We start from the raw sequence: 57,240 nt of genomic DNA, 5'->3' as shown, positions 1-57,240 counted from the left end.
CCGCTCAAGAGCTCCCCAAGACCGCTATCAAACCCAACGCCCCGCTGGCTTGGGATCGCGCATTCGCGATTGAAAATGGCCCAAGCGGATTTGAACCAACCAATCCGGCTCATATCAGCAAAAACGCTTTTCTGGTTTTAATGAAACAGCCTGAACTGGCACGACTGAGAACGGAGTTCGATCCGGCAAGTGGCATTATGACCATTTCCGAGAATGGTGAGATCAAGGCCAAAGGCAACCTTTTGGCTCATCAAAACCAGATCGAGTTGGAAGCCTTCCTTGCAAATTATTGCGACAAGCCATTACGCGGAAGTCCGAAAATCCTGCATAGCCCTGGCCACGCCTTCACCGATTCGCGCACACAGGATCTCACCCTGATCAATCTTGCCAGCATTCGCGCACTGGAGGAGAAGATTGGAAGCCAGTTGGACCCATTACGCTTCCGCGCAAATCTCTATTTTGACTGCGAGCAGGCTTGGCTTGAGCACGATTGGGTAGGCAAGAGCCTGAAAATCGGCAACGTCACTTTCCGTGTACGCAAACGCACCCAGCGCTGTGCCGCCACCAATGCCAATCTGAAAACTGGGGAACGGGATCAAATGATTCCCAAAGTTTTGCTCCAGCATTTTGACCACTCCGATATGGGTATTCATATCGTGGCGGAGCAGGCAGGCAGTATCAGCGTCGGCGACAGAATTCAGCCAGAATAGTGCAAATAAATAAGCGGATAGATCATCCAACGGTTCGACGAAGCTTCCTGGTGCGAGAAAGGTTTTGCTTTTTTCGAACGAGAGTTCCTACTCCGTAGGACTCAACCGCTTCAAGCAACTACATCAAGGATGTTGCATGCATCCACATAAAAAGAGGCAGGGCCATCATACAAATGAGCCTGCCTCTTAATGTATATGCCCCACTGTAAAACAGAGCTTTCTTGTAATCCTAGCACGCTGTCACAAGCTCCAATCGCCAGATCAGTGATAGCCGTAAGTGCACACGTGCAATCAATCTTCCGCAATAACCGGTTGAGGTGCGTCAGCCAAGGCAGCTGCAGCCGGAACGGCAGGAGCTTCAGCGGGAGCCGCACTTTCCTTGCTTTCCTTGCTTTCTTTTGCAGGGGCCCGACGACGAGGACGAGCCGGTGCACGGCGACGGCGCTTCGGTGCCGGTGCCTCCTCAGCTTGCGGTTCGGCATCTGCCTCAGATTTTGCACCTTCTGCGGGCTTTGCAGCAACTTCCTCAGTAACCGGAGCTTTCTCTTCACTTTCCACGACAGCCGGTTTTGTGTCGGCAATTTCGACAATTTGCGGCTGTTCTTCACCAGCCAGATCAACAGGAGCCGGACGGGAACGACGGTTCGGCTTGGAAGAACCCTGTTGCTGTTCGCCAGAGCCATTCAGGCCCGGTTGCTGACGTTGCTGATCCTGATCACGACGCTGATCCTGATCGCGATTGGCAGATTGAGCGGAGGCAATGATCCGTAGATAGTGCTCGGCATGCTGATAATAATTCTCTGCCATCACGATATCACCGGATGCCAAAGCATCCCGCGCCAAAGACTGATATTTCTCGGCAATATGATTGGCAGTACCACGAATTTTTACATCTGGTCCATTGCTGTCATAAGAGCGGGTCAGCGGATTGGAAGGCTTGCGGCCACGGCCACGCATCCGGTTATTTTTCTGTCCTTGTCGCATTGCACTTTCTCACGCACTTCTGGGGGCTTGAGATGATGAGGGACCATCAACCCGCGTCATGTGCTTCGCAGACAGCAATTTTCTGTCTGATCACATATCACACAAAAACAGCCAGCTTCCGCCACACCATTTTTGTTCGAAAATTTTGAAATCCTGCTAAAGGGGGCTCTTTAATACGCTAACAAAGAGGCCAGCCCAATATGCATATCGGGAACTCTAAAACCCGTCAAAAATCAACAGTTTCGCAAAGAGCTTCTCATTTTGTTGATAAACTCAACTTATCTGGTTCATCGACAATTTCAAGTACAATTTTATCCGAAAAGACAAAAACTGAAAAGGTTTTCCCAAAGCAAATTCAAAAAACCGGGTTGTATTGGGTTCAAATTTTCATTCGTAACTGATTGTTACCACACGATCTCGACCACCAAGATCCTGTTTGATTCTGACCGAAACGGCTTTATTGCACAAGGCAAGAGCTTGCAGCGCTTCACCTTGTTGATAGCCAATCTCAAGATAAACAGATGGTAGCGGGCGGCCCCAGGCTCCGATCTGATCCAGTATCTGTTCATAAGCCTCCAATCCGCTGGGACCGGAAACAAGTGCCGAATAAGGATCATAGTTGGCAACATCCACATCCAGCCCCCCAAATTCCTCTTCGGCCAGATAAGGTGGATTGGATATCAGAACATCAATTGAACCTGCAAAAGCAGTTGCAAAATCACCCCTGACAAACAGGCAACGATCTGTCAAATTCAGATTTCGAGCATTGCGCCGCGCGATATTCAATGCTGAAGTGCTCATATCAACACCAATACCAACAGCGTTGGGTAATTCCGACAATAGCGCCAACAACAAGCATCCGGATCCTGTTCCTATATCGACCAATTTCAACGGGGCCTTACAATCCGGAATATCAGCAAGCACCGCTTCGATCAGGGTTTCACTGTCGGCACGGGGAACCAAAACATCACCACTAACGGCAAAATTCAGACCCCAAAATTCGCGATAGCCCAATAGATGTGCAACCGGCTCACGCTTTAGTCTGCGCTCAGCCAATTTGGCAACAACTTTCTGATCCTGTTCGGACAAATGCCGATCAAATTGCACGAGCATATCCATATCGGACAAATTCAATGCATGTTGAACAATCAATCGGGCGTCCAGCTTGGCGGTCTCAATCTCCATCTGGCGGAATGCTTCTGCCCAATGAGCAATTGCTTGATCAAGTCTCATCAATCAGCCCTCACCCGAAATCATCGGAATTCAGGAACTCAAGAAAAAGTAACGAAAATCAGATCTCGTCTGCTTCGACGGCGGCCAACAATTGCGCCTGATTTTCAGCGATCAAAGCATCAACCAGTTCCGGCAGACCTTCGCCGGCCAGAACCCGATCCAGCTTGTATAGGGTCAGATTGATACGGTGATCGGTAACACGCCCTTGCGGGAAATTATAAGTCCGGATTCGCTCGGAACGATCACCCGATCCGACTTGCCCGCGGCGAGCACTTGCACGTTCGCTATCCGCCCGATCCCGTTCGGCTTCATACAAGCGAGCCTGAAGAACCTTCATCGCATTGGCGCGGTTCTGATGTTGGGATTTTTCCGATGAAGTAACCACAATGCCGGTCGGCAAGTGTGTGATGCGTACAGCTGAGTCAGTGGTGTTCACGTGCTGACCACCCGCACCAGATGCACGCATGGTGTCAATGCGGATATCTTCAGAGCGGACTTCGATATCCACCTCTTCTGCCTCCGGCAACACTGCCACCGTTGCGGCGGAGGTATGAATACGTCCGCCCGATTCTGTTTCTGGTACACGTTGAACACGATGTACACCAGATTCGAATTTCATCTTGGCGAACACACCAACACCGGTAATGGATGCAATGATTTCCTTGAAACCACCAACATCGCCTTCTGATACAGACATGACGGAGACTTTCCAGCCGTTATCCTCGGCAAATTTCTGATACATTCGAAACAAATCACCAGCAAAGAGTGCAGCTTCATCACCACCGGTGCCAGCTCGGACTTCCAAAATAGCGCTCTTGTTATCAGCAGCGTCTTTTGGCAATAGCAGGATCTGCATCTCGGCAGCCAACTCTTCGATCTTTTCTTCCGCTGGCTTATATTCCATCTGCGCCAGTTCAGCCATTTCCGCATCCGTCTCCGAATCGGCCAACAACTCTTTGATATCGTCAAACTCAGATAGCGCTGCCAGATAAGCCCGGGCTTTTTCAGCCACCGGCTCCAGCTCGGAATAGTCCCGGCTCAATTTGACATATATATCAGGCTCCGGCCCTGCAGCCATCTCCGCAGTAATCGCCTCAAAGCGATCAATCAGGGCTTCAACCCGGGCAAGAGGAATGGAAATCGCGGCCATGAATTTGATCCAGTTTGGTTACATATCAAAAAGCCAGCTCACGGCGGTAAGCCAGCATATTCAGATTGAGGTGATGCAGCTATAGCGGCACGGAATGAGTTTCGGCGAAAGAAGTGAGGAATTTCTGCACTTCTTCACCTGACAAGCTGGTGGAAAGTACTTTCGCAAATCCTTCACTCAAAGGCTCAAGCGGCAGCTCCAGAACCATAGCCTTGACCGGTCCGATAGAAGATGGAGACATGGACAGATTGCGATATCCCATCGCGAGCAACGCCATAGCAGCCAAAGGGCGACCCGCAATCTCACCACAGACTGTCACGGGAACTCCATGCTCCTGTGCTTTTTGCTGGATGCGGGATAGCGCGCGTAAAAAAGCCGGAGAAAGATTGCTATAGCGACCAGACAGGCGGGTATTCCCACGATCACTTGCCATCATGAACTGGTGCAGATCATTGGTTCCAATCGAGAGGAAATCCACCCGTTCCAGCAATTCTTCCAGTTGGAACAAAAGGCTGGGTACTTCCAACATGGTTCCAAGCTCGATTTTTGCAGGTTTTTCGTAACCGTGACGCTCCAAATGGGCAATTTCACGTTCGAACAAAGCTTTGGCGGCATCAAATTCCCCGACTTCGGAAATCATCGGGAACATCAAACGCAAATGACGACCGGCTGCGGCATGCAAGAGAGCCCGCATCTGGGTTCGCAAGAGCCCGGGACGATCCAGACCCAAACGAATGGCACGCCAGCCCATAGCGGGATTTTCTTCCGGGGCCAAACGCAAGAATGCAAGAACCTTATCCCCCCCAACATCGAGCGAGCGGAAAGTTACGGGCAGACCATCAGTTGCGTCCAGAACGGAACGATAGACCTTTTCCTGTTCACGCATCCGCGGGAAGCTTTCGGCCACCATGAACTGCAGCTCGGTACGGAACAGACCAATGCCCTGTGCCCCGGCCCCTTCCACATTTGGAAGATCCACCAAAAGTCCTGCATTCATCAGCAAACTGATATCAGTGCCATCTTTGGAAATCGCCTCTTTATCACGCAGCTTGGAATATTGCTCCAGCCTGTGAGCACGAAACCGGATCTGTTCCACATAGGATGCTTCCATATCCGGCAAAGGGCGCAAATGCACATGCGCCATATCACCATCGACAATGATGGCATCCCCATCTTCGCACAGTGTGACTGCGCCCTCGACCTGCCCGACCGTGGGAATGCCAAGCGCGCGAGCGACAATCACCACATGACTGGTTGGAGCTCCTTCTTCCAGTACCAGTCCACGCAGGCGGTCCTTGCCATAATCCAGAAGCTCCGCAGCCCCCATATTACGAGCTACGATGATGGCGTCAGACGGCATATCACCACTATCAATACGACTACCTTCACCCATCAATTTGCGCAGCAGCCGATTCGCCAGATCGTCAAAGTCATGCAGGCGCTCGCGCAAGTACGGATCGGTCGAACGAAGCATGCGAGCGCGCGTATCAGACTGAACGCGTTCAACCGCAGCTTCTGCAGTCAAACCGGAATGGATCGCCTCTTTCATTCGGCGTAACCAGCCCCGGTCATAGGCAAACATCCGATAAGCTTCAAGAATATCGCGATGCTCACCGCCGTGAGAAATATCATCCCGGTTCAGCAGATCATCGACCGAGAGGCGCAAGCGCTCAACAGCAGATTCCAAGCGTTTCTCTTCTGCGACCGCGTCTTCGGCAATCAGATTGGTCACCACGACACGCGGCTCGTGCAAAACCACATGCCCAAGACCGATGCCCTCTGCCATGGACAAACCGGAAATCTGCATCGGACGATTCAGATCCAGATCTGAATCGGGTCCGGTTATGCTTTCCAACTCACCAGAGGCAATCAGCTCGGCCAGCACCATGGCAGTGGTCTGCATGGCTTCGACTTCTTCGTCGCTATATACGCGTTGTGCCTTGTTCTGTACAACCAGAACCCCAAGCATACGCCCCGCACGCAAAACCGGCACACCCAGAAAAGCATGGTAGGCTTCTTCACCTGTCTCGGGACGATAGGCGAAGGCCGGATGATTTTGTGGTTCGGACAAATTCAGATGGCGGGCCTCGGACGCAATATAGCCGACCAGACCTTCCCCCACCTTCAGACTGGTCTGGTGAACCGCATCGGGATTCAAACCTTGTGTTGCATACAGTTCCAGCAGATTGTCGGCGCGCAAGACATAGACTGAGCAGACCTCGGCCACCATATTGGCCGCGATCAACGCTACAATCTCATTCAAACGCTCCTGCGCATCCGTTGGTTTTGCCATCGTTTCACGAAGGCGACGCAACAAAAGGCGCGGACCTGCCAGGTTACCCCACATGCGGGTATCTCCAGATTCTCTGTTCATGCCAGATCACAGTCCGCACATGAACCAAGCCAAAGCCGAAGAGAATGCCATCTATCCAGAATAAACTTGCCAACTGAGCGAACCAGTCAGTTCGGTCAATCGATAGACGCTCTCATTTGCTGCACTATGGCATTGTTGCAGCAAACAGATCAATCGGGGCTGTCACGCATATAGTGCAACGACCCCGATTCCATGGGAAAATAATGAATTAGCTATTATCATCCAGCCCATAAAGGGAATGCAGTGCTCGCACAGCCAACTCGGTAAAGTCCGAATCAATCAAGATGGAAATCTTGATTTCCGAAGTCGTGATGGCGCGAATATTGATGCCTTTGTCTGCAAGCGCCTGAAAGGCCTGAGAGGCCACGCCGGCGTGACTGCGCATCCCAATTCCGATTACCGAAACCTTGACGACATCGGTGGAACCTTGCAGCACCTCATAGCCGATCTCACCCTGGGATTGCTCCAGGACAGACTTGGCACGGTCAAAATCACCTTCCGGTACGGTGAAGGTCATATCGGTAATGGTGCCATCTTCGGAGATATTCTGCACGATCATGTCGACATTGATATTGGCCTCTGCCAGAGGGCCAAATACATGGGCAGCGATGCCAGGCTTGTCGGCGACCCGACGCAGAGAAATCTGGGCTTCATCTCTGGAGAAGGCAATGCCAGTTACAACCTGTTTTTCCACAATCTCATCCTCATCGCAGATCAAAGTACCGGATGGAATATCCGTATTCAATAATTCGGGCGCATCCGGCTCTATGAAGCTGGAGCGTACAAAGGTGCGAACATTGTGCACCATGGCCATCTCGACAGATCGCACCTGAAGAACCTTGGCACCAAGAGATGCCATTTCCAGCATTTCCTCGTAAGAGACCTGGTTCAGACGACGTGCTTCCGGCACGATGCGCGGGTCAGTGGTATAGACACCATCCACATCGGTATAGATATCGCAACGATCCGCCTCGATCGCAGCAGCAATTGCTACCGCAGAGGTATCAGAGCCACCGCGACCCAATGTGGAAATACGATTATCCGGACCAATACCCTGGAACCCGGCAACCACGGCCACCTGATTCATTTCCAGACGTTCAATCAGTTTTGAACCATCGATCTCTTCTATGCGTGCGGCCCCGTGAACACCGTTGGTCTTGATCGGAATCTGCCATCCAAGCCAGGAACGGGCATCAACGCCCATATTCTGCAAGGTCAGCGCCAGAAGACCGGACGTTACCTGCTCGCCAGAGGCAACCACAGTATCATATTCTCGCGCATCATAGAGAGGAGAACTCTGTTCTACCCAACCAACCAATTCATTGGTCTTGCCAGACATGGCGGAAACAACAACGGCCACCTGGTTGCCAGCATCCACTTCACGCTTCACGTGCCTTGCAACACGTTGAATGCGCTCCAGATCACCAACAGAGGTGCCCCCAAATTTCATCACAAGACGGGCCATTCACTTTCTCTTTCTGCCAAGGATTGCCGTCAAAAAGAAAGATGCCAATCGATCTGAATTCAGATCCTTGCCATCTGTTGCGACATTCATAAACGGGACGTGACACAATCGCAACTGAATAACCCGATAACTTTCAACACCGGCCTTGACATTTGGCTATAATCCAACGAGCTAAAGATTTACGAGTAGCACGAAGACAAAAGAAGGCACGGAATATCCGATGGCAAATCAAAGCTCTTTTTCCGGCAGCACTGTCGATGAAGCTGAAATCGCCCATTTCTCTGCCATGGCCGCAGAATGGTGGAGCCCTACCGGCAAGTTCCGTCCTCTTCACAAACAAAACCCCACGCGTCTTGCCTTCATCCGCGAAAACATCATTGCGCATTTTGGCCTGGATGAAAAAGCGCAAAGCCCGTTTGCTGGCATGAATATGCTCGATATCGGGTGCGGCGGCGGCTTGATCTGCGAACCCATGACCCGCATGGGTGCCAGCATGACGGGCGCAGACGCATCTGAAGTCAATATCGGCATTGCCAGCACACATGCCAAAGAGAATGGCCTAGAGATCGACTATCGTGCCACAACGGCGGAAAGCATGGCTGAAGCTGGCGAGCAGTTCGACGTGGTTCTAGCCATGGAAGTGGTAGAGCATGTCAGCGATGTGCCTCTCTTCATCAAAGCCTGCACCTCCATGGTCAAGCCCGGTGGTTTGATGTTCATGTCGACACTGAACCGCACCATGAAAAGCTGGGCTTTGGCTATTATCGGAGCTGAATATATCCTGCGCTGGCTCCCTGTTGGCACCCATCAGTGGGACAAGTTCGTCACTCCGGATGAGCTGGAAGCTGCTTTTGAGAACACAGCACTGATCATGACCAGGAAAGAAGGCATGATCTACAATCCAATCCTTGATCGCTGGTCACGAGGTGCGGACATGGACATCAATTACATGGTCATGTGCGAGCGCCCTGAGTAAAATGATCAGAGCTTCACTCATAACAGCTTGTTGATTGCAATCTTGCATAACACCTCTGCTATACTCTCCTTCAATTTGTTGAGAGGGAGAAAGCACTGATGCTCAACTTGCGTCCAATCATTTACCTGTTCGCCGCCTTTCTTGTCTCAAACATATCCACTCAGGCACAAGCCGCACAATGTTGTGTGGCCAAGCAGGGCAACACACCCCTAATGACCGAGATCATTGCAAAGGGGCTCGACAATCCTTGGGGTTTGGCATTCTTACCTGACGGCTCATTGCTGGTAACAGAGCGCTCTGGCACCCTCCGTCACATAGCAAATGGTAAAGTCTCGCGCGCCCTCAAAGGCCTGCCGCCGATCAATGAGGTGGGACAAGGTGGTTTGCTTGATATCGCGCTTGATCCTGATTTTTCCTCAAGCAGCCGTGTCTTTTTCTCTTTCTCACAAAAATCGAACTCCGGCAGCCAATATGGAACCGCTGTTGCCAGCGCAACATTGGACCTATCCAAACAGCGTCTGAACAATCTGAAAATCATTTTCTCATCCAATAAAAAATCAGAAGGAGGTCGGCATTTTGGCTCTCGATTGCGTTTCGCATCAGACAAGACTCTGTTTGTGACTTTGGGTGAGCGGGGCTCGCAAATGCGGGCACAAGATCCATTTGATCATGCAGGCTCTGTCATTCGCATCAATCGCGATGGCTCTGTTCCCAAAGACAATCCCTTTGCCAATGGCAGGAGAGCCTTGCCGGAAATCTGGTCCATAGGTCACCGCAATCCGCAAGGTGCGGCTATTCATCCGAAGACGGGCAAGCTCTGGACCCTGTCCCATGGAGCTGCTGGTGGTGATGAAATCAACCAGCCCAAAGCTGGCCAAAATTACGGCTGGCCGCTTATTTCCTACGGCAGCAATTATTCCGGTCGTGGCTTTGCAAAAGGCTCAAGTGCCAAAGGGCTGGAACAACCCCTTTTCTATTGGGATCCGTCCATCGCCCCATCAGGCTTGAGCTTTTATAACCATGTCAAACCGCTCATTCCCGACTGGGACGGCTCTCTCTTAGCGGGAGCCTTGAGAGAACAATATCTCTCACGATTGATTTTGAAGGGTGAAGAGATAGTTTCAGAAGAGCGCTATTTTGTTGGTCAATTCGGACGTATTCGTGATGTCAGAACCGGCCCGGATGGTGCAGTTTGGCTACTGACCGACAGCTCGGACGGACAAGTGGTCCGCATCACCCAGACGAAATGAAAAATGACAATCAGTTCTGATCTTCGGGCAGAATTGGCAATGGAAGGCAATCAATGCCATCCTCATTCAGATCCTTGACTTCGTCAAGCGTGGCTTCACCATAGATACCGCGCTTTTCTGTCTCATTGAAATGCATTTTGCGGGCTTCTTCGGCAAATTTGTCGCCAACATAATCAGAATTGGCAACCACTTTCTCGCGCAAATCTCGCAATTTCTGCACCAACTCAGCCTGCTGCTCAGTCTCAGCTTGCAGGGCCACGGGCTGAACCGGAGACGGAACAGGCGCTGCAGGAGGTACACTGGCTGATGGTTCAACCGGAGCAGATGCAGTTGGCTGAGGCTCAGCAGTCTGAGCGATCTTATCCTGAGTGCGAGTGCCGGAAATAGCTGGGGCCATCAAAGCCTTGTTGACATTTTCCGAACCGCAGCCAGGGCATTGCAAAAAGCCGCTTTGTTTCTGACTTTCAAAATCTCCCGAATTACGAAACCAGCCTTCAAAACTGTGCCCTGCATCGCATTGTAGAGAAAATTTAATCACGCCGAAGCCCTCGCACTATCAATGAGTGCCATCCTGTCAAATTGAGTCTGTCCACTTTCTAATGCGAACAAGCTGGCCTTTTACAGGATACCGAAACGCAATTAAAGAGCAAATTCTTGCTCATTTGCGAGGGAGGGAATGGATTGGCGACAAGCCGAAACCTTTGCCATGTCCAGATCCGCTGCAATGAAGCATGGTTGATCCTGTGCTTCTGCCAGAATGCGCCCCCATGGATCAATGATCAGGGAATGACCATAAGTTTCACGGCCATTTTCATGCACGCCACCTTGCGCAGCTGCCAGAACAAAAGCGCCATTCTCAATTGCGCGCGAGCGCAGCAAGATATGCCAATGTGCATCGCCGGTCTTGGCAGTAAAAGCAGCTGGCACAGCCAGAAGCGATGCTCCCTTCTGGCTGAGTGAACGATAGAGATGCGGAAAACGCACATCATAGCAGATAGAAAGGCCGAGGCCGCCCCACGGCAATGTGGCTAGAACGGCTTCTTCCCCTGCCTGAAAACTGGAGGATTCTCGATAACTCTCTCCATTGGCCAGATCCACGTCAAACATATGAATCTTGTCATATCGGGCCTGGATCTTGCCATCAGCATCAATAACGAAAGAACGATTGGCTGCTTTGGAGCGGCCTTTGTCGTCCAGTTCATCTGCCACAACGGCCATTGAGCCAATATGCAACCAGATACCCAACTCTTTGGCCAGCATCCGTAACCGTACCAGACCTTCGTCATTTTCTTCCGGAGAGATTTTCTCCATCAACTTGGCCCGGTTCAGCTCCATGGTCGCTGTTTGCTCCGGGGTCTGGATATAGACACAGCCATCCTTAGCGGCCTGCCGAATCAGATCTTCTGCCTGATCCAGATTGGAGCCAATGTCTCGTCCAGCACGCAATTGCACGCACGCGGCTCGAAACTGTGTCATCCATCCCTCCTAATTTGCATAAGGCACTTCATTGTTCTCGCAAAACGCCCAGTAAGGCAATGATCCCACAAAAGCGAGGACGCTTTTGTGGCGGCCGATAGGCAAGCGCGAAGCGCCCTGTCTGGAGCCCTGATCGTTAGATCAGGAATAGCGTGAAGACGAATTAACTCGCCAGCTTCACGTCCAACTGACCAGCCTTTTCCAGATCAAACAGATCGTCGCACCCCCCCACATGCTCCTCATTGATAAAAATCTGAGGGAAGGTTTTACGACCTGACTTCTTGATCATTTCCTGCTTCACATCAAAATCGAAGGTCGCATCGTGTTCGCGAAAGCTTACGCCTTTGTCGGACAGCAGCTTTTTTGCCGCCGTGCAAAAACCACACATCTTACGGGTATAAATGACAACCTCGGCCATCAGTTTCTCCTACTTTGGTACTGAAACCAGCCAGATCACTTTGAAAGCTTCGGTCCAATTTCAAGAATTCAAAATCTATTGCTTGGCGTTATATGGTCATTTGTCCCGGTTCGACAACCCGTGCAAAGACGATAACAAAAATTTGAGCCGCACCAGCCTGACGCAAAACCCGAGCACAGGCTTGCATGGTTGCTCCGGTTGTCATCACATCATCCACCAGAATGATAGCCTTTCCAGCAATTTTACCCTTCAACGGCAAAGGCACCTGAAACGCTCCGCGCACATTGGACGCCCGTTCGCTCTCATTCAATCCAACCTGTTGTCTTGTGGCCCGTCGACGCACGAGACAATCATGTAAATAAGGCGCCTTCTGTTGCGCGGCTATTTCCTTTGCCAAAAGTGCGGCCTGATTGTAACGCCGACCAATCAGGCGCCGTCGATGTAAAGGAACAGGAACAACAACAAGTTGGTCGGGATTTTCATCGAAGAATTCCAATCCTGCCCGCACCATCCATTGTCCCATGGAGCGTGCCAGATCCGTCCGGTCATAATATTTCAGCTTATGCACCAAAGCCCGGGCTGTATCATCATAAAGCGCTACCGCTCGGGCCTTGTCATAGACCGGTGGATCGACAATCACAGAGGGGCTGATAATTTCTTCCCCTACATCAAAGGCGTATGGCAGTCCCGAAATCGGGCAATAGGGTTTATCAATCCAATGCATGGACTGCCAACAAGTTCCACACAAATGATTGGCCGCATCAATCCGTTTGCCGCAATTGGCACAAACTGGTGGCCAGATCAAATTACCAATTGCATGCATGAGGAAGGTCATACCCTGCCTCACCCCTTCGATCTTCGAGACAAGCATTTCTTGACGCATCATATTGACAGATCCCTTTTCGCGCCATAAGCCACAGCCAAACACTCAATGATGCGAGTAGGCTAGTCACCCGAATCTAAAGTTCGTCACATTGAACAGCGAGTACCGAACGAACTCTAGATTCAAAAGGGTGACTAGCAAATATATGTTTCTAGTGTGGTTTTAGGAATTGAAATAGGCAAACGAACCTGCCGATAAATGATACCTATTTCAATTCCACCACACTAGGCGCAAAATACGTCACATACAAGCATCGGTAGCAACCAAAGGAAGTATCATGGCGCGTCCCCCTCTCATCTTTGATCGCGCTTTACTGCAATCTCGCCGTCTGAGGGCCTGGCAACAACATGGCAAAGATGCTGATTTCCTACTCTCACATGTCTGTCAGGACATGGCTGAGCGCTTATCCATAGTCTTGCGCGAGTTTCCCATGGTTCTGGAGTTGGGAGGGCATACCGGTCAATTGGCAGAGATGATATTGGGGCGCAAAGGCACGAACCAAATCTTTCGTCAAGAACACAATTGTGCCTTCCTGCATGGGGCTGGGCAGACAAATTCGGCCCCTATCTTGCCTTTGGTGGCGGATGAAGAAGCGCTGCCGATTGCACCACAAAGTATGGATCTGATCCTCTCACCGCTTAATCTGCAATGGGTCAACGATCTTCCGGGAAGTTTATTCCAGATCCGCAACAGTCTGAAACCCGATGGACTCTTTCTGGCAACATTGTTGGGCAATGAAAGTCTGAAAGAGCTGCGCACTTCATTTCTACAAGCAGAAGCGGAACTCACTGATGGCGTCAGTCCTCGCATTGCGCCATTTCCCGAATTGAAAGATATGGGGAGTTTGCTGCAGCGTGCCGGTTTCTCCTTACCCGTTGCGGATCAGGATATTGTCACTGTACGTTATGGCTCGATGTTTTCCTTGATGGCGGATTTACGCAAAATGGGAGCGACCAATTGTCTGGCGGATCGTTCCAGAGCACCGCTTCGTCGTGATGTTCTGATGCGTACAGCAGAAATCTATCAGTCTGACTTTGCAGATTCCGATGGAAAAATCCGGGCAAGCTTTCAAATAGTCTCCATTTCAGGATGGGCTCCTCATGAAAGCCAGCAAAAACCACTCAAACCCGGCTCTGCTCAGACGCATTTTTCAAAGATCCTGAAAGATAAATCGTCCTAGCACGAGACCATCACTCAGATGCACATCGTGATACTCAAACACCTTCTACGGCGGTTTCAATTAAACCTAGTAGATCCGTAAGTTGTTCTACAACAGGCCCCATAGTCGCAATAATGGCCACACTGATCAAACCAATGACAATGCCATATTCCAAGGCTGTCGCACCGCTTTCATCATCACAAAATTGTTTCAGTATCGAAAGTTTCATTTGCACCATGACAGCCTTCTGGCTGTTACCTCTCCCAGAATAGCGGTATCCAGTCACCCAGTCTCGAGTATAGGTGCAATTCTTAAAGAGATTTATCCAAACAGGCCTTTTTATTTCCGCAAATTCAAAAAGGGGTAAATAAAACATTGAAAAAAAGCGTCTAACAAATATCCTCTTTGAATTTTTCAAACGCCAAGCAAATCAATCAATGGTGGTATCAGCGGAATATCCGCAGGTGGCATTGGATAGTCCCGCAGGACACCGGCCCGCACCCATTTCAGAGCCTGCCCTTCCTTGGATTGAGGAACGCCCTCCCAACGACGACAAATGTAAAGTGGCATCAGGAGATGGAAATCTTCATAGGCATGGCTAGCAAAGGTCAGCGGGGCAAGACAACTTTTCCAGGTCTGAATGCCCAATTCTTCCTCAAGCTCACGGATCAAAGCCTGCTCTGGACGCTCACCAGTATCTACCTTGCCACCGGGAAATTCCCACATACCAGCCAGATTCTTGCCCTCAGGCCGCTGAGCGATCAGAATGCGATTGTCTATATCGACCAAAGCAACCGCCACAACAAGGAGAAGTTTGACAGATGGGTTATCGATGCTCACAGGTTCCACTTTCTGATCCATGATGAAATCTAGCTCCGATAATCGCCATTGATGGTGATATAGCCATGTGTCAGATCACAGGTCCAAACTGTAGCAGATCCCTCTCCAACACCCAGATGGGTACAGATATCAATTTCGGCATTCTTCATATACTCGCTCGCCACTTCTTCGGAATAATCCGGGTCGCGCTGGCCTTCATGAGCCAGACGCATAGAGCCGAACCAGATGGCCAACTTGTCCCGATCCGCCATTTCGCCTGCCTTGCCAACGGCCATGACCACACGGCCCCAATTGGCATCTTCACCAGCCGCAGCCGTTTTCACCAGAGGACTATTGGCAATCGCCAGAGCCACACGTTTTGCAGCCTCATCACTCTCGGCTCCTTCCACCGTGATGGACAGGAACTTCGATGCACCCTCACCGTCTTTGACAACCAGTTTGGCCAGATCTTTCAAAAGAGCAGACAGAGCATCGGAAAATGTCTCAACGCGTGGATCGTCACCCTCAGAAATCTCGGCACAGCCACGTTCTTTGGCTGCGCCTGAGGCAAAGGCCATCAAAGTGTCAGAAGTCGACGTATCGCTATCAACGGTCGTCGCATTGAAAGATGTCTCTACATGCTTGGATAGCAGATCTTGCAATGCGCGCGCTGCGATCGGAGCATCGGTAAAAACAAAGCTGAGCATGGTCGCCATATCCGGTGCAATCATACCGGAACCTTTGGCAATGCCATGAATGGTCACAGGCACACCGTCAATATCAGCACTGGCTGTGGCCACCTTCAAGAAGGTATCCGTCGTCATGGTCGCAGCAGATGCCGTATGCCAATCAACACTGTTGCCGTCTTTCATCAAATGCTCCATGGCGGAGGTGATGAAGGATGGATCCAGGGGTTCTCCAATCACACCTGTGGATGCCATGAATATTTCAGACGGAGAACAATCTGCCAGTTTGGCGGCGGCTTCACCAACAGTAGTGACGGAACTCACCCCATGTGTACCGGTAAATGCGTTGGCATTGCCAGCGTTGACCACCAGCATCCGAGCAGAGCCATTGCCCTGATGCTCCTTGCACCAATCAACGGGAGCCGAGCAGCATTTGGATTTGGTATAAACGCCTGCCACACTGGTGCCCTTTGTCATTTCGACGACCAGCAAATCATCCCGGCCCTGATATTTCATCCCCATGGCTGCAGTCATTGGGCGAAAACCATCCAGAGCATCCATCTGTGGCAATTCAGTTGGTGCAAACGGAGAAGGTTGCAGATCCATGGCAATGGTCCTTAAAGCAGTGGGCCCAATCGGCATATCACAAGGCCCAAAATAAAAAAGAGAGGCTATGATTTAGCCTCTCTTCTCAAGCAGGAAAAGCCCACTTATCAAAAAAGCAGTCCTTTTTTACGAACCCAAGTTCGGGAAATGCCTACTTTTTCACGTCAATCTTGGCTTTGGCTTTCAAACCATTCAGGATTTCAGAGAATTTCTGCTCAGCCAGCACGCGACGGATGTTACCTTTTACTTCATCAAAAGCAGGCTTTGGCTTGTCACGAGCGTCTTCAACCAGAACGACATGATAGCCAAATTGGGTCTTGACCGGCGTCTTGGTATATTTGCCTTTTTCCAAAGAGAAAGCTGCCGCTTCGAAAGCAGGAACCATCTGACCCTGACCAAAATAACCGAGATCTCCACCGCGAGGACCGGAAGGGCCGGTAGATTTTTTCTTGGCCAGCTCGGCAAAGTCAGCGCCACCATCCAGCTCCTTGATCACATCAAGAGCTTCTTTTTCTTCCTTCACCAGAATGTGACGAGCCTTGACTTCTTTCTCAGCGGCCTTGGTGCCAACTTCCTTGTCATAGAAAGCTTTCAACTCTGCGTCCGTGATTTTCTCATCGACATTGACGCGGAAAAATTCGTTACGCAACGCGCGATTTTTCAGAAATACCATTTGCCTCTTGAACAAATCACCTTCCTGCAACTTCTGCTTTTCAGCTTCTTCAGCAACCAGTTCCAGATCAATCAGGATTGTCATCAGCGCTTCCTTGCGCTGATCAGGGGTCATCCGCCCCAGACGGCCGCCCAGTTCCTGAGCAATGAAACCCAGTTCCGTGGTGGTGATATCACGTCCATTCACCGATGCAACCACGCTGTCTTTTGTGCTGTCCTGGGCAATTGCTACACCGCTACCGAGCAGAACCAGACTTGTGGTCGCTACGATCAAGGAGCGGGAGATAAAGGTTCGAACCATCTTATTTTCCTATGTTTGTTCACTTTCGCGCGAAAAATCTCTAAAAACTGACACTATAGCTCACCTAGTTGCTTTTCTGGACGTTGACAAGGCTGGAACCCAATCTTATCTGTCAGGCCAATAGTTTGTTGCCAGACCTGTTGACAGTCACAGAACAGACCGGGACGAGAAGATTTATTCCGGCTAGTCTTGCGCTAATTGCATATACACATCTGTTGCAGACAATTGCGGCAGTATCTTGAAGGAAGGACCCTCTCAATGGTCGGTCTTGGAGCCATCGCTCGGAAACTTTTTGGCACGGCAAACGATCGCCGCATCAAGGGCTATCGCCCAAAGGTTGCTGCCATCAATGCTCTGGAAGAAGAATATTCAAAACTCTCTGACGAAGAATTGCGCAACAAGACAGCCGAGTTTCGCCAGCAATTGGCGGATGGTATCAAACTGGAAAGCCTCCTTGTCCCCGCTTTTGCAACCGTCCGTGAAGCCGCCAAACGAACCCTTGGTCAGCGCCATTATGATGTGCAGCTCATGGGGGGCATGGTGCTGAATGATGGTGCCATTTCCGAAATGCGTACCGGTGAGGGCAAAACCCTGGTCGCAACTCTGGCCGCTTACCTCAATGCATTGCCGGGCAAAGGCGTGCATGTGGTGACCGTCAACGACTATTTGGCCAAGCGCGATGGCGAATGGATGAGCCAGGTCTATGGTTTCCTGGGCATGACCACCGGCATCATCATTCACGGCATTGAGGATGATGAGCGCAAGGCAGCCTATGAAGCCGACATCACCTACGGCACAAACAATGAATATGGCTTCGACTATCTTCGTGATAACATGAAATATGATCTGGACCAGATGGTTCAGCGTGGTCATCATTTCGCCATCGTCGATGAGGTCGATTCCATTCTGGTCGATGAAGCCCGTACCCCTCTGATCATCTCCGGTCCATTGGATGACCGATCAGAGATGTATAACACCATAGACGCTTTCATCCCGAAGCTCGAAGAGAGCCATTACGAGATCGATGAGAAGTCCAAATCCGCTACCTTCACCGAAGAAGGCACGGAATTTTTGGAAAATCTGCTGAAAGAAGCAGATATGCTTCAGGGCAATTCGCTCTATGACATCGAGAATGTCACCATAGTTCACCATCTCAATCAGGGTCTGCGCGCACACAAATTGTTTGTGCGTGACAAGGATTACATCGTCAAATCCGGACAGGTCGTCATCATCGACGAATTCACTGGCCGCATGATGGAAGGTCGTCGCTATTCCGAAGGTCTGCATCAGGCATTGGAAGCCAAGGAAGGCCAGCCAATCCAGCCAGAAAACCAGACTCTGGCATCCGTGACCTTCCAGAATTATTTCCGCCTCTATGACAAGCTGTCCGGCATGACCGGCACCGCTCAGACCGAGGCCGAGGAATTGATGGACATCTACAGCCTTGAAGTTGTGGAAGTGCCTACCAATCTGGCCGTTCAACGTCTGGATGATGATGATGAGGTTTATCGCACAACCCGCGAAAAAGACCTGGCACTCGTCGAGCTGATCCGTGATTGTATCGAACGTGGCCAGCCAGCTCTTGTCGGCACAACCTCAATCGAGCGCTCTGAAGAATTGTCTGGCCTGCTGAAAAATGCAAAGCTGGACCATCAGGTCCTGAACGCCCGCTTCCATGAACAGGAAGCTGCGATTGTCGCCCAAGCTGGTGCTCCTGGCGCCATCACCATCGCCACCAACATGGCGGGCCGTGGTACCGATATTCAGCTTGGTGGTAACCTCGACATGCGTATCGCCGAAGAAATTCCAGCGGAGATCGAAGGTGAAGAGCGCGAGAAGAAGATCGATGAGATCAAAGCTGATATCGAAACAAAAAAACAAAAGGCACTGGAAGCCGGCGGCCTATATGTGATTGGTACCGAGCGCCACGAAAGCCGCCGTATCGATAACCAGCTACGTGGTCGTTCCGGTCGTCAGGGTGATCCTGGGCATTCCAAATTCTTCCTGTCACTGGAAGATGACCTGATGCGCATCTTCGGATCCGACAAGATGGATGGCATGCTGCAAAAGCTTGGCCTGAAAGAAGGCGAGGCCATCATCCACCCTTGGATCAACAAGGCACTGGAGAAAGCTCAGAAGAAGGTCGAAGCGCGTAACTTCGACATTCGTAAGAACCTTCTGAAATTCGATGACGTGATGAATGATCAGCGTAAGGTGATCTTCGATCAACGTATCGATCTGATGAAGGATGAAGGCATTGTAGAAGTCGTGGCCGACATGCGCCACGAGATCATCGAAGACATCGTCTCCCAGCATATCCCGGAAAAAGCCTATGCTGAACAATGGGATGTAGATGGTCTGCATGATGAAGTCCAAGATATTCTGAACCTTGATGTTCCTGTGAAAGACTGGGCCAAGGAAGAAGGTATTGCCGATGAGGAAATCATCGAACGCCTGAAAAAAGCCGCCGATGAGCTGGCTGCTTCCAAAGCTGCCAACTTCACACCGGACATCATGCGTCAGGTCGAAAAATCCGTTCTGCTACAAACCCTTGATCATCTGTGGCGCGAGCATCTGGTTGCTCTTGATCACTTGCGCAACGTGATTGGCTTCCGTGGCTATGGTCAGCGTGACCCGCTGCAGGAATACAAGACCGAGAGCTTCGAGTTGTTCCAAGCACTTCTGAGCAATCTGCGCAAAATGGTTACCCAGCAATTGGCCCATGTTGTGTTGCGTGCCGATGAGGAAGCTTTCCCCGAGCAGGAACTACCAGAAATGCACGAGCAGCACCTGAATCCTCTGACCGGCGAAAACGAAATCGCCGAAGAGGACGAGGCAGCAGTAGCCGAGATGATGGGCAAAGTTCCACGCAATGCACCTTGCCCATGTGGCTCTGGCAAAAAGTTCAAGCATTGCCACGGCCGTCTGAGCTAAGCTGCAACATCGCGAATTCCGAAGCCCCGGCTGATCCGTATCAGCTGGGGCTTTTTTATGTCCACTCGCATCAAAAGCAGGCCTAGCCAACACTCACTCTTCAGCTTACGTTAATCTACAACTTCTATTTTTTGATTTTTGTGCCGAGTTGATAAGAGAGTTCCATGACCCCCGATCAGATAGCCCTTTTCTCGCTCTTTGGTGTTGTTTTTGCGATGTTGCTCTGGGGGCGCATTCGCTATGATCTGGTGGCATTTGGCGCGTTGATCATTGCCATCATGACAGGGCTTGTTCCAAAGGATCAGGCTTTCTCCGGCTTCGCACATCCCGCGACCATCATTGTGGCACTGGTGCTCATCATTTCTCGCGGACTGGTTCTATCCGGCGCGGTGGAGAAAATAACATCTCTAGTGGTCGACAAGGATCGCTCGGTTCAAAGTCATGTCACCATTATCGGCGCTGCTGGTGGATTGATGTCCGCCATCATGAATAATGTCGCTGCTCTGGCACTTCTCATGCCCGTCGATATTCAGGCAGCACAAAAATCCAAACGTAGCCCATCCCTGACCCTGATGCCATTGGCCTTTGCCACCATTCTAGGCGGCATGATCACACTGATCGGAACGCCACCTAACATCATCATTGCAGCCTTTCGCGAAAAATCTCTTGGCGAGCCATTTGCCATGTTTGATTTTGCACCGGTTGGTCTGGTGTCCTCCATCGTCGGCATTGCTTTCATCGCGCTTGTTGGCTGGCGATTAATTCCCAATGCTAATAATCGTCGGGACGAGACTGAAGCCCTGTTTGATATCGGCAAATATATCGCAGAGGTCGTTGTTCAGGAGGATAGCCCTGCCAATGGCCAGAGGGTGGAAGAGCTGGACCCATTGGCCGAGGAACATGACATCGCCATCCTCGGCATCATTCGCAATGGTCGCCGGCTTGCTGGCAATGGTCGTCTGACCGAGCTTCGCGCCAATGACATTCTGGTTCTGGAAGCGACACCTGATGCCATCGACAAGTTCGTCGGTGCCGGCAAACTTGGCTATCAGCAAAAGAAAACCGAGACCGCAGCCGCTGGGAAAGGCATGAAGCTGGTGGAATGCGTTGTACCGGATGATGCTCGTATTGCAGGTCGCGCAGCCATGGAATTGCGCCTTCTCAGCCGCAAGAATGTCACCTTGCTTGGAATAGCAAGACAAGGCAAACGCGTTTATCAGCGCGTCAGAAAAGAAAAGATCCAACCAGGCGATGTTCTGCTATTGCTTGGCCGCTCCGGTCAGATGAGTGATGTGGTGAAATGGCTCGGCTGCCTGCCCTTGGCAAGTCGTGGCCTGACCCTCACTCAGCATGGCCGCGCAGGTTTGGCAGCAGGCCTCTTCGCTCTCGCCATTCTGGCGGCAAGTCTTAATCTGATCTATCTACCGATTGCCTTAGCGGGCGTCGTGGCCCTTTATGCTCTGCTTTCCATCGTTCCCGCACGTGATGTTTACGAGTCGGTCGAATGGCCAGTCGTCGTACTTTTGGGATCGATGCTTCCCTTGGGAGCGGCATTGGAAGCCTCAGGCGGCACACAATTGATCGCCCATTCCATTGTTGATCTGACGGAGGGCTATTCACCCATCGTGGTCCTTACCATCCTGATGGTGGTGACGATGAGCCTCTCGGACATCCTGAACAACACAGCGACAGCCGTGGTGGCCGCGCCCATTGCGCTGGAGATCGCCAACAAGCTCAATGTCAACCCAGACGCCTTCCTGATGGCCGTCGCCGTTGCCGCATCGTGCGCATTCCTTACCCCTATCGGGCATAAGAACAACACGTTGATCATGGGGCCGGGTGGTTACAAATTCGGTGATTATTGGCGCATGGGATTGCCGCTGGAAATTCTGATCATTGCGATTTCCGTTCCGGCTCTGGCCTTCTTCTGGCCTCTATAATCAAGCAATAAAAAGGCTGCATCCGCAGCCTTTTTTCTTACTCAGCCCGCAAGCGATCACAGAGCTCAAACAAGTCCGGATCATCTATCGAGATCTCTTTTAGATGATCAACGGTATTGGTGACATAATCAATATTCGGCCCGGCCTTGCCATTGCCCTGCAACACAAAGCGCATCTGCTCATCCATGGCCAATTTGCCTGCATATTGCTCATGCTTCTGGTCGGCGACATAGGTTACCGCTTCCACTTGCTGATCGGAGCCGTCCAGCAAGGTCAGCTGGCTGTAGCGCTCCAGATAAACGGCCGTTACTTGTTCACGCTCACGCAAGTAAGCAATTACCTCGTCGCGCTTTTCAGCAGCAACTTCAAACGCCATACCCATGGCTGTACCACCGTCATCCAGACCAAGCACTAGCCCCGGGCATTCTGGCGAACCGCGATAGACGTGGGAATAGATGCAAAGGGAGCGATGATAGCCTTCCAAACGAGCAGGCATCGTGCGTAAAAAGTCAAAGCCCGGACGCCACATCAAAGAGCCATAGCCAAAAACCCACAGATTGCTCATAAAGTCACCTTAAATCCATTTTAACAACGCACAACACATTTGGTCGCACCCTTTGTTTCTGTGCTATCAAGTGCCTGACTGATTTGCAACCGACCAGAGAGTTATGCCTTCGATGTCTCCAACTGACATGCAATCTTCCCCGCAAAACCCATCCGGGAAATCATCTGCCAAGCGTTATTTCATTCTGATCGGACTGGTTCTGGTGGTTCTGGTTGGCTGGACCGGCTTCTGGATGGTCAGCAAGAACAAGACTCAGGAATTGATCGACAAGGTGCTGGCACGCCAGATCAACGGCCAGCAGGTAGCAACTTGTGCGGATCAGACCTTGGGTGGTTTTCCTTTCCGTCTGCTGCTGACTTGCTCTTCCTATTCTGTCAATGATCCAAAATCGGGTTGGAGAGTCGAAGGCGGCCCCTTGCGCGCTGTCTGGCAAGTCTATGCACCCAATCTAGCGATCCTCGAAGGCGATAACCTGCTACGCGCCAATCACGCTGCATCCGGTCTGGAAATTGATGTCAGAGCAACCCTGATACGTGCCTCTGTCCGTATCGATCAGGCTCTGACCGTTTCGCGTTTCTCTGTTGAAGGGCAAGAGCTGGATCTACAAACCAATCTTCCGGCAGTTACCCAGTCTCTGGGACAGATCACCGCAGAGCGACTGGAGATCCATGGCCGTGCCAATCCTGAACAATCAGAGGATCTGGATCTGGCCATCTCGACCAGCAAATTCCAAAGTGCTGTCATTCCACGTTTCTCCGGAACATTATCCGCCACTGCCCGCAAGGGGCTTGTCCCTGCCATCCTGACGGCCCCCAATCCGACCAAGGCCTGGCTAGAACAGGCTGGTAAGCTCGAGCAACTCAATGGTTTCATGACCATCGGTCAGAAAACATTGAAACTGACAGGCGATCTCGCCTTTGCCCAAACCGGTCGTGCCGATGGGGATGTGGTTCTGAAAATTCTCAATCCCAAACCGGAAGCAAGCAAAAGCAAAATCCAGCTGAGCGCCAAGGATGATGGCCTGAATGGCCCGCTGACAGCTTTACAATTGATGGGCAAACCGGTTAGCGATGGTGATCTGATCGGCTCTAAAGTCGATCTATCCATCCGGGATGGCCAAATCAGTGCAGGCTTCCTGCCTCTTGGTCGCCTCCCGGCCCTGAAATAGAGCTATAAAAAAGGCCGCATCATGCGGTCTTTTTTGTATCATATCGAAGGACCCTACAAACGGGTCTGAGATTTTTCCACTTCGCCTTCCGCATCATTGATATGGCGGCCAAAGTCAGCGGCTTCAATTTCCTGACCTGCATCAATGATCGAGCGGCGGATCGAACGGGTTCGGGAGAAGAGATCAAACAGGGCATCTCCATCTCCCCAACGGATCGCGCGCTGCAGGGCGGTCAGATCTTCCGTGAAGCGTCCAAGCATTTCCAAGGCAGCTTCCTTGTTATGCAGGAAGACATCACGCCACATGGTCGGATCCGATGCTGCAAGACGGGTAAAGTCACGGAAACCACCAGCGGAATATTTGATCACTTCCGAATCCCGCACCATTTCCAGATCAGCCGCAGTCCCAACGATATTGTAGGCAATCAGATGCGGAAGATGGGAGGTAATGGCCAGAACCTGGTCATGATGTTCTGCATCCATCAACTCAACATTGGACCCCAATGCTTCCCAGAAGGCTTGCAGCTTTGCCACAGCATCTTTGTCGACATCCTCAGCGGGCGTCAAAACACACCATCGGCCAATGAACAATTCCGCAAAACCGGCATCCGGACCAGAATTCTCGGTACCAGCAATCGGATGACCAGGAATGAAATGCACATGCTTTGGCAAATGCGGTGCCATTTGCTTGACGATGGAGCTTTTGACCGAGCCCACATCGGTGACAACAGCGCCAGGCTTCAGATGAGCGGCAATGGTCTTTGCAATCGTTTCGCACACTCCAACCGGTGTACAGACAATCACCAGATCAGCATCAGCCACACACTCGGTCACATCCTGATGATAGCTGTCACCAAGGCCAAGTTCCTCAGCGCGATCCAATGTGTCTTTGGAGCGGGTATGAACAGCAATATGCTCCACCACTCCATGTTCGCGAGCAGCCAAAGCGATCGAAGAGCCAAGCAGTCCGATACCGATCAGCGCCATGCGAGGAAACAGAACGTCAGCCATGGCTGGCTTCTCCTTTTACAAAATCACCGAGCAATTTGATCACGGTCTCACAAGCTTCAGACGAGCCGATTGTCATGCGCAAGCAATTAGGAAGACCATAACTTCCTACCTGTCGCAGCACGCAACCGCGCTCCAAAAGGTAACGATCTGCATCTGCTGCTCGTTTGCCCTCGATATCGGAGAAATGGATCAGGATAAAGTTGGTCACACTCGGTGTCACTTTCAAACCCATCGCTTCGATGGCTTCAGTGACCTTCGACAACCATTCGCTGTTATGTGCAATAGTCGTTTTGACAAAATCCTGATCACGCACAGCTGCAACACCAGCAGCCAATGCAGGACCGTTCATATTGAATGGACCGCGAATGCGGTTCATGGCCCCAATGATGGCTTCCGGACCATAGCCCCAGCCAACACGCAGGCTCGCCAATCCATAAATCTTGGAATAGGTGCGGGTCATGACCACATTTTCAGAACTTCCAGCCAGTTCAATTCCTGCCTGATAATCCTGCTCGGTCACATATTCCGCGTAAGCGGCATCTAGAACCAAAAGCACATCAGATGGCAATCCGTCATGCAGACGGCGCACTTCCGAGAAAGGCAAGTAAGTTCCCGTCGGATTGTTCGGATTGGCAATGAAGACCATCTTGGTGCGATCAGTCACACGCTCAAGGATTGCATCCACATCGGTGGTGAGATTTTTCTCTGGCGCCACAACGCAAGTTGCACCCGCCGCCTTGATGGCGATCGGGTAGACCAAAAAGCCATGCTCGCTATAGATCGCTTCATCCCCTTCAGAGAGAAACGTATAGGCAAGAAGGCTCAAGATCTCGTCGGATCCAGCACCACATATGATGCGGGATGGATGGATACCATGTACATCGCCAATGGCGTCACGAAGGGCAGAAGCAGATCCATCTGGATAGATTTCCAAATGGCCCGCAGCCTGCCGATAAGCGTCAATGGCCTTTGGGCTGGCCCCAAAAGGCGTCTCGTTCGAGGACAGTTTGAAACAACGCTCACCACCAATCGCGGCAGATTTACCCGGCACATAGGCGGCAATCTGCATGACACCAGCGCGAGGTTGCGGGCGGGGCGCACGAACAGATTGCGACATGGTTTGATCTCCTAACGGATTTTGGAAAGAACCTTACTCAAGGCAAGTCTTTCAGCGGTGCCAGAGCGGCCCCGACACATACATAAACAACAAGCTCACATAAAAACGAATACTAGGCAGAAGGCAAGAAAATAGGAGCCCAATAGCCCCCGACTTCACCATGAAGGATAATATCTGCTCCCTCTACCTTGGAAAGACTTTCAATCTCCACATCCGCAACAGAGAATGGCATGGCTGCCAGAATTTCATGACGGTCCGCTTCAATAGCTTCTGCAAACACCACACCGCCAATGTCAGTGATAGCTTTTTCGGCTTCATCCTTACCTTCTGCGGACAAGGCGATCAGGCGCATATCCGGCACGGAGGTATCCATCAGTGGCATGGAAAGCACAAAGGCATCTGTCTCAACCGGGCGACCAGCTTGTGCAATCACCGGTAGACGGGAAATCACCTGAACCCCGTCCTTGGATAGATCACGCCACCAGGCACCGGCATCGAGAGCATCAGGTGAGACAACCCCCAGCACGGAACCATTGCCAGCCTTCACCTTGGCTTTGACGGCCTCCACATCGCTACCTTCAGAGAAATCTACGGTGAAACCGAAATAGAAGCGCGCCACATCACGCAATTCTGCACCCGGAGCTACCACCACTTCATAAGGGGCCTGCATATGGGTAAAGGTCGCGATGATCTCACGCCAAAGATGCTCGACAGTTGTGATCGGTAGAATACCACGATGCCGACCAACCAGACGGCGCATCATGTCCACTTCACGACCGGGTCGGAATGCTGCACCTGGCTTGTCTGTGCGCTTGACCGCTATCAGTGCTTCAACGATTTCACTGCGCTCAATCAATTGGCGATGAATGGTCTCATCAATATTATCGATACGCTGGCGCAGCTCGTCCAAAGTTGGAGCAGGGCCAATATCGTTTTGAGGTCCGGTTTCATTCATCACTTCATCCATCCATACGCAACAAGTTCAATCAAGCCAGGTCAACCAGCAAGAATTGTTCGATTTTTCATCTTCTTGCGCTATTCATAAAAAAGCCGGGGCGCAAAAGCAAAGAAAACATTTGACACAAAGCAGTTTGCCCCCCTAGGACGTAAACTCATAGATCTGATGAATTTGGCGTCAAAATGGTCTGACATGGCTAGAAAAAGAGTGAAAGATGGGCTGGTTGCCCATTCAAACTCTTTGCCGACGGCAGATCTTGACCATTTTGTCGTCCGAAGGATAGGGCGATTTCTTCCGCTCACCGCAAAGAAAGGCTTTGAAAATGATCCACATTGTCTGCATCCTTTCTTCTTGTGAGCAGAAAAACTTGCTCCTACCAAATTTACCATATTTATAAGTTTACGTCCTAGCTATTGCTCCTATTCCTAGCAAACGGGTGAAATCCCCAATCAGGTGAATTCCAATGACCAAAGGCTCATCCGGCCAAAACGGATCGTCGCAAGACCAAGTTGATCATGCTCAGGACGTCGCACTCAAGCAGGCTCGCGAGCCATCCTCACAGAGCGTAACCTTTGGTGCCGACAAACCCTTGCATCTGGATGCCGGACTGGATCTATCACCTGTCACCATTGCTTACGAGACCTATGGCACGCTGAATGAAGACAAGAGCAACGCCATCCTTGTCTGTCACGCCCTGACCGGCGACCAATATGCCAACTCCACCTCCCCTGTGACCGGCAAGCCCGGCTGGTGGAACCGTATGATTGGCCCCGGTAAGCCAGTAGATACAGACAAATATTTCATCATCTGCTCCAATGTTGTGGGTGGCTGCAATGGCTCAACCGGCCCTGCTTCCATCAATCCAAATAGCAAACAACCATACGGGTTGGAGCTACCGGTGATCACCATCCGCGATATGGTGCGGGCGCAAGCCATGCTAATCGATCACTTAGGCATTGATCAGCTTTTCTGTGTACTTGGCGGTTCCATGGGTGGCATGCAGGTGATTCAATGGGCTGCAGCCTATCCGGAGCGGTGCTTCACTGCCATTCCAATCGCCGCCGGTGCCCGTCATACATCGCAGAATATCGCCTTCCATGAAGTCGGACGTCAGGCCATCATGGCGGATCCCGAATGGCATGGTGGTCGCTATCTCGATCAGGACACGACCCCGCGCAAGGGCTTGGGTGTTGCTCGCATGGCCGCTCACGTGACCTATATGTCCGAGCGGAGCCTGCAGAGCAAATTTGGTCGCAATTTGCAAAACCGCGAAGCAAAGACCTTTACCTTTGACGCCGATTTTCAGATCGAGAGCTATTTGCGCCATCAGGGCATGACCTTTGTGGATCGCTTTGACGCCAATTCCTATCTCTATGTTACGCGTGCCATGGATTATTATGATCTGGCTGCGGATCATGACGGGCAATTGGCGAAGGCATTCATGAATACGCAAACCCGTTTCTGTATTGTTGCCTTCACTACCGACTGGCTCTTCCCACCTGCGGAAAGCCGGCTGGTCGTCCACGCGCTCAATGCTGCCGGAGCGAGTGTGTCCTTTGTCGAGATTGAAAGTGACAAGGGACATGATGCCTTCCTGCTGGATGAGCCAGAAATGTTCGATGCCATTGATGGCTTTCTGAAATCTGCCCATAAGGCCCACGGCCTGCCAGCAAGTGGTAAGGAGGCCTGACCTTGAGCCAAAGACACGACAATACCCGTATTGATCATCTGCTGGTCGCAGATATGGTAGAGCCCGGATCCAAGGTTTTGGATGTGGGAAGTGATGATGGCGCTCTGCTGGACATTTTGTGCAATCAGCGCAATGTGCAGGGCCGTGGTATCGAACTTTCCCAAAAGGGGGTCAACAAATGCGTAGCCCGCGGTCTGTCCGTCATTCAAGGGGATGCGGATCAGGATCTGATCTATTATCCTGATGACAGCTTTGACTATGTCATCCTGAGCCAGACTATTCAGGCCACCCGCAATCCAAAAGCGGTTTTGGAAGATCTTTTGCGCATTGGTCGGAAGGCGATCGTCTCCTTTCCCAATTTCGGCCATTGGCGTGTGAGATCGGATCTGATGTTCCGGGGGCGCATGCCCGTCAATGATTACCTACCCTATAGCTGGTATGACACACCCAATATCCATTTCTGCACGGTGCGCGACTTCGTTGCTCTTTGTGATGAGACCAATGCCACTATCGAGAAGGCTCATGGTTTGAAAGCCAATGGCGAAGGCATCAGCTTCAATGCACCCTGGTGGTTCTGGAACCTTTATGCGGAACAAGCCATTTTCCTACTCAGTCGCAAAGAGGGCTGACCCTAACCTTTATCATCGGGCTCAAGCTTGAACGGAAGATTTGGTGCCGGCAAAAAGATTGGCCGAAACCCACTGGTCACACGAGATCCTTCGGGGGCAAGCAGCCCCTGACGCATCAGTTTGGTCGCTTCCACAATCAGCACGCCGGAAAATGCTGGCCAAAATCTGCCCCCCACTTTCTCCCAAGCCTTGGCAGAACCAAGGGGTGATCGTCCCTTGAATGGACCAAAATAGAGCGCTTCGCTCCATTTTACCGGTGTGAACATGGTATCCCGCAACAAATGGGTCAATTGCCCGCGAGAGAACGGCCGTCCATAGGCGAAGGGCGATTGCTCCAACCTCGCCCAGACGCCCCGTCGGTTTGGTACCACGATCAAGAGCCGCCCACCAGGTGTCAGTACCCGCCAGATTTCGCGCAAATGATCAGCAGGATTGTCCACCATCTCCAGCAGATGGGTAATAATGATACGGTCCATGCATGAATCGGGTAGAGGAAGCAGATCGTCCTCTACCAAAGCAGTCAGCGATGCACCGGTCGACGGCCAATAAACGGCCCCCTGTCGTGCAGGCATCAGGGCAAGAGTGCGCTCGGCTCGATCTCGCATGCTCCGGATATAGGGCGGCGTATAACCAAGTCCGAGAATGGACAGTCCGTTCACATTGGGCCAATGTTCATGGATGCGTTGATTGATAAACTGCGCGGCCACACGCCCCAAAGGCTGGGCATAGAAGTCTCGAAGATCGACAACATCAAGATACATGTTCCGCCATACCCTGTCAGGTTTTCAGCTCAGCCGCCATCACAGCCCATAATGTGGCATCTGATCGGGTATTTTCCAACCCCATAGTATAAATTCCCGATACAACCCCTCTTCCAATTCTGGCATTGTCAAATATGCTAAAGGAAAGCAGCTTAGAACCAATGATTCGCATGGCATAGCAGGACCAGACATGATGCAGGAACTAGACCTTCAAACTCATCTCATCCCATGCCTGAGCGACAATTATGCAGTCCTGCTGCATGAAGCCAATTCGGGCCAGACCATTCTGGTCGATGTCCCGGATGAAGCGCCGATCCTTGCGGTTCTGGAAGAAAAAGGTTGGCCGCTCACCCATATCCTGATCACCCATCACCATTGGGATCATGTGCAAGGTCTGGAAAAGGTCAAGGCAGAGACCGGTGCCAAGGTTTATGGCCCCAAAGCCAGCATGGACAAGGTTCCACTGATTGATCACGGTCTGGAAGATGGCGATGAGATCTCCTTTGCCGAGAGCATTCTCTATGCTTTGGGTACGGAAGGTCACACTCTGGATCATCTCTCTTATTGGATGCCAGAGGGTGAAATTGCCTTCACCGGGGATACTCTCTTTTCCATGGGATGCGGTCGCGTCTTTGAAGGAACCTTGCGCGACATGTGGTTCGCGGTAGACAAGTTGGCCAAACTGCCACCGGAAACCACCATCTTCTGTGGCCATGAATATACCAAGGCCAATGGCGACTTCTGTCTGTCCATCGAACCGGACAATGAGTTCCTGAAACGCCGCATGGCAGAGGTCGAGGCCCTGCGCGCCGAAGGCAAACCGACCATTCCAACCAACATTTTGGAAGAACGCGCCACCAACACCTTCATCCGCGCCAATGAGCCAGCGTTAAAGAAAGCTCTAGGCATGGAAGACAAGGAAGATTGGGAAGTCTTCGCCGAAATCCGTACCAGAAAAGACAATTTCTGAAAATTATCTTTTCTATTTTTCCTCTTACCGGCTATTCCTCGCTTTGCTCGGGCCTGCGAGAGCACGCGTTGCGCTTGCCTATCGGCCGTCGCAAAAGGAAGGATTTCCTTTTGCGGATCCTTTTCCCAAATCAATCTTGCAAGGATAAAAGAATTCGGCGAAAGCATAGCGCTTTCGCCGGGAACCGATAGGTGACCGCAGCTCGGCTGCGTGCCCTCGCAGGCCTGAGCGAATGCGAAGAATGGCCGGTAAGAGGTATCAAAGAGGCCCTGCACCAAAAAGCTTCTTGGCGGTCTCATTGATCAAAGTATGACGGCGGTCGAACTTCTTGGCCAGAACAATATTGGTCATGGTCTTGGCCACACCTTCAATCTCGCCAATCTCGTCAAGCAAAGCGTCCAGATCTTCCAGCTGTGGCATCTCAACGATCAGTGACAGATCAAAAGCTCCATTGACGGTAAAGCAGGACGAAATTTCCGGAAATTCTTCCAGACGTGTCACGATGGCATTCTGAAGCTTGGGATCAATCTCAACAAAGACAATCGCGCGATTGAGGGTCTCCAGTGGATCGCGATTGAGCAGCACGGTGAAACCATCAATCACACCCTCGCGTTTCAGGCGTTCAATGCGCTCGTGAACCGTTGATCGCGCCACATCCAGCCGACGGCCAATTTCCGACGTGGACATGCGAGCATCCCCCTGCAACAGGCGGATCAATTTGCGATCCAGTTCATCCAAAGTTCGACGCATGTAAGCCCCCTCCAGGTCTTGCTGAACTCCATGTCCAGTCCTTTTGCTCACGCCAATATGACATTACAGAATGTTGTGTAGCGATCTGAACCGCTTTGACAAGCCTCGATTTTTGGGCAAGGAAAAACAAGCCTGCAAATTGTCAATTTATAGCATTCCTTCCAGCAATATACCGGAAATCTCCGTCAATCTATAGCGTAAGCATGATTAGGGCCTATTTTCCCGAAATTTGGTTGGATATATTGGAATTGGATACAATGACATTTAGTCATGTCACATCAATCAGATAACAAAGATCAGATGCAAGCAAGTGGATGAATTTGCCCTTGCCTTTCCCTGTATGGAGAGCCCCCGAATGAGCAATCTTGCACAAGAGACAAAATCCCTGCTGTTCGCTCTTGGCGTCAGCGCTGACAAACTGGCCACTTCCGGCATTGAAGTGACAAGCCCGATTGATGGCTCTATCATTGCACATGTTGCCGAACAGGGCGCAGCTGACACCAATGCTGCAGTCAACAAAGCTCATGAAGCTTTCAAAAAGTGGCGCACCATTCCAGCTCCTGCTCGTGGCGAGCTGGTTCGCCTACTTGGCGAGGAATTGCGTGCTCATAAGGAAGCTCTTGGCAAGCTGGTCACCATCGAATGCGGCAAGATCTATTCTGAAGGTCTTGGCGAAGTTCAGGAAATGATTGATATTTGCGACTTTGCCGTTGGTCAGTCTCGCCAGCTCTATGGTAAAACCATCGCGTCTGAGCGTCCAGGTCATCGCATGATGGAAACCTGGCATCCGATGGGTGTTTGCGGCGTGATTTCCGCTTTCAATTTCCCGGTTGCTGTTTGGTCCTGGAACACCTGTTTGGCCCTGATCTGTGGCGATTCCGTTGTTTGGAAACCATCCGAGAAAACTCCTTTGACTGCTCTCGCTTGTGAAGCAATCCTCCAGAAAGCCCTTGAGCGCTTTGGCGATGCACCTGAAGGCCTGCACGAACTGGTCATCGGTGGTCCAGAGGCTGGTCAGGCTCTCGTTGACAATCCAAAAGCTGCGATCATTTCCGCAACTGGCTCCACCCGCATGGGTGCTGCAGTTGGCCCACGTGTGGCCAGCCGCTTTGGCCGCTCCATTTTGGAACTGGGCGGCAACAATGCCATGGTCGTGGCACCAAGTGCTGATCTGGATATGGCCGTTCGCGCAATCTGCTTCTCCGCAGTTGGCACCGCCGGCCAGCGTTGTACATCTCTTCGCCGCGTGATTGCTCATGACAGCATCGCTGACGAGCTTGTTGCAAGCCTGAAAAAAGCATACGCTACCCTGCCAGTTGGTTCCCCTCTGGAAGATGGCACTCTGGTTGGCCCGCTCATCGACGAGCAGTCCTTCGATACCATGCAGACTTCCTTGAAACAGGCGGCTGAAGAGGGCGGCAGCGTCTTTGGTGGCGGTCGCGCAAGCGTTGATGGCAAGGATGGTGGTTTCTACCCGACCCCAGCAATCGTTGAAATGCCAGCACAGAGCGACGTGGTTCGCACCGAAACCTTTGCACCAATCCTCTATATCCTGCGCTACAGCGATCTGGATCAGGCACTGGAACTGCATAACGAAGTGCCACAAGGCCTGTCTTCCTGCATCTTCACCCTGAACATGCGCGAAGCCGAAACCTTCATGTCTGCAGCCGGTTCCGACTGCGGCATCTGTAACGTCAATATCGGCCCATCCGGCGCTGAAATTGGTGGCGCATTCGGCGGTGAGAAAGAGACCGGTGGCGGTCGTGAGTCCGGCTCTGATGCTTGGAAAGGCTATATGCGCCGTGCAACCAACACCGTGAACTATTCCGCTGAGCTGCCACTGGCACAGGGCGTGAAATTCGATATCTAGACGGATTGAGAAAGGTGCGGCCTTTCCGATAAGTCATAGCGAAAACACAAAAAGAGCCGGTGCAAACCGGCTCTTTTCATATCAAGATCCTTTACATAAATAAAATTCTACCTTCCATCCCGGAACGGAGCTCCCTCCATGACCGCTCAACCCGCCCTGTCAAAACGCGCCCAATCCATTGGCTTGTCCAAAATCGCCCAGCTTGTTTCCCGCGCCGCTGAACTGCGCGCGCAAGGCAAGGATGTCATCTCCCTTGGCTTTGGTGAGCCGGATTTCGATACCCCGCTCAACATTCGTGAAGCTGCCCAGAAAGCCATGGATGAAGGCGACACCCGCTATACTGCGACGGGCGGAACTAATACACTCAAGCTTGCCGTCCAGAAGAAGTTCAAGAATGACAATGGATTGGATGTCGATCTCGATCAGATCATGGTCAGTGTCGGTGCCAAACATGTCCTCTTCAATGCCTTTCTGGCGACGCTGGATGAAGGCGATGAAGTCATCATTCCAGCTCCGTTCTGGACCAGCTATCCCGACATCGTGAAAGTGGCTGAAGGCACTCCGGTCTTTGTCTCTTGCGGAGCAGATGTCGGCTTCAAGCTCACACCATCTGCGCTGGAAGCTGCCATCACGCCCAAGACAAAATGGGTGATGATCAATTCTCCGTCCAACCCGACCGGCGCAGTCTATAGCGCAGATGAAATCTCAGCGCTTGCGGAGGTCATCCGCAAGCATCCTCATGTCTGGATCCTGTCTGATGATATCTACGAGCATATCCGCTTCACTGAAGGCAAATATGCAACCATTGCCGCGCTTGCACCGGATCTGTCCGGGCGCACCCTCACCATGAATGGTGTCTCCAAAGCCTATGCCATGACCGGCTGGCGCATTGGCTTCTGTACTGGGCCCAAAGCCTTGATCAAAGCCATGACTGCGATCCAGGGCCAAGCTACCTCCGGCCCCAACTCCATCGCGCAGGCCGCAGCCGTTGAAGCATTGGAAGGCCCACAGAACTTTCTGGACGAATCTCGCGCCACCTTCAAGGAGCGCCGGGACAAAGTTGTTTGCTGGCTCAATGAATGTCCGGGCATCAAGTGCCAAACCCCGGATGGTGCTTTTTATGCCTTCCCTACCTGCTCAGATTGTTTTGGCAAAGTCACCCCGGATGGAACCAAAATCGAGACCATTGATGATCTCGCTAGCTTCCTTTTGGAAAAGCATGACGTGACCATTATTCCTGGCACCGCTTTTGGCGCTCCAAACGAATTCCGCATTTCTTACGCGGCATCTCTGGAAATTCTTCACGAGGCCTGCAACCGTATCAAAGCTGGCTGCGAGCAACTGCAGTAAGCATTGCTTACATGAACATCAGGGCCGCCTTGCGAGAATAGACGTAAGGTGGCTTTTCTGTGCGAAGGCTTGTGTCGGACTTTCAGTACCACAAAAAATGTTATAATATTACATTTTAAACCAGTACAGATGTGAACGTGGCCGATAGTCTTTCCCCTTCGCTGATCCATGCCGAAAACATTTCCGTTCAGGCAGATGGCAAAACGCTCCTCGACAATATTTCTCTCTCGGTAAGACAGGGCGAAATCGTCACCATCATCGGTCCTAATGGTGGCGGTAAGACCACGCTCATTAAGGCACTTCTGGATCTGCAGAAAATCTCAGAAGGCTCGGTGACCCGTACTCAGAACCTCAAAATCGGGTATGTGCCGCAAAAACTGGCAATTGATCGCACACTGCCGCTTACTGTCAAACGCCTGATGACGTTGACGGAAAAGAACGACCACCAGACGATTCTTGATGCCCTCAACGAGACCGGTGTTGCTCATAAGCTCAATGATAGTATTCATACGCTCTCTGGCGGCGAGATGCAGCGTGTGCTGCTTGCACGGGCTCTGGTGAGGAAACCGAACCTGCTTGTGCTGGATGAGCCTGTACAAGGTGTTGACTATGTCGGTGAGCTGGCGCTCTATCGTCTGATCGAGAATATCAGAGATCGTCATCAATGCGGCATTCTACTCGTTTCTCACGATCTACACATGGTGATGCGGGCATCCAACCATGTCATTTGTCTGAACACCCATATTTGCTGCGCCGGCAAACCGGCCCAAGTGGAACAATCCGAGGATTATAAAATGCTCTTCGGGCAAAAAGGCCTGCAGACCATGGTGCCCTATTCCCATCACCACAGTCACAGCCATGACCCACTGGATTCCGATATTCTGGACGGGGAAGACTGCTCCTGCGGTCACGATCATGACCACGATCACCCTCATCAGACACATGAGGGAGAGAGCAAGTGAGCTGGCTTTTGGATGACTTCTTCATGCGTGCTCTGTTTGGTGGGTTGGGTATTGCCCTGATCGCAGGTCCCCTTGGCTGCTTCATTGTTTGGCGACGCATGGCTTATTTCGGCGAGACCATGGCTCATGCAGCCTTGCTTGGCATCGCTCTAAGCCTCCTCATGGATATCTTCCCCATTGGCGGCGTATTTGCGGTATCTCTCCTGATCGCAGGCGTGCTCTATTGGCTTGAGCGTCTGGATCGGCTCTCAACAGACACCTTGCTTGGCATTCTTTCGCATGCCTCGCTTTCCATCGGTCTGATCACTCTTGGTTTCATGACTTGGTTGCGCATCGATATCATGAGCCTGCTCTTTGGCGACATTCTATCCATATCTCAGCAAGATATCATGATCATCTGGGGAGGTGGCGCACTGGTTCTGGCTCTTCTTCTCTCTCACTGGCAAAGCTTGCTTGCCAGCACTATCAGCCCGGACATAGCCAGCGCAGAAGGATTGCCCGTCACACGCGCCAATCTGCTCTTCATCTTTCTGATTGCCTTGGTGATAGCCGTTGCCATGAAATTGATCGGTGTATTGCTGATCACATCACTTCTGATCATACCGGCGGCAACAGCGCGGCAATTTTCACTTTCTCCGGAATCCATGGCGGTCATGGCAGCGTTCATCGCTGCTCTGGCTGTTTATATCGGCCTGCAAAGCTCACTTCAATGGGACAGCCAGCCTGGTCCTTCTATTGTGCTGTCCGCCTTCTCTCTCTTTCTAATCTCGCTGGCCATCGGGCCAGCAATCCTGAAGGTCATTCGAAAGCGGAGCAGCTGAGATTAAGAGCTTTTGGGCTTGAAGATCAGATCCTTGGACGCCAACACAGCCCCGGAGGTGACCAGAAGAGCTGCCCCACCGATTGCCCAGCTGAATTCAGCAAACCCGGCGAGAATCAGTATGGTGGTGGAAAGCAAAGGTGCAGCATAAGATGCTGCCCCCAATACCTGAATATCACCGTGCTTGACGCCATAATCCCAAACATAAAATGCCGCACCAACTGGCAGCAATCCAAGTCCAAGAATAGCCAGCCATTGCGAAAAATCTGACGGCCAGATAGTGTTCTCAAACACCAAATGCGCCCCGGTGCTCAGCATAGCGGTGACAAGACAGAATCCCACAACAATGTCGGTCGGCACTGCCGCAAAACGACGAGATAAAACGGAATAGCCCGACCAGGTAAAAGCACAGATGAATGCCGCCAGATAGCCATGACCATAGCGCCAGTCAATACTTACACCTTTTCCTTTGGTGACAATCAGAACCGTCCCAATCAAACCAAGTATACTGCCTGCTACATGATACCAGCGCAGATTTTCACCCGGCAGAAGTGCTGATAGGACAACAATCAATAGTGGCCAGAGATAGGCGATCAAGCCTGCCTCTACCGGGGGAGCTAGACGCAACGCGGTATAATAGAGAAAATGATAACCAAACAGGCCGACAACACCCAAAACCCAAACGGGCCAGGGTTGCTTCAAGGTTTTCATGGCGCCAGATCTAAACAACCAGCTGATTGCCCCCAGTCCGCCACCAATCGCAAAGGTGATTGCGGTGAGCTGAAACGGCGGCATTGTTCCGCTGGCAGCAGTAAACAGAGCCAGCAATGCCCACATCAAGATAGCTGCAAAGCCGATAGCCGTAGCAACGAGTTGTTTGGACATGTCACCTGGTTTCCAAAAATCTGATTTGAAAGTACATCCTAGCCGCTCAAACAAGGCGGGCAATGAAAAAAAAGCCGCGCAGTCAAACTGCACGGCTTCTTATCAAGGACTTTTGAACTCCAAACAGAGCTTAAGTCATATATTGTCCGCCGTTTACGGTCATGGTCGCACCGGTAATGAAGGCACCTTCTTCAGACGCAAGGAATGTCACCATGGCGGCAATTTCGGATGCCTTGCCCAAACGCCCAACCGGGATACCGGCAATGATGCTTTCCAGCACTTTTTCAGGCACTGCTGCCACCATATCAGTATCGATATATCCCGGGCAGATGGTGTTGACGGTGATACCTTTACGAGCAGTTTCCTGTGCCAAGGCTTTTGAGAAACCAGCCACACCGGCTTTCGCCGCTGAGTAGTTGGTCTGTCCCATCTGACCTTTCTGGCCGTTGATTGAGGAGATATTGATAATGCGGCCAAAACCACGTGCACGCATGCCATCAATCAAAGGCTTCGTCATGTAGAACATGGAATTCAGATCGACATTGATCACTTCTTCCCATTGTTCGACAGTCATTTTGTGCAACATACCATCGCGGGTAATGCCGGCATTGTTCACCACAATCTCCACCGGACCCAGATCAGCCTCTACTTTGGCCAACCCTTCCGCGCAGGCAGCGGCATTACCCACATTCCATTTGTAAACCGCAATTCCATGCTCATCAGAAAACGCCTTGGCTTTCTCGTCATTGCCCGCATAGTTTGCCGCAACGGTGTAACCGGCTGCTTTCAAAGCGATGGAGATCGCTTCGCCAATACCACGGGTACCACCGGTAACTACTGCAACTTTAGACATGGATATCCTCCCCTAAAACAAAACTGATCCAGCCCTTCCTCGTGGCCGGGAGCCGGGGCACGGTCTCATCACACGCGCCCCGGAAAACTCTTGTGTGCGAAGGCTCTAATCTGTTCGATCTTTCCCTTGTCGAACTGCTTCAAGTCTTGCAAAATGCTCGCGTCTAGCGCTCAACAGTCAGCGCAACGCCCATGCCGCCACCGATGCAGAGGGTCGCCAGACCTTTCTTGGCATCCTGACGCTTCATTTCATGCAACAAGGTCACCAGAACACGACAGCCGGACGCACCAATCGGATGACCAATGGCAATGGCACCGCCATTCACATTCACCTTTTCAACATCCCAACCCATGTCCTTGTTCACAGCACAAGCCTGTGCTGCGAAGGCTTCGTTGGCTTCGATCAGATCAAGGTCAGATGCAGACCATCCTGCTTTTTCTAGAGCTTTGGTGGAAGCAGGAATAGGGCCAGTTCCCATAATCGCTGGATCCAGACCAACGGATGCCCAGGAGCGAATGGTCGCCAATGGTGTCAAACCACGCTTTTGCGCTTCTTCTGCGCTCATCAGAACAACGACGGCAGCACCATCATTGATACCGGAAGCATTACCCGCCGTAACAGAACCGTCTTTCTTGAAAGCTGCACGCAGTTTCTGCATGCCTTCCATGGTTGCACCATGACGGATATATTCGTCATCTTCGATCAGGCGCTCTTTGCGACGCTCAACAACAGTTACCGGAACGATTTCATCCTTGAATTTGCCAGCTTTTTGCGCAGCTTCTGCCTTGTTCTGGGAAGCAGCAGCAAATTCATCCTGAACGTCACGACTGATATCCCACTGATCGGCAACATTCTCGGCCGTGATACCCATATGGTAATCATTGAATGCGCACCACAGACCATCCTTGATCATGGTGTCGGTCATTTTCATGTCGCCCATCTTGGTACCGGAACGCATTTCTGCGGCATGCATGGACAGGCTCATATTTTCCTGACCACCGGCAACAACGATGTTTGCGTCACCCATCGCGACCTGCTGCATACCCAAAGCAACGGTACGCAGGCCCGATCCACAAACCTGATTGATCAACCAGGCCGGAGCGCGGTCAGCAACACCAGCTTTCATCGCTGCCTGACGGGCCGGGTTCTGACCCTGACCAGCGGTCAGAACCTGACCCAAAATCACTTCATCAACGTCTGCTGCGTCAATACCGGCCTGATCCAGAGCGCCTTTGATAGCTACCGCACCCAGATCATGGGCTGGCATGTTGGCAAAAGAGCCTAGAAAAGAACCAACAGGAGTACGGGCCGCCGCCACGATGACAATATCATTGCCTTGAGTCATGATCATCTTCCTTTTGTCTATCCGGGGATCGGCCTTTGTGCACCAGCGTAAAAGCTCCCGGTCAGAGACAGTACATCTAGAAATTCGCCGCAATGCAACACAGAAGTCAATGCGGCCATGGGCCTAGGCTAAAAGGCCAATATGGAAACGCAATAACAAACAAGAAAAATCTGTCGCAAAGCAACAAAATTGTGAGAAAATGTTGGCAACGCACCATGAACAAACTAAGCTGGTGCCATAAAATGCCGGCCTATGGCAACCAATTGCTGTAGAATGGCCATATCAAGAGGCCGAAACATGACCGATAAAACAGAGCAGACGGTTATCAAGAAATACGCCAACCGGCGGCTATATAACACAGGGACAAGCACCTATGTGACGCTGGAGGACCTGTCTGAAATGGTCAAAGCCGAAGAAGATTTTGTTGTCTTCGACGCCAAGAGTGGAGATGACATCACTCGCTCTGTCCTGACCCAGATTATTTTTGAGCATGAGAATAAGGGTCAAAACCTGCTTCCAATTGCTTTCTTGCGCCAGCTAATCCGGTTTTATGGCGATTCCATGCAGACTCTGGTTCCGAGTTATCTTGAGTTTTCCATGGATAATCTCACCAAGGATCAGGATAATCTACGCAAGCAGCTCAGCGAATCCTTTGGCAATTCTGCTTTTGATGCCATGGAAGAACAGGTGCGCCGCAACACCGAGATGTTCGAAAATGCCATGAAGATGTTCATGCCATTCGGTGCGGCTGCCTCTCCCTTGGATGCGGCGATGGCCAAACCGGCTGAGCCACAGGATAAAAACGAACTGGATGCCCTGAAAGAGCAAATGGCCGATATGCAAAAAATGCTATCCGCGTTGGCCAACAAGAAGGACTAGTGCCCTTTTACACCCCAAAAAATCAAAAGCAGGCTGCAAGCCTGCTTTTTTGCATGATAGCGGTATTTTCGACAAACCAATGAATAGGATCAGGCGGCGCCTGCTTCTTCGTGCTCAGTTTGGTCCAGTTCCAGGTCCACCACCTCATCGGTTGAAATCCAGGGCTTTGTCACACTTGCCTTGCCAAAATGATAGCCTTGCAAATAGTCGACACCCATTTGTTTGAGCAGATCAGACACTTCCTCATTCTCGACCCATTCAGCCACGACTTCCAGATCCAGCTCTTTGGCAAGATCGGTGAACATGCGCACGAACGCTCTGTTATGGGCATTTTCATGCACATTCTGCACAAAAGAGCCGTCAATCTTGACCAGATCGACATTCAGCGCCTGCAGATTTCTGAACGATGTGTAACCCGCACCAAAGTCATCAATGGCGACTTTACAGCCCAGCTTTTGCAGAAAGTCCACGAAATCCACAGCTTCCTGCATGTGGCGGATGGCAGCGGTTTCTGTAATTTCAACAATCAGGCGTTCGGCCACATCAGGGCAATTCCCAATTCTCGCTTCCAGATAGGATGACCATTCATCATCCATCCCTACATCAGGGGAAACATTGATTGAAAGTCGTGCATCGGGACAGCTGAAGAGAACATCCAGTGTCATTTCCAAAATGCGATGATCCAGCATGCCGGAGAGACCCAACAACTCCGCAAACTCGACAAATTGTCCGGCAGGAATAGGCTTTCCCTGTCGATCATCCACACGCAACAAAACCTCATGGAAAGAGATTTCTTCATTTTGCGAAGCAACAATCGGCTGAAAAGCCAATTGAATGCGGCGATCATTCAAGGCCCGGATCACATCATCGGCCATCTTGATGGTACGCTCTCGCTCATCCATGGCAAATGGCACATCATTAAAGGAACGAAAAGATCCTCGATGATGAGCTTTTGCGCGATCAAGCGCATCCAGCGCACAAACCTGTGCCGTACGCAAGTCTCTGGCCACATCCCCCAGCATCACGCCGCCCATGGTCAAGGTGACATGGACAGGACCGGCCTCTGTCATGATCAACTCATCTCGCATCGTTTCCAGAAAACGATCTGCAGTCGCTGCCATTTCCTGCTCGCTGCAATTGTTGATCAGCAATCCAAATTTGGTGCCCGAAATACGACCAACCAGATCACCATCACGAAGACGACGGGAAATACGCCCGGCCACTTCACGGATCACCTGATCAGCAACGTCGAAGCCATAAGCTTCGTTGACCACTCGGAAATTATCAATATGCGCTATCAAGAAGCAGGCATGATGGCCTTGTTCGGACACTTTTTGGATGGTCTGGGTCAGTTGATCGCAAAAGACAGAGCGATTATAGAGTCCGGTCAGTTCATCAAACTGTGAGAGAAAGAGAAGTCTTTGCTGACGTTGATGACGTTCATTTATGACGCGCAGGACCCCATGCACATGTTTGGCACGTCCATCTTCCCCTGCAAACCAGCGGCCACTTTCTTCCACCCAAATGCGTCGCTCATCATCCAACCCGTTGGGAGCCAGGCAATAGATGCAAGCAAAGGAAACGCCATCGCCTTCATCGGTCCGGCCAGATCCAAAAATGGAGCGATAACGACTGGCAATGGTATCAGGAGTGATAGCGGTGGAGAATCGCTGACCAGTTCCGAACGTCCTGACCACATCGATATCAAGAACCTCATTGGAATTCGCACTCCAACGCAACCGGTCTCCAGCAGCAGTCCAATCATAGACTACCTCTCCGATTGAAGTCAGTATATCGCGTGCCTTAGCCGCCAGCTTTGTATTTGCCACAGCTTGTTCCAAATGGTCTTCCTCCAGTGTTCATTCCACCAATCAAATTGGCAGAACGGACCCACCTATAAAAAGATAGGACCCAGAGGGTTAAGACTTTACGAAAATCCACGTACCCATCTTAACCTTATCGAAAACCGGACCTTTGGTTGGGGCAAATCTTAACAAGTCCCTAACAAACTGGCCCGCCTCTTGCTGATAACTGTGCAAAGACAGGGGCACCAAGCCGAACTGTCTCACATTGAAACAGGTATCAGGCGTATCAATGGCTTCAATTGCACAGTCTCAAATTCTGGCAATCCCATATTTGGGCGATGAACGTTCGCATAAGAATGACGATACGGCGCGCCGAGGTCGGGAAGAATCAAGTAACCAGAATAATGTGCAGCAAATCAGGGCCTCCCATTCCAGCCGCCCATGGGCCGGAAATCATTGCCATTATCAGGCCCAGATCATTGGTGCAGAACTGGCAGCCAGCCATGGCCGTCATAAGGCGCAGACCTCTCCTCGGGAAGCCGCTCGCGCCTACGGTCAGGCCCGCCGACGTCCCACACAAGTAAGCGACCGCCCGCGTCTCAGAACCATCATGTGACATTGTCGAAGGTACAAAAGCGCCTAATATCCAACTGCCTGACCGTCCTTTCGGAAATCGGATGCCGCCCAATAAAGCCCCCGCTTGCGATCAAATTCTATGATCTGGCCACCCCCATGTGGCATGCTGGCCCATTTCATTTTATGGCCCTTGGATGACAGCATATCAAACACGCCATCAGACAAGCTTCGCTCGGCGATGACCTCGCCTGCATCATTCCAAAAGAGGCGCGGAGCATCCAAAGCTTCCTGAACATCCATGCCATAGTCGAGCATATTGGTGAGGACTTGCGCATGGCCCTGTGCCTGATAGGCTCCGCCCATCACACCAAAGGATAGCCAAGGCTTGCCATCCTTGAAAGCCATTGCCGGAATGATGGTATGCAATGGCCGTTTGCCTCCATCAATGCAATTGGCATGGCCCGGCTCAATTACAAAGCAGGATCCACGATTTTGCAACATAATCCCAGATTTCAAAGTACAACGTCGGGCACCAAAGCCGCGATAGACGGAATTGATGAAAGATACGGCTCGACCATCCCGGTCTGCAACAGAAAGATAAATCGTGTCAGATTGGGACGGTACCATGGATGGCAAAGTATCATTTCTGCGTTCGAGATTGATTGACGATGCCAACTGGCTAGCAAAACTCTCGCTAATCAGAGTTTCAACGGCAATCTTCATATGATCGGGATCGGCAATGTGGGCGTCACGCATCGCATAAGCCAGACGCCCGGCTTCCAATTGTACATGATGTCGTTCTGCTCCATGGGGTGCCATGGATTTCAGATCAAACTGTTCCAGTATTTTCAACAAGGCCAGGGCAGCAATTCCCTGCCCGTTTGGCGGTAACTCCGCGACTTTGACACCACGATAGGAAGCAAAAACCGGCTTGATCGCATCACAACTCACCCCAATCAGATCATCTTCGGACAGCAAACCGCCATAGGATTGCACCAGAGAGACAATTTCTTCACCGATCTCACCTTTATAAAAGGCATCACTGCCTTTCTCGGCAATCTTTCGCAAACTCCTTGCCAAAGCGGGTGCTTGATGAAGGCTGCCACAGTCAGGGGCCTTACCATCCATCAGATAATGTTTCGCAGCACCCTCATCCTTTGACAGATCTTCAGTCAAACTTTCCCAGTCAGTAGCCACACGTGGAGCGACACCATAGCCTTCTTCTGCATAATCAATGGCGTAGGAGAGCACCCGATCCAATCCCCAAGAACCATGATTCTCCAAAATAGTTTCCCAAGCTTTGACCGCGCCAGGAACTGTCACAGCATGAATGCTGTCTTCGGAGATTTCACCGATGCCTTGATCGAGGAAATAGTCGAGCGTTGCCCCTTTGGCAGCACGGCCAGAGCCATTGTAACCATGCAATGCTCCATTCGGCTCGGCAACAATGGCGAAACAATCCCCCCCCAGACCAGTCATATGCGGTTCAACCACGCAAAGAACCGCACTCGCGGCAATAGCTGCATCCACCGCATTGCCACCCTGCTCCAGAACCCGCAGGGCCGTGCTGCTCGCCAGAGGATGAGATGTTGCAGCAGCACCATTTTGCGCAAGAACAGGTGAACGACCGGGTATTTGAAAATCGCGCATGGAACCTCCGAGGGAATTTAGGCAAACAGATAGGAAAGGCCGAGCAAAGTGTCGGATTTAAGAAGAGGACTAAAAGCTACCTGCAAGCTTACAGATGCGCAACCTCATGATTCTTTCCTCATCGCAAAGGCTCTTATTCCAGCGCACCAATTGTAAGTCTCGTCGTTTCTGTGTCAGATCTGGACAAACAGATTTCGAAAGGCTGTATCATGTCCGAACTTACCCTCTCCCAAGCCAACCAGATTGTTGAAGCCGCTCTTGCCAAAGGGGCTGAACTGGGTCTCAATCCGCTTACCGTTGCCATCCTTGATGCGGGCGGTCATCTCAAAGCCTTCGCCCGTCAGGACGAGAGCTCCATCATGCGTCCACAGATCGCTCAGGGCAAAGCCTATGGTGCTCTTGCCGTTGGTTTCGGAACACGTTGGCTTGATGCAGCGGCTCAGGAACGCCCGCATTTTGTTCAGGCGCTCAACGGTGCCTCCGGTGGTACCATCGTGCCAGTCCCTGGTGGCGTTCTGCTTCAAGATGATAATGGCAAGACACTGGGTGCCGTTGGTATCACTGGGGACAGCTCGGACAATGACGAAGCAGCAGCTTTGGCCGGCATTGAGGCCGTTGGCCTTAAAGCCAATACCGGAGCATGAACTTACCATCCATGGAGCACAAAAACGCCGGGTACAATAACCGGCGTTTTTTGTTGGCTCATCTCTTGACCTGTTCATCCTTACGGATAGCCACCCGGTCCCATGGTCAGATCCCGTCGCGCACTGCGAATGGTCACCGAATATCCGGCTATCACATCAATGGCTGCAATAATCATCAGAATGAAGAAAACCGAGGTTGCTGTTTCACGCACCAGCAGGAATTCAATCAGATAGACCACAAAGACCAAAGTGGACAATATGTGATCGACGATGGATCCCATCCCCGTGCGAGTGGCTTTCAAAATTTCGATGAAAAGCAGGATCAAAGCTGCGACAATCATCAGATCCCCAAGGGTCAATGTCCATCGCGCACTTGATACCATCTGAATGGTGAAGATTGGTGCGCTCCATGGATCACCAATTGCATCGCCAAAAAAACCAAACGCAAAAGCGTTATAGACCACCAAAGGTGCAATCAGCAGCGGAATGTTAAAGATCATGGTTCAAATCCGATATCCAGAATCATCAAACTGACGCTAACACCACTCCATGGCCAAACAAAGCCGATGGGAAGGAAAAGTCATTCAAGACGCAAGAAGGCCGGATCCACAAGGATCCGGCCTTCTTGAAACTTTGTGATATCATCAGAGGAGCAAAGACTTAGTCTTTGGCTTCCAGAACCTGACGACCACGATACATGCCGGTCTTCAAATCGATATGATGAGGACGGCGCAGCTCGCCAGAATCCTTATCTTCGACATAGACCGACTGCTTGAGTGCGTCCGCAGAGCGGCGGAAGCCACGCTTCATGCGGGTCACTTTTTTCTTTGGCACAGCCATGGTCAAAACTCCGTCGTCTTTACCGGGAAATAATGGACATAGCCGTCCCGGAATCTGCACATAATTGTCAGAGATTGCGCGCCTTATACAGAAGGAATCTCATCTTGACCAGATGCCTTGGCAAAAAATGCGCGCTTTTTTGGCGATTCTTTTTGCTTCTACCCGGTTTTCATCGCTTCTTTACCATAAAGCAGCGCTCAAACCAGCGTGGGGCAGTTCTTATACCCCGACGAATTGAGCGAGATGCTCAGCAAGCGGAGTACAATTTTGCTCCAAAGCTGAGTGCGGCCGCCATACCAGCGCCAACTCACGTTCCGCCTCTTTCCCCTCCATTGGCAAGAGTTTCAGATCGAGCCCATTGGCAAGGCCCGCACGTACCGCAAGTTCAGGCAGCAGCGTTACGCCAAGGCCGTTGGCCACCATTTGCACAATGGTGATCAGGCTGGTCGCATGCACATCATCCCCTTCATTCAGTCCTCGTTTCAAACTGGCCAGGATATGATCACGCAGGCAATGCCCGTCTTCGAGCAAAATAAGCGTCTCTTCCCGCAAGTCCGTTTTTGCCACCATGGTCTTTGTACATAAATCATGCCCTTTGGGAACAGCGATCTGAAAGCGATCCCGCCCGAATACATGTATGCAAAGATCATCCATTCTATAGGGAAGTGCCAGTACGGCTGCATCCAGCCGTCCTGCGCGCAAATCCGTCAATAGATCCCGCGTCAGGGATTCGCGCAAATAGAGGCGTAAATCCGGATAAGCCTTTCGCAAACTCGGCAAGGCCCTGGGCAGAAGGAAAGGGCCGACGGAAGGAATGATCCCCAAACGGAATTTTCCAGATAGCAGGCTCTCGCTCTGTTGAACGCTGGCGACAAGATCATCCACATCTCGCAAGAGGATTTGTGCACGTTCAAGCACTGTCTCACCAGCGGACGTCAGGAGAAACTGAGGACTGCCTCTATCTACCAGCGAAATCTGCAGACTGTCTTCCAACTGCTTGATGCCTGACGACAAGGTGGATTGCGAGACAAAACAAGCTTCTGCTGCTCCACGAAAAGAGCCTTTCTGCGCCAACACACACAGATAATGCAACTGCCGCAATGTAGGGCGAATGGTCATTCATCACCTGAAAGAGATTATCGAACTACGTATTAGTATATAATCGAAAAAATCGATCAGTAAATTCGAAATTTGAGGTTTGCGTCCATTTGTCAGATATGCTTCATAAGGGGCAGATATTTGAATCATTCTAATAATGACATCCCAGTCATTTTCGGAAACACAGTCTGTTCAACCCTGGAGAAAGAACATGCACGGTATTGGTGATAAGCTTCCTGAATTTAAAGTTGTTGGTGTAAAGCCCGGCTTCAATGACATCGTTGAAAATGGTGAGAACGCGTTCGAAGACATTACCGAGAAAAGCTTTGACGGCAAATGGAAAGTGATCTTCTTCTACCCAAAAGATTTCACCTTTGTCTGCCCAACCGAGATTGCTGAATTCGCTCGCCTGAACGAAGAGTTCGAAGATCGTGATGCTGTTGTTCTTGGCGGCTCCACCGATAACGAATTCTGTAAACTGGCGTGGCGTCGTGATCATCCAGATCTCAACAAACTGCCAATCTGGATGTTTGCTGACACCAATGGTTCCCTCGTTGACGGTCTTGGCGTTCGCCATCCAGACGGTGTTGCATATCGCTACACCTATGTTGTTGATCCGGACAACACCATCCAGCATGTTTACGCAACCAACCTCAATGTTGGCCGTAACCCTAAAGACACCCTGCGTGTTCTGGATGCGCTGCAGACAGACGAACTCTGCCCATGTAACCGCGAAGTTGGCGGTGCAGTTCTCGGCTAATCCGAGCAATCGTTTCAGAGGGCAGGAGATCCTGCCCTCGTTTCCCTGACCTTTCATGCTTTTTTCCGACAATTCAACCAAGCTCCCCTTGTGCGAGATCGCGCGAGAGTGATGCTGCGTGCCCAATTCATATGGAGACCACCATGACCATTGATGCTCTGAAGTCCCAAATGCCAGACTTTGCCAAAGACGTGAAACTGAACCTTTCCAATATTTCTGGCGAAGAAGCCCTGTCCGAACAGCAGAAATATGGTCTGATGGTTGCCTGCGCCATTGCCACCCGCAACAAAACCGTCAAAGATGCTTTTCTTGCCGAAGCCGCAGACAAACTCTCAGCAGAAGCTCTGACAGCGGCCAAAGGCGCGGCAACCCTGATGGGTATGAACAATATTTATTATCGCTTCGTGCATATGGCTTCCAACAAGGAATATGGCACCATCCCTGCCAAGTTGCGTATGAATTTCATCGCCCGTCCCGGTGTTGATAAAATCGACTTTGAACTTTGGAGCCTTGCGGTATCTGCCATGAATGGCTGCGGCATGTGCATCGATAGCCACGAAAATACCTTGCGTCAGCATGGTGTGACTGCAGAGCAAGTACAGATCTCCATCCGCTTCGCTGCCATCATCCAGTCTGCGGCCATCGCACTGGAAGCAGCTGAATAATTCAGTACAGATCATGATGATCTTGCTCTTCGTTGGTATAAACCAACACCGCGTCACCTCTTCCCCCTTGACGGCGCGGTAAAAAACAGGCATCGGCAAGAGCATAACCACGCCGATGCCTGTTTTTCAGACATGAGGCTTTCTGTCACCGATACAGCAAACCGATCAGAACCACTCATGTCCCCCACCTTGTCAAAGCAAGATATGTTTCTCCAGCGCCTGAAAGAAGACGCAGAACTGGTCCAGGCAAAACTGCAAGATCTCCTGAGCGATACACCTCATGGAGCAGAACGAACGCGCCCGGAAAGACTTCTCTTGGCCATGCAGCATGGCGTTCTGAATGGTGGCAAACGCATCCGTCCGTTTCTAATGCTTGAAGTGGCTCGCATGCTGGGTACAGATCATCCAGGTGTTCTGCGTGCCGCTTGCGCTTTGGAATGCGTGCATTGCTATAGCCTTATCCATGATGATCTGCCGGCAATGGACGATGATGATTTACGCCGTGGCAAACCGACCATCCATATCGCCTTTGATGAAGCCACCGCCATTCTGGCAGGCGATGCGCTTCTCACCATGGCCTTTGACATCCTGAGTGATGAAGCAACCCATCCGAACCCAGCCATTCGTGCGGAGCTGGTTCTGGGTCTTGCGCAAAATGCCGGTGTTGGCGGCATGGCAGGCGGACAAAGCCTTGATATCGAGTCGGAAGGACGTAATCGCACCGAAGACGAAATCAAGCAAATGCAAGCCATGAAGACAGGTGCGCTTTTGCGTTATGCCTGTGAGGCAGGGGCCATTCTGGCTAAAAGCGACGATCAAACCCGCCAGATCATGCGTGACTTTGGTACTCATATTGGCCTCGCCTTCCAACTGGCCGACGATCTTTTGGATGTCACAGCAAGCTCTGAGCAATTGGGCAAGACTGCAGGCAAAGATCTGAACACCAATAAAGCTACCCTTGTCAGCCTCTATGGACTGGAGAAAACCAAGGCCATACTGGAAGACCTGATCGAAGACAGCCACAAGATGCTGCAGCCATTTGGTGATCATGCAGACATTCTGGTCGCTGCGGCCGAATTCATCGCAAAACGCAAAAATTGATTTCAAAGGCGTTCAACAACAAAATCGATCAAGGCACGGGTTGCCCGCAAATTCACTCCGACATCCGGCCAAACCATATAAAGCGGCATGGGCTCTGTCTGATAATCAGGTAACAACTCAATCAGATCTCCTCTGACCAATGCCTCATCGGCCAGAAAATCCGGCGGTGTGGACAGCCCCAGCCCTTGCAAGCAGAATTGCGTCATGGCCTGCACGCTGTTGACGGTCAGCACAGGATCATAAGAAACCTCAATCCGCTTGCCATCCATCGCCAGGAATGGGCGTTTGGGCGGCATCATTTCCAGCTGAATCCATGCCCAATCCTTTAAGTCATCCAGGCTCTTGGGCGGTTCACGCCCTGCCAAATAGTCTGGCGAACAAACCAGCTTTCGTTTGATCTCACCGATCTTGCGGCTTTTAAGGCTGCTATCCTCCATTTTGCCTGCCCGAAAAGCCACATCCACACCGTCCGACAAAAGATCAGAGCGATGATCACTATAATTCACCGACAGAGTAAGGCCGGAATGGACCTTGGCAAACTCACCAAGAATGCAATTGATCGGAGCATGCATGAGAACCGATGTAGCTGTGACGCATAATGCGCCCTTCAACGCCCCATCACTTTGCTGCAGATTGGAGAGGCCTTTTTCAGCCTCTGCAATCATGCGCAAGGCATACTGAAGCAAGGCTTCTCCATCGGCAGTCAGAGACAATTTCCGGGTGGATCTGTAGAGAAGTGCCGTGCCAAGCCGTTTTTCCAACTCGGCAATGTTATAGCTGACAGAAGATGGCGCCAGATCAAGCTTGCGTGCTGCTCCTCGAAAGGACCCCTGCCGCACAGTCTCCGCAAAGATGGCTAAGGCCCGCAATTCATCAATCATTGTTCGCCCTTCCAAACAATCAAATCTAATTAAGCAATCTAATCAATCAAAACAGATCTGAATAGACTGGTTCCTCAAAAAGAGGACACGCTCCATGATCAGCCAACTCGCCACTGCTATTTTGCCTATGGCACTTTTTTCCCTCACAACCTCCATTTCACCCGGCCCGGTGAACTTCATTGCTCTATCCTTGGGCACTCAAAAGCACAAACGGCAAGCTTTCGCTTTTGTCTCCGGTGCGACAATCGGCTTCACTGTTCTTCTTGCACTTTTGGGTTTGGGCATGGAGCAATTATTGACCACCTACCAACCCCTGCTGACAATCTTCAACCTCCTTGGTTCTCTCTTCATCGCCTATCTGGGTTACAAGATCTTCACCAGTCAGAGTCCTATCTCGACCAATCAGAATAATGGTGGTGGCTTCATGCATGGTTTTCTATTGCAATGGCTCAATCCCAAAGCCTGGGGCAGTTGTCTGGCTGGGCATGCCGCTTTCCAAACCAGCAATGCACCGGAACTGCTGGCACTCTTCACGCTCATCTATCTGATTGTCTGCTTTGTGGGCGTGGGAAGCTGGGCAGTCGCAGGAACACAAATCTCTCATTTGCTCTCAAATCAACGCACGCTCTGCCTGTTCAACCGGATCATGGGTGGAGCATTGATCTTGCTTGCGCTCTTTTTGGCGCTGCAACCATATCTTTGAACCCGTCTCCAAATGTATAAGCCCGGCCAAATTGACCGGGCTTATAAAATCTTGATCATACAATGGTCAACCTAGTGTGGTGGAATTGAAATAGGCATCATTTATCGACAGGTTCACTTGCCTATTTCGATTCCTAAAACCACACTAGAAACATATATTTGCTAGTCACCCTTTTGAATCTAAAATTCGTTCGGTGCTCGCTGTTCAATGCGACGAACTTTAGATTCGGGTGACTAGGCACCAAAGCGATTGTCGATATAATTAAGCACCATTTCATGGAAATCCTTGGCGATATTCTCACCGCGCAAGGTTGCTTTCTTTTCCCCATCGACAAAGACAGGTGCTGCAGGCGTCTCACCGGTACCCGGAAGCGAGATGCCAATATCGGCATGCTTGGATTCGCCAGGACCATTCACTATACAGCCCATGACCGCAACATTGAGCGCTTCCACACCGGGATATTTCTCACGCCAGACCGGCATATGGGTGCGAATATCTTCCTGGATTTCCTGTGCCAATTCCTGGAAGACTGTCGATGTTGTCCGGCCACAGCCGGGACAAGCTGCAACGATAGGAATGAAGGATCGAAACCCCATGGTCTGCAGCAATTCCTGCGCGACCTGAACCTCACGGGTCCTATCTCCACCCGGCTCTGGCGTCAGAGAGATACGAATTGTATCGCCAATGCCCTGCTGCAGCAAAAGGCCCAAGGCAGCGGACGAGGCCACAATACCCTTGGATCCCATACCCGCTTCGGTCAGGCCAAGATGAGTGGCATAGTCGGAACGGCGTGCCAGTTCGGTATAGACCGCCACCAGATCCTGTACTTGAGAAACCTTGGCTGACAGGATGATCTTGTCAGCACCAAGGCCCAATTCCTCAGCCCTCTTGGCGGACAAAAGTGCAGACTGAATGATGGCTTCATGCATCACTTTTTCTGCTGGCAACGGATTTTCACTAGCCGAATTCTCATCCATCAAACGGGTCAGCAATTCCTGATCAAGCGAACCCCAGTTCACACCGATGCGAATGGCTTTATTGTATTTCTGGGCCAAATCAATAAGTGTGCCGAATTGAATGTCCTTACGCGCCTTGAAACCAACATTACCCGGGTTGATGCGATATTTGGCAAGCGCTTCTGCACAGGCCGGATGCTCGGTCAGCAGTTTATGGCCAATATAATGAAAATCGCCGATCAGCGGCACGTCAATACCCAGACGATCCAAGCGGTCTCGAACCAATGGCACAGCCTTGGCTGCTTCATCACGATCCACAGTAATTCGAACCAACTCGGAGCCAGCCTTATGCAAGGCAGCAACCTGTTGCACCGTCGCATCCACATCAGCAGTATCAGTATTGGTCATGGATTGAACGACAACAGGTGCACCACCACCCACTGTCACATGATCAATCTGCACCGCTTTGGTAATGCGGCGCTCCAAAGGCGCGGAAAGTACGGGCATAGTCCCTCACACTTGACTCAAGCGATGGAAAAGAAGTCTTCCGATCAAAGCAAACTCATTTGGCGTCTATATGGCATTCCAAACATGGCGGTGCAACCACGGCCCAAACAGAAAAGCCAGAAATCAGGCCTCATGCGCTTCCAATGGCTCTATTGAGCTATCCTGACATTGCGCACATGTCCCGGAAATTTCCAAAATCGGAGCATTGGCCCTAAATCTCTCAGTAGCCGCAATCTTGTCCAGCAAACCCTGTAGGGCTTCGCTATGGAATTCCCCTGCCTGACCACATTGATCACAAAGCAGAAACACCGTGACATTCTCTGGATCGCAGCTTCCAGTTTCACCACACTCATTTGATTCATGAGCATGAGTACAGGCCACATAGCCATTCCGACTCTCGATGCGATGAATGAGCCCCTGAGCAGTCAGAAAATCCAGTGCTCGATAGATGGAGACTGGCGCCAATTTGTTGCCCTGACGGTTGATCTTGTCCAAAATATCATAAGCAGATGCAGGCACATGGCTATCTGCCAGAATGGCTAAAACCTTTCGCCGTTGCTCTGTCAAACGCACACCACGCTTTTGGCATAAAGTTTCGGCATGAGTGAGAATACGTGCCACACATTTGGCATGATCGTGATCTTCCAATTCAATCATGACGCTCACTCTCCTTCTTTATACCAACCAGCTTCATTTGGTCTTGATAAGACTAACACAACAATTATGCTGCGGTGCAGGATTTAAATATGCCCTTTGTGGACAGGATCAATAGTCCAAGGCCATTAGCTGCGAGGATGCCTTATGTCGAACTCTTCTGCCAACAAGCCACATGCTGGCCGTACTGCTCTTGTTACGGGCTCCACAAGTGGTATCGGACTGGCCATTGCCCGTGCATTTGCTGAGCAAGGCGCGAATATCATTCTCAACGGTTTTGGCGATGCCAGTGAGATAGAACAGAACCGTGCTACCATAGAAAGCGACTTTGGCGTGAAAGCCATTTATAACGGTGCCAACATGCTCAACCCGGACGAGATTGCCACCATGGTGGATGAAGCTGTCGAGACATTTGGGGCCGTCGATATCGTTGTCAATAATGCGGGCATCCAGCACGTGTCTCCCGTTGATGAATTCCCGGTCGACAAATGGGATGCCATCATCGCAATCAATCTTTCCTCTTCCTTCCATACCATCCGTGCGGCTCTACCGGGTATGAAGAAAAAAGGCTGGGGTCGGGTGATCAATACCGCATCGGCCCACGCGCTTGTTGCTTCTCCCTACAAGTCTGCTTATGTCGCTGCCAAGCATGGCATTGCTGGTCTCACCAAGACAGTCGCCCTGGAAGTTGCTGAGCAGGGCATCACCGTCAATGCCATTGCACCTGGCTATGTCTGGACCCCATTGGTCGAGCGTCAGATCCCGGACACCATGAAAGCTCGTGGCCTGACGGAAGAACAAGTCAAACGCGATGTATTGCTGGCTGCACAGCCTACCAAGGAATTCGTGACAGTGGAGCAGGTGGCACAATTGGCGATGTATCTTGCAAGTGATGCAGCCTCCGCCATCACCGGCACCACCATGAGCATTGATGGCGGCTGGACCGCAAAATAAGAACCATCTTGGTTCCTACATCAGTTCAAGAAAACTCTTGTCGCCGAGTTTTGATTTTGGCGGCGAGATCAGATTGGAACTCTACCCAACTCGCATGCGCAAAGGCACCATCACCTTGCCCTGAACCTGACATGGCAGACCAAGAGGCACGATCTCGTAGCCGCAACTTAGTAACCATGTCAGCCATGACGCTTCCACTGTGAAGATCAACCCCCAGATTCGACGTGCCTTGCAATAAGCTATCATCTCGCCAACCATAGACTGACACAATTCCATTTGCCTATGGTGGCTCGCCTCATCATTTAACAAAATGATAGGCGACAGCTCGCCAATTCCCGGACCAGATGGATAAGCTTCAATGCCGAAAACTTGTGGATATATGGTCGCTCCAGGATGATTGCCTGTGGTGGGAACGAGACGACAATAAGCCATGATATCGTCGCCGTTCTTTGCAACAAAATGCGCAACACCCTGACCGTCGAAACAATCCTGTCTGGCTTGCCCAATCTGGATATCACGAACGGCACCGTCTTGTCCGCTTTCGGTTACTTCGCGAAACTGCAGTGCTGGTTCGGATTTCAAAATAAACTCATCGGCATTGCTTCGACGGAATGCAAAGCAGGATCGCAACAAATCTGAATGATCCGCTACATTGCTTTCATCGATAACAATTGGCATGGTCCAAGCCTCGTCTGGGCACGATGGAACAGAACCTAAGGCTCATTCCGACTACTTTATCAGTATATCAAACCATCAAAATATTGAGCAGCCCTGAGATTTCAGGGTGTCGAAATCACCAGTGTCAAAACCGGCATGCAATCGTCTTCGGAATGGATCAGAGGCTTAAACCCCTGATCTATTTCATGAATTATTCCATCAGGAATCTATTGAAGAGCCAGTGATAGTGGAGTCCACTTGCTGATTTTCCAGTGGCAGATACAGCTCTCCCCCCTCACGGAACTTCTCCGCCATTGCTGCCAAGCCCTCTTTCTGAGCTTCAGCACGGATGTCATGAGAGATGCGCATGGAGCAGAATTTCGGTCCACACATGGAGCAGAAATGCGCCACTTTGTGAGCTGCAGCCGGCAAGGTTTCATCATGGAAAGATCGCGCGGTTTCCGGATCCAAACCCAGATTGAACTGATCTTCCCAGCGGAATTCAAACCGCGCCCGGGACATGGCATCATCGCGCAATTTCGCCGCCGGATGGCCCTTGGCTAGATCTGCGGCATGAGCGGCAATCTTATAGGTGATCACGCCGGTTTTCACATCATCCCGGTTTGGCAAACCAAGATGCTCCTTGGGCGTCACATAGCACAGCATTGAAGTACCAAACCAACCAATCATGGCGGCACCAATGCCGGAGGTGATGTGATCATAACCCGGCGCAATGTCGGTGGTGAGTGGCCCAAGCGTATAGAAAGGAGCCTCATCGCACTCTTTCAGTTGCTTCTCCATATTCTCCTTGATCTTGTGCATCGGCACATGGCCTGGTCCTTCAATGATGACCTGACAATCCTTTTCCCAAGCGATTTTGGTCAGCTCACCCAAGGTTTCCAGCTCAGCAAACTGCGCCGCATCATTGGCATCAGCAATCGAGCCTGGGCGCAATCCATCGCCAAGTGAGAAGGAGACGTCATAGGCTCGCATGATGTCGCAGATATCGGCGAAATGCTCATACAGGAAGCTTTCCTTGTGATGATGCAGGCACCATTTGGCCATGATGGAACCGCCACGGGAAACAATGCCGGTCACCCGATCCACTGTCAGGGGAACATGGTGCAGTCTTATACCCGCATGGATGGTGAAATAGTCAACGCCCTGTTCGGCTTGTTCGATCAGCGTGTCACGGAACACTCCCCAGCTCAGATCCTCGGCAATGCCATTGACCTTTTCCAATGCCTGATAAAGCGGCACGGTGCCAATCGGCACTGGAGAGTTCCGGACGATCCATTCGCGGATATTATGGATATTTCGACCGGTCGAGAGGTCCATCACCGTATCAGCCCCCCAACGGGTGGCCCAAACCATCTTGTCGACTTCTTCTGCCATGGAAGAGGTCACGGCTGAGTTGCCGATGTTAGCATTGATCTTGACCAGAAAATTTCGGCCAATGATCATCGGCTCACATTCGGGGTGATTGACATTGTTTGGAATGATGGCACGCCCACGGGCAATCTCATCACGAACAAATTCTGCCGTGACGTGATCCGGAATGGAGGCACCGAAGGCTTCTCCGTCGCGTTCCACGTTCCCGGCTAGCACCTCGCGCCCCAGATTTTCGCGAATGGCCACATATTCCATTTCCGGGGTGATGATACCGGCGCGCGCATAAGCAATTTGCGTGATCGCCTTGCCATCCTTGGCGCGCAATGGCTGATGCTTGACCGGAAATTCCGGCACGAGACGATCTCCCTTTGCAAAACCATTATCTTCCGGTTTCACATCACGACCGACATAGCTCTCCACGTCACCACGTGCTTCCGCCCAGCCAGCACGAATGCGCTTCAGGCCTTTCTGAATATCAATTGGCTCGTTCGGATCTGTATAAGGTCCGGATGGATCGTAAACCCGCACCGGCGGCTCACCCGCTGTTGGATGAACAGCAATTTCACGCATCGCAACCTTCAAGCCCGGATAGAGCAAGCTGGGCTGATAGATCTTGGACGAACCCGGCAATGGACCGGTTGTCACACTCGGGGTTGTATGTTGATTGGATGGTTGCTTGCCATTTGTTTGGCCATTTGCAGACATAGGAACTCCTTGCGCATTTCGCGTATTGGAGATCCAGCATCAAGCGGAGAAGATAAAGCGCCCGCATTGCGGAG

At 51.3% G+C, this 57,240-nt stretch carries 54 protein-coding genes (1 of these 54 cut by a window edge); 22 read left to right on the top strand and 32 right to left on the bottom strand.

Annotated features, from left to right (window positions below; all coding sequences use genetic code 11):
* Positions 1–710: the 3' portion of an MOSC domain-containing protein gene (locus CRO57_RS19505; protein ID WP_170956178.1), read on the top strand. It extends 49 nt beyond the left edge of the window; only the last 710 of its 759 coding nucleotides appear in the window; the start codon falls outside the window, past its left edge; it ends in the stop codon at positions 708–710.
* A gap of 291 nt (positions 711–1,001) precedes the next feature.
* Here the strand turns inward: CRO57_RS19505 and CRO57_RS19500 are convergent, their stop codons facing one another.
* The 5 genes from CRO57_RS19500 to CRO57_RS19480 form a co-directional block, all read right to left on the bottom strand.
* Positions 1,002–1,694: a DUF4167 domain-containing protein gene (locus CRO57_RS19500; protein ID WP_097155158.1), complete on the bottom strand. Its 693-nt coding sequence runs from the start codon at positions 1,692–1,694 to the stop codon at positions 1,002–1,004.
* Positions 1,695–2,081: 387 nt separating this feature from the next.
* Complete coding sequence (prmC, locus tag CRO57_RS19495) at positions 2,082–2,927, bottom strand: peptide chain release factor N(5)-glutamine methyltransferase (protein WP_097155157.1); 846 nt, start codon at positions 2,925–2,927, stop codon at positions 2,082–2,084.
* Positions 2,928–2,985: 58 nt separating this feature from the next.
* On the bottom strand, positions 2,986–4,077 hold the full coding sequence (gene prfA / locus CRO57_RS19490; RefSeq protein ID WP_097155156.1) for a peptide chain release factor 1: 1,092 nt from the start codon (positions 4,075–4,077) through the stop codon (positions 2,986–2,988).
* 79 nt (positions 4,078–4,156) lie between these two features.
* Complete coding sequence (ptsP, locus tag CRO57_RS19485) at positions 4,157–6,424, bottom strand: phosphoenolpyruvate--protein phosphotransferase (protein WP_097155155.1); 2,268 nt, start codon at positions 6,422–6,424, stop codon at positions 4,157–4,159.
* Between the two features lie 235 nt (positions 6,425–6,659).
* The gene (locus CRO57_RS19480; protein WP_097155154.1) at positions 6,660–7,916 is read right to left on the bottom strand and encodes an aspartate kinase; all 1,257 of its coding nucleotides are present in this window, start codon (positions 7,914–7,916) and stop codon (positions 6,660–6,662) included.
* A 220-nt stretch (positions 7,917–8,136) separates the two neighbouring features.
* On the opposite strand from CRO57_RS19480, the gene ubiG reads away from it, so the two are divergent.
* Positions 8,137–8,892: a bifunctional 2-polyprenyl-6-hydroxyphenol methylase/3-demethylubiquinol 3-O-methyltransferase UbiG gene (ubiG, locus tag CRO57_RS19475; RefSeq protein WP_097155153.1), complete on the top strand. Its 756-nt coding sequence runs from the start codon at positions 8,137–8,139 to the stop codon at positions 8,890–8,892.
* Between the two features lie 98 nt (positions 8,893–8,990).
* Complete coding sequence (locus CRO57_RS19470; RefSeq protein WP_097155152.1) at positions 8,991–10,142, top strand: PQQ-dependent sugar dehydrogenase; 1,152 nt, start codon at positions 8,991–8,993, stop codon at positions 10,140–10,142.
* 10 nt (positions 10,143–10,152) lie between these two features.
* Here the strand turns inward: CRO57_RS19470 and CRO57_RS19465 are convergent, their stop codons facing one another.
* The 4 genes from CRO57_RS19465 to CRO57_RS19450 form a co-directional block, all read right to left on the bottom strand.
* Positions 10,153–10,680: a DUF1178 family protein gene (locus CRO57_RS19465; protein ID WP_097155151.1), complete on the bottom strand. Its 528-nt coding sequence runs from the start codon at positions 10,678–10,680 to the stop codon at positions 10,153–10,155.
* A 101-nt stretch (positions 10,681–10,781) separates the two neighbouring features.
* Entirely contained in the window at positions 10,782–11,618 is an 837-nt protein-coding gene (locus CRO57_RS19460; RefSeq protein WP_097155150.1) for a carbon-nitrogen hydrolase family protein, read from the bottom strand.
* A 163-nt stretch (positions 11,619–11,781) separates the two neighbouring features.
* The gene (grxC, locus tag CRO57_RS19455) at positions 11,782–12,036 is read right to left on the bottom strand and encodes a glutaredoxin 3 (protein WP_097155149.1); all 255 of its coding nucleotides are present in this window, start codon (positions 12,034–12,036) and stop codon (positions 11,782–11,784) included.
* Positions 12,037–12,124: 88 nt separating this feature from the next.
* Positions 12,125–12,922, bottom strand: a complete 798-nt coding sequence (locus CRO57_RS19450) for a ComF family protein (protein WP_097155148.1) — start codon at positions 12,920–12,922, stop codon at positions 12,125–12,127.
* A gap of 274 nt (positions 12,923–13,196) precedes the next feature.
* Between CRO57_RS19450 and CRO57_RS19445 the strand changes: the two genes are divergently transcribed.
* Positions 13,197–14,099: a methyltransferase domain-containing protein gene (locus CRO57_RS19445; RefSeq protein WP_097155147.1), complete on the top strand. Its 903-nt coding sequence runs from the start codon at positions 13,197–13,199 to the stop codon at positions 14,097–14,099.
* 34 nt (positions 14,100–14,133) lie between these two features.
* Here CRO57_RS19445 and CRO57_RS19440 read toward each other — a convergent pair whose 3' ends face one another.
* The 4 genes from CRO57_RS19440 to CRO57_RS25200 form a co-directional block, all read right to left on the bottom strand.
* A complete protein-coding gene (locus CRO57_RS19440) occupies positions 14,134–14,316 on the bottom strand; it encodes a Flp family type IVb pilin (RefSeq protein WP_244580158.1) in 183 nt (60 codons plus the stop codon).
* 176 nt (positions 14,317–14,492) lie between these two features.
* Positions 14,493–14,939, bottom strand: a complete 447-nt coding sequence (mutT, locus tag CRO57_RS19435; RefSeq protein WP_097155146.1) for an 8-oxo-dGTP diphosphatase MutT — start codon at positions 14,937–14,939, stop codon at positions 14,493–14,495.
* Between the two features lie 8 nt (positions 14,940–14,947).
* On the bottom strand, positions 14,948–16,189 hold the full coding sequence (gene argJ, locus CRO57_RS19430; protein WP_097155197.1) for a bifunctional glutamate N-acetyltransferase/amino-acid acetyltransferase ArgJ: 1,242 nt from the start codon (positions 16,187–16,189) through the stop codon (positions 14,948–14,950).
* 151 nt (positions 16,190–16,340) lie between these two features.
* Positions 16,341–17,162 (bottom strand): foldase protein PrsA, encoded by an 822-nt coding sequence (locus tag CRO57_RS25200; RefSeq protein ID WP_097155145.1) that lies wholly within the window; start codon positions 17,160–17,162, stop codon positions 16,341–16,343.
* A 258-nt stretch (positions 17,163–17,420) separates the two neighbouring features.
* Between CRO57_RS25200 and secA the strand changes: the two genes are divergently transcribed.
* Positions 17,421–20,096: a preprotein translocase subunit SecA gene (gene secA / locus CRO57_RS19420; protein WP_097155144.1), complete on the top strand. Its 2,676-nt coding sequence runs from the start codon at positions 17,421–17,423 to the stop codon at positions 20,094–20,096.
* Positions 20,097–20,260: 164 nt separating this feature from the next.
* Positions 20,261–22,036: an SLC13 family permease gene (locus tag CRO57_RS19415; RefSeq protein ID WP_097155143.1), complete on the top strand. Its 1,776-nt coding sequence runs from the start codon at positions 20,261–20,263 to the stop codon at positions 22,034–22,036.
* A 37-nt stretch (positions 22,037–22,073) separates the two neighbouring features.
* Here CRO57_RS19415 and CRO57_RS19410 read toward each other — a convergent pair whose 3' ends face one another.
* The gene (locus CRO57_RS19410) at positions 22,074–22,601 is read right to left on the bottom strand and encodes a gamma-glutamylcyclotransferase (RefSeq protein WP_097155142.1); all 528 of its coding nucleotides are present in this window, start codon (positions 22,599–22,601) and stop codon (positions 22,074–22,076) included.
* Positions 22,602–22,713: 112 nt separating this feature from the next.
* Between CRO57_RS19410 and CRO57_RS19405 the strand changes: the two genes are divergently transcribed.
* Positions 22,714–23,769, top strand: coding sequence for a DUF2125 domain-containing protein (locus CRO57_RS19405; protein ID WP_170956177.1), 1,056 nt, complete (start codon positions 22,714–22,716; stop codon positions 23,767–23,769).
* A gap of 53 nt (positions 23,770–23,822) precedes the next feature.
* Here CRO57_RS19405 and CRO57_RS19400 read toward each other — a convergent pair whose 3' ends face one another.
* The 3 genes from CRO57_RS19400 to CRO57_RS19390 form a co-directional block, all read right to left on the bottom strand.
* Positions 23,823–24,779: a prephenate/arogenate dehydrogenase family protein gene (locus tag CRO57_RS19400; RefSeq protein WP_097155140.1), complete on the bottom strand. Its 957-nt coding sequence runs from the start codon at positions 24,777–24,779 to the stop codon at positions 23,823–23,825.
* Positions 24,772–25,896 (bottom strand): histidinol-phosphate transaminase, encoded by a 1,125-nt coding sequence (gene hisC / locus CRO57_RS19395; RefSeq protein ID WP_097155139.1) that lies wholly within the window; start codon positions 25,894–25,896, stop codon positions 24,772–24,774. Before hisC ends, CRO57_RS19400 begins: the two co-directional genes overlap by 8 nt.
* A gap of 112 nt (positions 25,897–26,008) precedes the next feature.
* Positions 26,009–26,851: a chorismate mutase gene (locus tag CRO57_RS19390; protein ID WP_170956176.1), complete on the bottom strand. Its 843-nt coding sequence runs from the start codon at positions 26,849–26,851 to the stop codon at positions 26,009–26,011.
* A 466-nt stretch (positions 26,852–27,317) separates the two neighbouring features.
* Here CRO57_RS19390 and metX point away from each other — a divergent pair, with 466 nt between their 5' ends.
* On the top strand, positions 27,318–28,544 hold the full coding sequence (metX, locus tag CRO57_RS19385; protein ID WP_097155137.1) for a homoserine O-acetyltransferase MetX: 1,227 nt from the start codon (positions 27,318–27,320) through the stop codon (positions 28,542–28,544).
* 2 nt (positions 28,545–28,546) lie between these two features.
* Positions 28,547–29,173 (top strand): methionine biosynthesis protein MetW, encoded by a 627-nt coding sequence (gene metW, locus CRO57_RS19380; protein WP_280176195.1) that lies wholly within the window; start codon positions 28,547–28,549, stop codon positions 29,171–29,173.
* A gap of 2 nt (positions 29,174–29,175) precedes the next feature.
* On the opposite strand, the gene CRO57_RS19375 is transcribed toward metW, so the two are convergent.
* Positions 29,176–29,934, bottom strand: a complete 759-nt coding sequence (locus CRO57_RS19375) for a class I SAM-dependent methyltransferase (RefSeq protein ID WP_097155136.1) — start codon at positions 29,932–29,934, stop codon at positions 29,176–29,178.
* A gap of 190 nt (positions 29,935–30,124) precedes the next feature.
* Between CRO57_RS19375 and gloB the strand changes: the two genes are divergently transcribed.
* On the top strand, positions 30,125–30,904 hold the full coding sequence (gloB, locus tag CRO57_RS19370; protein ID WP_342068288.1) for a hydroxyacylglutathione hydrolase: 780 nt from the start codon (positions 30,125–30,127) through the stop codon (positions 30,902–30,904).
* Positions 30,905–31,162: 258 nt separating this feature from the next.
* On the opposite strand, the gene CRO57_RS19365 is transcribed toward gloB, so the two are convergent.
* On the bottom strand, positions 31,163–31,654 hold the full coding sequence (locus CRO57_RS19365) for an Lrp/AsnC family transcriptional regulator (RefSeq protein WP_097155135.1): 492 nt from the start codon (positions 31,652–31,654) through the stop codon (positions 31,163–31,165).
* 355 nt (positions 31,655–32,009) lie between these two features.
* On the opposite strand from CRO57_RS19365, the gene amaB reads away from it, so the two are divergent.
* From amaB to CRO57_RS19345, 4 genes are all read left to right on the top strand, one after another.
* A complete protein-coding gene (gene amaB / locus CRO57_RS19360) occupies positions 32,010–33,524 on the top strand; it encodes an L-piperidine-6-carboxylate dehydrogenase (RefSeq protein WP_097155134.1) in 1,515 nt (504 codons plus the stop codon).
* Positions 33,525–33,662: 138 nt separating this feature from the next.
* The gene (locus CRO57_RS19355) at positions 33,663–34,874 is read left to right on the top strand and encodes a pyridoxal phosphate-dependent aminotransferase (RefSeq protein ID WP_097155133.1); all 1,212 of its coding nucleotides are present in this window, start codon (positions 33,663–33,665) and stop codon (positions 34,872–34,874) included.
* Positions 34,875–35,011: 137 nt separating this feature from the next.
* Entirely contained in the window at positions 35,012–35,836 is an 825-nt protein-coding gene (locus CRO57_RS19350) for a metal ABC transporter ATP-binding protein (protein ID WP_244580157.1), read from the top strand.
* A 23-nt stretch (positions 35,837–35,859) separates the two neighbouring features.
* A complete protein-coding gene (locus CRO57_RS19345) occupies positions 35,860–36,657 on the top strand; it encodes a metal ABC transporter permease (protein WP_097155194.1) in 798 nt (265 codons plus the stop codon).
* 2 nt (positions 36,658–36,659) lie between these two features.
* Here CRO57_RS19345 and yddG read toward each other — a convergent pair whose 3' ends face one another.
* The 3 genes from yddG to CRO57_RS19330 all read right to left on the bottom strand — a co-directional run bounded on the left by yddG (position 36,660) and on the right by CRO57_RS19330 (position 39,739).
* Entirely contained in the window at positions 36,660–37,541 is an 882-nt protein-coding gene (gene yddG / locus CRO57_RS19340; protein ID WP_097155131.1) for an aromatic amino acid exporter YddG, read from the bottom strand.
* A gap of 130 nt (positions 37,542–37,671) precedes the next feature.
* Positions 37,672–38,394: an acetoacetyl-CoA reductase gene (gene phbB / locus CRO57_RS19335; RefSeq protein WP_097155130.1), complete on the bottom strand. Its 723-nt coding sequence runs from the start codon at positions 38,392–38,394 to the stop codon at positions 37,672–37,674.
* Between the two features lie 163 nt (positions 38,395–38,557).
* On the bottom strand, positions 38,558–39,739 hold the full coding sequence (locus CRO57_RS19330; RefSeq protein WP_097155129.1) for an acetyl-CoA C-acetyltransferase: 1,182 nt from the start codon (positions 39,737–39,739) through the stop codon (positions 38,558–38,560).
* Positions 39,740–40,036: 297 nt separating this feature from the next.
* On the opposite strand from CRO57_RS19330, the gene phaR reads away from it, so the two are divergent.
* Entirely contained in the window at positions 40,037–40,618 is a 582-nt protein-coding gene (phaR, locus tag CRO57_RS19325; protein ID WP_097155128.1) for a polyhydroxyalkanoate synthesis repressor PhaR, read from the top strand.
* A gap of 89 nt (positions 40,619–40,707) precedes the next feature.
* Here the strand turns inward: phaR and CRO57_RS19320 are convergent, their stop codons facing one another.
* Positions 40,708–42,447, bottom strand: coding sequence for a putative bifunctional diguanylate cyclase/phosphodiesterase (locus CRO57_RS19320; RefSeq protein WP_141401280.1), 1,740 nt, complete (start codon positions 42,445–42,447; stop codon positions 40,708–40,710).
* A 265-nt stretch (positions 42,448–42,712) separates the two neighbouring features.
* Between CRO57_RS19320 and CRO57_RS19315 the strand changes: the two genes are divergently transcribed.
* Complete coding sequence (locus CRO57_RS19315; protein ID WP_097155126.1) at positions 42,713–43,039, top strand: hypothetical protein; 327 nt, start codon at positions 42,713–42,715, stop codon at positions 43,037–43,039.
* Positions 43,040–43,062: 23 nt separating this feature from the next.
* Here the strand turns inward: CRO57_RS19315 and ggt are convergent, their stop codons facing one another.
* Positions 43,063–44,649, bottom strand: a complete 1,587-nt coding sequence (ggt, locus tag CRO57_RS19310; RefSeq protein ID WP_097155125.1) for a gamma-glutamyltransferase — start codon at positions 44,647–44,649, stop codon at positions 43,063–43,065.
* 209 nt (positions 44,650–44,858) lie between these two features.
* Here ggt and CRO57_RS19305 point away from each other — a divergent pair, with 209 nt between their 5' ends.
* Positions 44,859–45,293, top strand: a complete 435-nt coding sequence (locus tag CRO57_RS19305) for a GlcG/HbpS family heme-binding protein (RefSeq protein ID WP_097155124.1) — start codon at positions 44,859–44,861, stop codon at positions 45,291–45,293.
* Positions 45,294–45,373: 80 nt separating this feature from the next.
* Here the strand turns inward: CRO57_RS19305 and CRO57_RS19300 are convergent, their stop codons facing one another.
* The 3 genes from CRO57_RS19300 to CRO57_RS19290 form a co-directional block, all read right to left on the bottom strand.
* Positions 45,374–45,793 (bottom strand): hypothetical protein, encoded by a 420-nt coding sequence (locus CRO57_RS19300; protein WP_097155123.1) that lies wholly within the window; start codon positions 45,791–45,793, stop codon positions 45,374–45,376.
* 160 nt (positions 45,794–45,953) lie between these two features.
* The gene (gene rpmF / locus CRO57_RS19295; protein ID WP_097155122.1) at positions 45,954–46,133 is read right to left on the bottom strand and encodes a 50S ribosomal protein L32; all 180 of its coding nucleotides are present in this window, start codon (positions 46,131–46,133) and stop codon (positions 45,954–45,956) included.
* A gap of 219 nt (positions 46,134–46,352) precedes the next feature.
* Entirely contained in the window at positions 46,353–47,252 is a 900-nt protein-coding gene (locus tag CRO57_RS19290; protein ID WP_210200944.1) for a hydrogen peroxide-inducible genes activator, read from the bottom strand.
* 190 nt (positions 47,253–47,442) lie between these two features.
* Here CRO57_RS19290 and CRO57_RS19285 point away from each other — a divergent pair, with 190 nt between their 5' ends.
* From CRO57_RS19285 to CRO57_RS19275, 3 genes are all read left to right on the top strand, one after another.
* On the top strand, positions 47,443–47,991 hold the full coding sequence (locus CRO57_RS19285) for a peroxiredoxin (protein ID WP_097155121.1): 549 nt from the start codon (positions 47,443–47,445) through the stop codon (positions 47,989–47,991).
* Between the two features lie 143 nt (positions 47,992–48,134).
* Complete coding sequence (gene ahpD, locus CRO57_RS19280) at positions 48,135–48,656, top strand: alkylhydroperoxidase, AhpD family (protein ID WP_097155120.1); 522 nt, start codon at positions 48,135–48,137, stop codon at positions 48,654–48,656.
* A 177-nt stretch (positions 48,657–48,833) separates the two neighbouring features.
* Positions 48,834–49,757 (top strand): polyprenyl synthetase family protein, encoded by a 924-nt coding sequence (locus CRO57_RS19275; RefSeq protein WP_097155119.1) that lies wholly within the window; start codon positions 48,834–48,836, stop codon positions 49,755–49,757.
* 2 nt (positions 49,758–49,759) lie between these two features.
* Here CRO57_RS19275 and CRO57_RS19270 read toward each other — a convergent pair whose 3' ends face one another.
* Complete coding sequence (locus CRO57_RS19270; protein WP_097155118.1) at positions 49,760–50,638, bottom strand: LysR family transcriptional regulator; 879 nt, start codon at positions 50,636–50,638, stop codon at positions 49,760–49,762.
* 94 nt (positions 50,639–50,732) lie between these two features.
* On the opposite strand from CRO57_RS19270, the gene CRO57_RS19265 reads away from it, so the two are divergent.
* The gene (locus tag CRO57_RS19265) at positions 50,733–51,341 is read left to right on the top strand and encodes a LysE family translocator (RefSeq protein WP_097155117.1); all 609 of its coding nucleotides are present in this window, start codon (positions 50,733–50,735) and stop codon (positions 51,339–51,341) included.
* 233 nt (positions 51,342–51,574) lie between these two features.
* Here the strand turns inward: CRO57_RS19265 and ispG are convergent, their stop codons facing one another.
* Positions 51,575–52,804, bottom strand: a complete 1,230-nt coding sequence (gene ispG, locus CRO57_RS19260; protein ID WP_097155116.1) for a flavodoxin-dependent (E)-4-hydroxy-3-methylbut-2-enyl-diphosphate synthase — start codon at positions 52,802–52,804, stop codon at positions 51,575–51,577.
* A 123-nt stretch (positions 52,805–52,927) separates the two neighbouring features.
* Entirely contained in the window at positions 52,928–53,461 is a 534-nt protein-coding gene (locus CRO57_RS19255; RefSeq protein WP_097155115.1) for a Fur family transcriptional regulator, read from the bottom strand.
* A gap of 144 nt (positions 53,462–53,605) precedes the next feature.
* Between CRO57_RS19255 and CRO57_RS19250 the strand changes: the two genes are divergently transcribed.
* Complete coding sequence (locus tag CRO57_RS19250) at positions 53,606–54,412, top strand: 3-hydroxybutyrate dehydrogenase (protein WP_097155114.1); 807 nt, start codon at positions 53,606–53,608, stop codon at positions 54,410–54,412.
* Between the two features lie 81 nt (positions 54,413–54,493).
* On the opposite strand, the gene CRO57_RS19245 is transcribed toward CRO57_RS19250, so the two are convergent.
* A complete protein-coding gene (locus CRO57_RS19245) occupies positions 54,494–55,090 on the bottom strand; it encodes a hypothetical protein (protein WP_097155113.1) in 597 nt (198 codons plus the stop codon).
* Positions 55,091–55,288: 198 nt separating this feature from the next.
* Entirely contained in the window at positions 55,289–57,166 is a 1,878-nt protein-coding gene (gene thiC / locus CRO57_RS19240; protein WP_097155112.1) for a phosphomethylpyrimidine synthase ThiC, read from the bottom strand.
* Between the last annotated feature and the right edge of the window lie 74 nt (positions 57,167–57,240).

Source organism: Cohaesibacter gelatinilyticus (assembly GCF_900215605.1).
Classification (GTDB): domain Bacteria; phylum Pseudomonadota; class Alphaproteobacteria; order Rhizobiales; family Cohaesibacteraceae; genus Cohaesibacter; species Cohaesibacter gelatinilyticus.
The sequence above is the reverse complement of the archived record's forward strand: the minus strand, read 5'-3'. Positions and strand labels throughout refer to the sequence as shown.

Excerpts from the sequence above, each read along its gene's own strand:
- rpmF (WP_097155122.1), bottom strand. The coding sequence starts at position 46,133 with ATGGCTGTGCCAAAGAAAAAAGTGACCCGCATGAAGCGTGGCTTCCGC.
- ubiG (WP_097155153.1), top strand. The coding sequence starts at position 8,137 with ATGGCAAATCAAAGCTCTTTTTCCGGCAGCACTGTCGATGAAGCTGAA.
- hisC (WP_097155139.1), bottom strand. The coding sequence starts at position 25,896 with ATGTCGCAATCTGTTCGTGCGCCCCGCCCGCAACCTCGCGCTGGTGTC.
- CRO57_RS19305 (WP_097155124.1), top strand. The coding sequence starts at position 44,859 with ATGTCCGAACTTACCCTCTCCCAAGCCAACCAGATTGTTGAAGCCGCT.
- CRO57_RS19265 (WP_097155117.1), top strand. The coding sequence starts at position 50,733 with ATGATCAGCCAACTCGCCACTGCTATTTTGCCTATGGCACTTTTTTCC.
- CRO57_RS19285 (WP_097155121.1), top strand. The coding sequence starts at position 47,443 with ATGCACGGTATTGGTGATAAGCTTCCTGAATTTAAAGTTGTTGGTGTA.
- CRO57_RS19290 (WP_210200944.1), bottom strand. The coding sequence starts at position 47,252 with ATGACCATTCGCCCTACATTGCGGCAGTTGCATTATCTGTGTGTGTTG.
- CRO57_RS19365 (WP_097155135.1), bottom strand. The coding sequence starts at position 31,654 with ATGCGTCGAACTTTGGATGAACTGGATCGCAAATTGATCCGCCTGTTG.
- argJ (WP_097155197.1), bottom strand. The coding sequence starts at position 16,189 with ATGGATCTGCAACCTTCTCCGTTTGCACCAACTGAATTGCCACAGATG.
- mutT (WP_097155146.1), bottom strand. The coding sequence starts at position 14,939 with ATGGATCAGAAAGTGGAACCTGTGAGCATCGATAACCCATCTGTCAAA.
- phaR (WP_097155128.1), top strand. The coding sequence starts at position 40,037 with ATGACCGATAAAACAGAGCAGACGGTTATCAAGAAATACGCCAACCGG.
- prfA (WP_097155156.1), bottom strand. The coding sequence starts at position 4,077 with ATGGCCGCGATTTCCATTCCTCTTGCCCGGGTTGAAGCCCTGATTGAT.
- ptsP (WP_097155155.1), bottom strand. The coding sequence starts at position 6,424 with ATGTGGGGTAACCTGGCAGGTCCGCGCCTTTTGTTGCGTCGCCTTCGT.
- CRO57_RS19345 (WP_097155194.1), top strand. The coding sequence starts at position 35,860 with ATGCGTGCTCTGTTTGGTGGGTTGGGTATTGCCCTGATCGCAGGTCCC.
- ispG (WP_097155116.1), bottom strand. The coding sequence starts at position 52,804 with ATGCCCGTACTTTCCGCGCCTTTGGAGCGCCGCATTACCAAAGCGGTG.
- CRO57_RS19375 (WP_097155136.1), bottom strand. The coding sequence starts at position 29,934 with ATGTATCTTGATGTTGTCGATCTTCGAGACTTCTATGCCCAGCCTTTG.
- CRO57_RS19270 (WP_097155118.1), bottom strand. The coding sequence starts at position 50,638 with ATGATTGATGAATTGCGGGCCTTAGCCATCTTTGCGGAGACTGTGCGG.
- CRO57_RS19390 (WP_170956176.1), bottom strand. The coding sequence starts at position 26,851 with ATGAATGAAACCGGACCTCAAAACGATATTGGCCCTGCTCCAACTTTG.
- CRO57_RS19415 (WP_097155143.1), top strand. The coding sequence starts at position 20,261 with ATGACCCCCGATCAGATAGCCCTTTTCTCGCTCTTTGGTGTTGTTTTT.
- prmC (WP_097155157.1), bottom strand. The coding sequence starts at position 2,927 with ATGAGACTTGATCAAGCAATTGCTCATTGGGCAGAAGCATTCCGCCAG.
- CRO57_RS19250 (WP_097155114.1), top strand. The coding sequence starts at position 53,606 with ATGTCGAACTCTTCTGCCAACAAGCCACATGCTGGCCGTACTGCTCTT.
- ahpD (WP_097155120.1), top strand. The coding sequence starts at position 48,135 with ATGACCATTGATGCTCTGAAGTCCCAAATGCCAGACTTTGCCAAAGAC.
- CRO57_RS19410 (WP_097155142.1), bottom strand. The coding sequence starts at position 22,601 with ATGAGCAATCTGTGGGTTTTTGGCTATGGCTCTTTGATGTGGCGTCCG.
- CRO57_RS19355 (WP_097155133.1), top strand. The coding sequence starts at position 33,663 with ATGACCGCTCAACCCGCCCTGTCAAAACGCGCCCAATCCATTGGCTTG.
- CRO57_RS19445 (WP_097155147.1), top strand. The coding sequence starts at position 13,197 with ATGGCGCGTCCCCCTCTCATCTTTGATCGCGCTTTACTGCAATCTCGC.
- CRO57_RS19405 (WP_170956177.1), top strand. The coding sequence starts at position 22,714 with ATGTCTCCAACTGACATGCAATCTTCCCCGCAAAACCCATCCGGGAAA.
- CRO57_RS19440 (WP_244580158.1), bottom strand. The coding sequence starts at position 14,316 with ATGGTGCAAATGAAACTTTCGATACTGAAACAATTTTGTGATGATGAA.
- grxC (WP_097155149.1), bottom strand. The coding sequence starts at position 12,036 with ATGGCCGAGGTTGTCATTTATACCCGTAAGATGTGTGGTTTTTGCACG.
- CRO57_RS19330 (WP_097155129.1), bottom strand. The coding sequence starts at position 39,739 with ATGACTCAAGGCAATGATATTGTCATCGTGGCGGCGGCCCGTACTCCT.
- thiC (WP_097155112.1), bottom strand. The coding sequence starts at position 57,166 with ATGTCTGCAAATGGCCAAACAAATGGCAAGCAACCATCCAATCAACAT.
- CRO57_RS19470 (WP_097155152.1), top strand. The coding sequence starts at position 8,991 with ATGCTCAACTTGCGTCCAATCATTTACCTGTTCGCCGCCTTTCTTGTC.
- CRO57_RS19315 (WP_097155126.1), top strand. The coding sequence starts at position 42,713 with ATGGCTTCAATTGCACAGTCTCAAATTCTGGCAATCCCATATTTGGGC.
- CRO57_RS19450 (WP_097155148.1), bottom strand. The coding sequence starts at position 12,922 with ATGATGCGTCAAGAAATGCTTGTCTCGAAGATCGAAGGGGTGAGGCAG.
- gloB (WP_342068288.1), top strand. The coding sequence starts at position 30,125 with ATGATGCAGGAACTAGACCTTCAAACTCATCTCATCCCATGCCTGAGC.
- CRO57_RS19275 (WP_097155119.1), top strand. The coding sequence starts at position 48,834 with ATGTCCCCCACCTTGTCAAAGCAAGATATGTTTCTCCAGCGCCTGAAA.
- CRO57_RS25200 (WP_097155145.1), bottom strand. The coding sequence starts at position 17,162 with ATGGTTCGAACCTTTATCTCCCGCTCCTTGATCGTAGCGACCACAAGT.
- metX (WP_097155137.1), top strand. The coding sequence starts at position 27,318 with ATGACCAAAGGCTCATCCGGCCAAAACGGATCGTCGCAAGACCAAGTT.
- yddG (WP_097155131.1), bottom strand. The coding sequence starts at position 37,541 with ATGTCCAAACAACTCGTTGCTACGGCTATCGGCTTTGCAGCTATCTTG.
- CRO57_RS19245 (WP_097155113.1), bottom strand. The coding sequence starts at position 55,090 with ATGCCAATTGTTATCGATGAAAGCAATGTAGCGGATCATTCAGATTTG.
- amaB (WP_097155134.1), top strand. The coding sequence starts at position 32,010 with ATGAGCAATCTTGCACAAGAGACAAAATCCCTGCTGTTCGCTCTTGGC.
- CRO57_RS19480 (WP_097155154.1), bottom strand. The coding sequence starts at position 7,916 with ATGGCCCGTCTTGTGATGAAATTTGGGGGCACCTCTGTTGGTGATCTG.
- CRO57_RS19400 (WP_097155140.1), bottom strand. The coding sequence starts at position 24,779 with ATGGCTGACGTTCTGTTTCCTCGCATGGCGCTGATCGGTATCGGACTG.
- CRO57_RS19300 (WP_097155123.1), bottom strand. The coding sequence starts at position 45,793 with ATGATCTTTAACATTCCGCTGCTGATTGCACCTTTGGTGGTCTATAAC.
- CRO57_RS19255 (WP_097155115.1), bottom strand. The coding sequence starts at position 53,461 with ATGATTGAATTGGAAGATCACGATCATGCCAAATGTGTGGCACGTATT.
- CRO57_RS19460 (WP_097155150.1), bottom strand. The coding sequence starts at position 11,618 with ATGACACAGTTTCGAGCCGCGTGCGTGCAATTGCGTGCTGGACGAGAC.
- CRO57_RS19500 (WP_097155158.1), bottom strand. The coding sequence starts at position 1,694 with ATGCGACAAGGACAGAAAAATAACCGGATGCGTGGCCGTGGCCGCAAG.
- secA (WP_097155144.1), top strand. The coding sequence starts at position 17,421 with ATGGTCGGTCTTGGAGCCATCGCTCGGAAACTTTTTGGCACGGCAAAC.
- ggt (WP_097155125.1), bottom strand. The coding sequence starts at position 44,649 with ATGCGCGATTTTCAAATACCCGGTCGTTCACCTGTTCTTGCGCAAAAT.
- phbB (WP_097155130.1), bottom strand. The coding sequence starts at position 38,394 with ATGTCTAAAGTTGCAGTAGTTACCGGTGGTACCCGTGGTATTGGCGAA.